The sequence below is a fragment of the Planococcus sp. VCh962 genome (assembly GCF_057748275.1).
Genome location: NZ_JBYLHS010000002.1, coordinates 386,401 through 442,544, shown reverse-complemented (window position 1 = coordinate 442,544; position 56,144 = coordinate 386,401). Strand labels below are relative to the sequence as shown.

The 56,144-nt window shown below is 44.4% G+C and carries 60 protein-coding genes and 1 riboswitch (2 of these 61 only partly in view); of the genes, 41 read left to right on the top strand and 19 right to left on the bottom strand.

What is annotated here, in order from left to right; genetic code table 11:
• From rbsK to AC3AQ9_RS09485, 10 genes are all read left to right on the top strand, one after another.
• Positions 1–723 carry the 3' portion of a ribokinase gene (gene rbsK, locus AC3AQ9_RS09530; RefSeq protein WP_488307231.1) on the top strand. The gene continues 159 nt to the left of window position 1, outside the view, so 723 of the gene's 882 nt are visible here — the last part of the coding sequence; its start codon lies beyond the left edge, outside the window; it ends in the stop codon at positions 721–723.
• 190 nt (positions 724–913) lie between these two features.
• On the top strand, positions 914–1,183 hold the full coding sequence (locus AC3AQ9_RS09525; RefSeq protein WP_488307230.1) for a hypothetical protein: 270 nt from the start codon (positions 914–916) through the stop codon (positions 1,181–1,183).
• A 326-nt stretch (positions 1,184–1,509) separates the two neighbouring features.
• The gene (locus AC3AQ9_RS09520; RefSeq protein WP_488307229.1) at positions 1,510–2,079 is read left to right on the top strand and encodes a hypothetical protein; all 570 of its coding nucleotides are present in this window, start codon (positions 1,510–1,512) and stop codon (positions 2,077–2,079) included.
• Positions 2,080–3,192, top strand: coding sequence for an MGDG synthase family glycosyltransferase (locus AC3AQ9_RS09515; protein ID WP_488307228.1), 1,113 nt, complete (start codon positions 2,080–2,082; stop codon positions 3,190–3,192).
• Between the two features lie 17 nt (positions 3,193–3,209).
• A complete protein-coding gene (locus AC3AQ9_RS09510) occupies positions 3,210–3,824 on the top strand; it encodes a DedA family protein (protein WP_488307227.1) in 615 nt (204 codons plus the stop codon).
• Positions 3,825–3,831: 7 nt separating this feature from the next.
• Positions 3,832–3,939, top strand: a riboswitch (SAM riboswitch).
• Between the two features lie 106 nt (positions 3,940–4,045).
• Positions 4,046–4,606, top strand: a complete 561-nt coding sequence (gene ssuE / locus AC3AQ9_RS09505; protein ID WP_488307226.1) for an NADPH-dependent FMN reductase — start codon at positions 4,046–4,048, stop codon at positions 4,604–4,606.
• Positions 4,607–4,804: 198 nt separating this feature from the next.
• Positions 4,805–6,304 (top strand): D-alanyl-D-alanine carboxypeptidase/D-alanyl-D-alanine endopeptidase, encoded by a 1,500-nt coding sequence (gene dacB / locus AC3AQ9_RS09500; RefSeq protein WP_488307225.1) that lies wholly within the window; start codon positions 4,805–4,807, stop codon positions 6,302–6,304.
• Between the two features lie 275 nt (positions 6,305–6,579).
• Positions 6,580–7,302: a gamma-glutamyl-gamma-aminobutyrate hydrolase family protein gene (locus AC3AQ9_RS09495; RefSeq protein WP_488307224.1), complete on the top strand. Its 723-nt coding sequence runs from the start codon at positions 6,580–6,582 to the stop codon at positions 7,300–7,302.
• The gene (locus AC3AQ9_RS09490; RefSeq protein WP_488307223.1) at positions 7,303–8,328 is read left to right on the top strand and encodes a dipeptidase; all 1,026 of its coding nucleotides are present in this window, start codon (positions 7,303–7,305) and stop codon (positions 8,326–8,328) included. It abuts the gene before it with no gap.
• Positions 8,276–9,046: a class I SAM-dependent methyltransferase gene (locus tag AC3AQ9_RS09485; RefSeq protein ID WP_488307222.1), complete on the top strand. Its 771-nt coding sequence runs from the start codon at positions 8,276–8,278 to the stop codon at positions 9,044–9,046. The genes AC3AQ9_RS09490 and AC3AQ9_RS09485 overlap by 53 nt, the downstream gene beginning before the upstream one ends.
• Before the next feature lie 39 nt (positions 9,047–9,085).
• On the opposite strand, the gene AC3AQ9_RS09480 is transcribed toward AC3AQ9_RS09485, so the two are convergent.
• From AC3AQ9_RS09480 to AC3AQ9_RS09465, 4 genes are all read right to left on the bottom strand, one after another.
• Positions 9,086–9,934 carry a YihY/virulence factor BrkB family protein gene (locus AC3AQ9_RS09480; RefSeq protein ID WP_488307221.1) on the bottom strand — a complete coding sequence of 283 codons (849 nt, stop codon included), beginning with the start codon at positions 9,932–9,934 and terminating at the stop codon, positions 9,086–9,088.
• A gap of 118 nt (positions 9,935–10,052) precedes the next feature.
• Positions 10,053–10,412 carry a YolD-like family protein gene (locus AC3AQ9_RS09475; protein ID WP_488307220.1) on the bottom strand — a complete coding sequence of 120 codons (360 nt, stop codon included), beginning with the start codon at positions 10,410–10,412 and terminating at the stop codon, positions 10,053–10,055.
• A 134-nt stretch (positions 10,413–10,546) separates the two neighbouring features.
• A complete protein-coding gene (locus AC3AQ9_RS09470; protein ID WP_488307219.1) occupies positions 10,547–11,830 on the bottom strand; it encodes a hemolysin family protein in 1,284 nt (427 codons plus the stop codon).
• A gap of 111 nt (positions 11,831–11,941) precedes the next feature.
• A complete protein-coding gene (locus AC3AQ9_RS09465) occupies positions 11,942–12,568 on the bottom strand; it encodes a YfbR-like 5'-deoxynucleotidase (protein WP_488307218.1) in 627 nt (208 codons plus the stop codon).
• 95 nt (positions 12,569–12,663) lie between these two features.
• Here AC3AQ9_RS09465 and AC3AQ9_RS09460 point away from each other — a divergent pair, with 95 nt between their 5' ends.
• Both AC3AQ9_RS09460 and AC3AQ9_RS09455 read left to right on the top strand, forming a co-directional pair.
• Positions 12,664–13,143, top strand: coding sequence for a metal-dependent hydrolase (locus tag AC3AQ9_RS09460; protein WP_488307217.1), 480 nt, complete (start codon positions 12,664–12,666; stop codon positions 13,141–13,143).
• 71 nt (positions 13,144–13,214) lie between these two features.
• Positions 13,215–13,403 carry a hypothetical protein gene (locus AC3AQ9_RS09455; protein ID WP_488307216.1) on the top strand — a complete coding sequence of 63 codons (189 nt, stop codon included), beginning with the start codon at positions 13,215–13,217 and terminating at the stop codon, positions 13,401–13,403.
• A gap of 67 nt (positions 13,404–13,470) precedes the next feature.
• On the opposite strand, the gene AC3AQ9_RS09450 is transcribed toward AC3AQ9_RS09455, so the two are convergent.
• Both AC3AQ9_RS09450 and AC3AQ9_RS09445 read right to left on the bottom strand, forming a co-directional pair.
• On the bottom strand, positions 13,471–14,670 hold the full coding sequence (locus AC3AQ9_RS09450; RefSeq protein WP_488307215.1) for an MFS transporter: 1,200 nt from the start codon (positions 14,668–14,670) through the stop codon (positions 13,471–13,473).
• A 120-nt stretch (positions 14,671–14,790) separates the two neighbouring features.
• Positions 14,791–15,222, bottom strand: coding sequence for a hypothetical protein (locus AC3AQ9_RS09445; RefSeq protein WP_488307214.1), 432 nt, complete (start codon positions 15,220–15,222; stop codon positions 14,791–14,793).
• Positions 15,223–15,450: 228 nt separating this feature from the next.
• On the opposite strand from AC3AQ9_RS09445, the gene AC3AQ9_RS09440 reads away from it, so the two are divergent.
• The 19 genes from AC3AQ9_RS09440 (at position 15,451) to AC3AQ9_RS09350 (ending at position 32,253) form a co-directional block, all read left to right on the top strand.
• Positions 15,451–16,143: an aspartate/glutamate racemase family protein gene (locus tag AC3AQ9_RS09440; RefSeq protein WP_488307213.1), complete on the top strand. Its 693-nt coding sequence runs from the start codon at positions 15,451–15,453 to the stop codon at positions 16,141–16,143.
• 69 nt (positions 16,144–16,212) lie between these two features.
• Positions 16,213–16,890, top strand: coding sequence for an SOS response-associated peptidase (locus AC3AQ9_RS09435; RefSeq protein ID WP_488307212.1), 678 nt, complete (start codon positions 16,213–16,215; stop codon positions 16,888–16,890).
• A gap of 161 nt (positions 16,891–17,051) precedes the next feature.
• A complete protein-coding gene (locus tag AC3AQ9_RS09430) occupies positions 17,052–17,900 on the top strand; it encodes a patatin-like phospholipase family protein (protein WP_488307211.1) in 849 nt (282 codons plus the stop codon).
• Positions 17,901–17,924: 24 nt separating this feature from the next.
• Positions 17,925–18,776, top strand: a complete 852-nt coding sequence (locus AC3AQ9_RS09425) for a pirin family protein (RefSeq protein WP_488307210.1) — start codon at positions 17,925–17,927, stop codon at positions 18,774–18,776.
• A gap of 122 nt (positions 18,777–18,898) precedes the next feature.
• Complete coding sequence (locus AC3AQ9_RS09420) at positions 18,899–19,345, top strand: GNAT family N-acetyltransferase (protein ID WP_488307209.1); 447 nt, start codon at positions 18,899–18,901, stop codon at positions 19,343–19,345.
• A gap of 106 nt (positions 19,346–19,451) precedes the next feature.
• Complete coding sequence (locus tag AC3AQ9_RS09415) at positions 19,452–19,901, top strand: Lrp/AsnC family transcriptional regulator (protein WP_488307208.1); 450 nt, start codon at positions 19,452–19,454, stop codon at positions 19,899–19,901.
• A gap of 355 nt (positions 19,902–20,256) precedes the next feature.
• Positions 20,257–21,198, top strand: coding sequence for an ABC transporter permease (locus AC3AQ9_RS09410; RefSeq protein ID WP_488307207.1), 942 nt, complete (start codon positions 20,257–20,259; stop codon positions 21,196–21,198).
• A 14-nt stretch (positions 21,199–21,212) separates the two neighbouring features.
• Positions 21,213–22,100, top strand: a complete 888-nt coding sequence (locus AC3AQ9_RS09405; RefSeq protein WP_488307206.1) for an ABC transporter permease — start codon at positions 21,213–21,215, stop codon at positions 22,098–22,100.
• Between the two features lie 18 nt (positions 22,101–22,118).
• The gene (locus tag AC3AQ9_RS09400) at positions 22,119–23,675 is read left to right on the top strand and encodes an ABC transporter substrate-binding protein (protein WP_488307205.1); all 1,557 of its coding nucleotides are present in this window, start codon (positions 22,119–22,121) and stop codon (positions 23,673–23,675) included.
• Between the two features lie 7 nt (positions 23,676–23,682).
• Positions 23,683–24,696, top strand: coding sequence for an ABC transporter ATP-binding protein (locus tag AC3AQ9_RS09395; protein WP_488307204.1), 1,014 nt, complete (start codon positions 23,683–23,685; stop codon positions 24,694–24,696).
• Positions 24,662–25,681: an ABC transporter ATP-binding protein gene (locus tag AC3AQ9_RS09390; protein WP_488307203.1), complete on the top strand. Its 1,020-nt coding sequence runs from the start codon at positions 24,662–24,664 to the stop codon at positions 25,679–25,681. Before AC3AQ9_RS09395 ends, AC3AQ9_RS09390 begins: the two co-directional genes overlap by 35 nt.
• A gap of 42 nt (positions 25,682–25,723) precedes the next feature.
• Positions 25,724–27,328 carry a gamma-glutamyltransferase family protein gene (locus tag AC3AQ9_RS09385; protein ID WP_488307202.1) on the top strand — a complete coding sequence of 535 codons (1,605 nt, stop codon included), beginning with the start codon at positions 25,724–25,726 and terminating at the stop codon, positions 27,326–27,328.
• The gene (locus AC3AQ9_RS09380) at positions 27,322–27,921 is read left to right on the top strand and encodes a chromate transporter (RefSeq protein ID WP_488307201.1); all 600 of its coding nucleotides are present in this window, start codon (positions 27,322–27,324) and stop codon (positions 27,919–27,921) included. The genes AC3AQ9_RS09385 and AC3AQ9_RS09380 overlap by 7 nt, the downstream gene beginning before the upstream one ends.
• On the top strand, positions 27,918–28,451 hold the full coding sequence (locus tag AC3AQ9_RS09375; protein ID WP_488307200.1) for a chromate transporter: 534 nt from the start codon (positions 27,918–27,920) through the stop codon (positions 28,449–28,451). Before AC3AQ9_RS09380 ends, AC3AQ9_RS09375 begins: the two co-directional genes overlap by 4 nt.
• 139 nt (positions 28,452–28,590) lie before the next feature.
• Complete coding sequence (locus AC3AQ9_RS09370; RefSeq protein ID WP_488307199.1) at positions 28,591–29,073, top strand: RrF2 family transcriptional regulator; 483 nt, start codon at positions 28,591–28,593, stop codon at positions 29,071–29,073.
• Positions 29,074–29,099: 26 nt separating this feature from the next.
• Positions 29,100–29,324: a DUF896 domain-containing protein gene (locus AC3AQ9_RS09365; protein ID WP_488307198.1), complete on the top strand. Its 225-nt coding sequence runs from the start codon at positions 29,100–29,102 to the stop codon at positions 29,322–29,324.
• Between the two features lie 148 nt (positions 29,325–29,472).
• Positions 29,473–30,351, top strand: coding sequence for an Hsp33 family molecular chaperone HslO (hslO, locus tag AC3AQ9_RS09360; protein WP_488307197.1), 879 nt, complete (start codon positions 29,473–29,475; stop codon positions 30,349–30,351).
• 234 nt (positions 30,352–30,585) lie between these two features.
• Positions 30,586–31,191: an alpha/beta hydrolase gene (locus tag AC3AQ9_RS09355; protein ID WP_488307575.1), complete on the top strand. Its 606-nt coding sequence runs from the start codon at positions 30,586–30,588 to the stop codon at positions 31,189–31,191.
• 96 nt (positions 31,192–31,287) lie between these two features.
• A complete protein-coding gene (locus AC3AQ9_RS09350; RefSeq protein ID WP_488307196.1) occupies positions 31,288–32,253 on the top strand; it encodes a glutaminase in 966 nt (321 codons plus the stop codon).
• A 26-nt stretch (positions 32,254–32,279) separates the two neighbouring features.
• Here AC3AQ9_RS09350 and AC3AQ9_RS09345 read toward each other — a convergent pair whose 3' ends face one another.
• Entirely contained in the window at positions 32,280–32,870 is a 591-nt protein-coding gene (locus AC3AQ9_RS09345) for a hypothetical protein (RefSeq protein WP_488307195.1), read from the bottom strand.
• Between the two features lie 265 nt (positions 32,871–33,135).
• On the opposite strand from AC3AQ9_RS09345, the gene AC3AQ9_RS09340 reads away from it, so the two are divergent.
• The 4 genes from AC3AQ9_RS09340 to AC3AQ9_RS09325 all read left to right on the top strand — a co-directional run bounded on the left by AC3AQ9_RS09340 (position 33,136) and on the right by AC3AQ9_RS09325 (position 38,680).
• Positions 33,136–34,506 carry a DUF2382 domain-containing protein gene (locus tag AC3AQ9_RS09340; protein ID WP_488307194.1) on the top strand — a complete coding sequence of 457 codons (1,371 nt, stop codon included), beginning with the start codon at positions 33,136–33,138 and terminating at the stop codon, positions 34,504–34,506.
• Positions 34,507–34,605: 99 nt separating this feature from the next.
• A complete protein-coding gene (locus tag AC3AQ9_RS09335) occupies positions 34,606–34,809 on the top strand; it encodes a YwbE family protein (RefSeq protein ID WP_488307193.1) in 204 nt (67 codons plus the stop codon).
• A 434-nt stretch (positions 34,810–35,243) separates the two neighbouring features.
• A complete protein-coding gene (locus AC3AQ9_RS09330; RefSeq protein ID WP_488307192.1) occupies positions 35,244–37,370 on the top strand; it encodes an ATP-dependent helicase in 2,127 nt (708 codons plus the stop codon).
• Between the two features lie 41 nt (positions 37,371–37,411).
• The gene (locus AC3AQ9_RS09325) at positions 37,412–38,680 is read left to right on the top strand and encodes an MDR family MFS transporter (protein ID WP_488307574.1); all 1,269 of its coding nucleotides are present in this window, start codon (positions 37,412–37,414) and stop codon (positions 38,678–38,680) included.
• A gap of 18 nt (positions 38,681–38,698) precedes the next feature.
• On the opposite strand, the gene AC3AQ9_RS09320 is transcribed toward AC3AQ9_RS09325, so the two are convergent.
• Positions 38,699–39,010 carry a DUF3243 domain-containing protein gene (locus AC3AQ9_RS09320; RefSeq protein ID WP_488307191.1) on the bottom strand — a complete coding sequence of 104 codons (312 nt, stop codon included), beginning with the start codon at positions 39,008–39,010 and terminating at the stop codon, positions 38,699–38,701.
• 161 nt (positions 39,011–39,171) lie between these two features.
• Between AC3AQ9_RS09320 and AC3AQ9_RS09315 the strand changes: the two genes are divergently transcribed.
• On the top strand, positions 39,172–40,011 hold the full coding sequence (locus tag AC3AQ9_RS09315; protein ID WP_488307190.1) for a VLRF1 family aeRF1-type release factor: 840 nt from the start codon (positions 39,172–39,174) through the stop codon (positions 40,009–40,011).
• Positions 40,012–40,051: 40 nt separating this feature from the next.
• Here AC3AQ9_RS09315 and AC3AQ9_RS09310 read toward each other — a convergent pair whose 3' ends face one another.
• On the bottom strand, positions 40,052–40,732 hold the full coding sequence (locus AC3AQ9_RS09310) for a hypothetical protein (RefSeq protein WP_488307189.1): 681 nt from the start codon (positions 40,730–40,732) through the stop codon (positions 40,052–40,054).
• A 144-nt stretch (positions 40,733–40,876) separates the two neighbouring features.
• Between AC3AQ9_RS09310 and AC3AQ9_RS09305 the strand changes: the two genes are divergently transcribed.
• Positions 40,877–41,248 (top strand): VOC family protein, encoded by a 372-nt coding sequence (locus tag AC3AQ9_RS09305; RefSeq protein ID WP_488307188.1) that lies wholly within the window; start codon positions 40,877–40,879, stop codon positions 41,246–41,248.
• Between the two features lie 203 nt (positions 41,249–41,451).
• Here the strand turns inward: AC3AQ9_RS09305 and AC3AQ9_RS09300 are convergent, their stop codons facing one another.
• Complete coding sequence (locus AC3AQ9_RS09300; RefSeq protein ID WP_488307187.1) at positions 41,452–42,096, bottom strand: hypothetical protein; 645 nt, start codon at positions 42,094–42,096, stop codon at positions 41,452–41,454.
• Between the two features lies 1 nt (position 42,097).
• Positions 42,098–42,925, bottom strand: a complete 828-nt coding sequence (locus tag AC3AQ9_RS09295; RefSeq protein ID WP_488307186.1) for an ABC transporter ATP-binding protein — start codon at positions 42,923–42,925, stop codon at positions 42,098–42,100.
• Between the two features lie 193 nt (positions 42,926–43,118).
• Here AC3AQ9_RS09295 and AC3AQ9_RS09290 point away from each other — a divergent pair, with 193 nt between their 5' ends.
• Both AC3AQ9_RS09290 and AC3AQ9_RS09285 read left to right on the top strand, forming a co-directional pair.
• Entirely contained in the window at positions 43,119–44,096 is a 978-nt protein-coding gene (locus AC3AQ9_RS09290; protein WP_488307185.1) for an ABC transporter substrate-binding protein, read from the top strand.
• Positions 44,096–46,057 (top strand): iron ABC transporter permease, encoded by a 1,962-nt coding sequence (locus AC3AQ9_RS09285; protein WP_488307184.1) that lies wholly within the window; start codon positions 44,096–44,098, stop codon positions 46,055–46,057. Before AC3AQ9_RS09290 ends, AC3AQ9_RS09285 begins: the two co-directional genes overlap by 1 nt.
• A 202-nt stretch (positions 46,058–46,259) precedes the next feature.
• On the opposite strand, the gene hmpA (AC3AQ9_RS09280) is transcribed toward AC3AQ9_RS09285, so the two are convergent.
• A complete protein-coding gene (gene hmpA, locus AC3AQ9_RS09280; RefSeq protein WP_488307183.1) occupies positions 46,260–47,441 on the bottom strand; it encodes an NO-inducible flavohemoprotein in 1,182 nt (393 codons plus the stop codon).
• 163 nt (positions 47,442–47,604) lie between these two features.
• The gene (gene hmpA, locus AC3AQ9_RS09275; RefSeq protein WP_488307182.1) at positions 47,605–48,822 is read right to left on the bottom strand and encodes an NO-inducible flavohemoprotein; all 1,218 of its coding nucleotides are present in this window, start codon (positions 48,820–48,822) and stop codon (positions 47,605–47,607) included.
• Between the two features lie 83 nt (positions 48,823–48,905).
• Between hmpA (AC3AQ9_RS09275) and AC3AQ9_RS09270 the strand changes: the two genes are divergently transcribed.
• Positions 48,906–49,340, top strand: coding sequence for an RrF2 family transcriptional regulator (locus AC3AQ9_RS09270; protein ID WP_488307181.1), 435 nt, complete (start codon positions 48,906–48,908; stop codon positions 49,338–49,340).
• Positions 49,341–49,377: 37 nt separating this feature from the next.
• On the opposite strand, the gene AC3AQ9_RS09265 is transcribed toward AC3AQ9_RS09270, so the two are convergent.
• The 3 genes from AC3AQ9_RS09265 to AC3AQ9_RS09255 all read right to left on the bottom strand — a co-directional run bounded on the left by AC3AQ9_RS09265 (position 49,378) and on the right by AC3AQ9_RS09255 (position 51,318).
• Positions 49,378–49,800, bottom strand: coding sequence for a pyridoxamine 5'-phosphate oxidase family protein (locus AC3AQ9_RS09265; RefSeq protein ID WP_488307180.1), 423 nt, complete (start codon positions 49,798–49,800; stop codon positions 49,378–49,380).
• A gap of 297 nt (positions 49,801–50,097) precedes the next feature.
• Positions 50,098–50,991, bottom strand: a complete 894-nt coding sequence (locus AC3AQ9_RS09260) for an EamA family transporter (protein ID WP_488307179.1) — start codon at positions 50,989–50,991, stop codon at positions 50,098–50,100.
• Between the two features lie 96 nt (positions 50,992–51,087).
• Positions 51,088–51,318 (bottom strand): YczO family protein, encoded by a 231-nt coding sequence (locus tag AC3AQ9_RS09255; RefSeq protein WP_488307178.1) that lies wholly within the window; start codon positions 51,316–51,318, stop codon positions 51,088–51,090.
• A 181-nt stretch (positions 51,319–51,499) separates the two neighbouring features.
• Between AC3AQ9_RS09255 and AC3AQ9_RS09250 the strand changes: the two genes are divergently transcribed.
• Positions 51,500–52,519, top strand: coding sequence for an STAS domain-containing protein (locus AC3AQ9_RS09250; protein WP_488307177.1), 1,020 nt, complete (start codon positions 51,500–51,502; stop codon positions 52,517–52,519).
• Between the two features lie 65 nt (positions 52,520–52,584).
• On the opposite strand, the gene pepT is transcribed toward AC3AQ9_RS09250, so the two are convergent.
• From pepT to AC3AQ9_RS09235, 3 genes are all read right to left on the bottom strand, one after another.
• The gene (gene pepT, locus AC3AQ9_RS09245; protein WP_488307176.1) at positions 52,585–53,808 is read right to left on the bottom strand and encodes a peptidase T; all 1,224 of its coding nucleotides are present in this window, start codon (positions 53,806–53,808) and stop codon (positions 52,585–52,587) included.
• Between the two features lie 233 nt (positions 53,809–54,041).
• Positions 54,042–55,250, bottom strand: a complete 1,209-nt coding sequence (locus tag AC3AQ9_RS09240) for a M20 family metallopeptidase (RefSeq protein WP_488307175.1) — start codon at positions 55,248–55,250, stop codon at positions 54,042–54,044.
• A gap of 88 nt (positions 55,251–55,338) precedes the next feature.
• Positions 55,339–56,144, bottom strand: partial view of a MetQ/NlpA family ABC transporter substrate-binding protein gene (locus AC3AQ9_RS09235; RefSeq protein WP_488307174.1) — the 3' portion only. 34 nt of this gene lie beyond the right edge of the window; 806 of the gene's 840 nt are visible here — the last part of the coding sequence; its start codon lies off the right edge, out of view; the stop codon is at positions 55,339–55,341.

Sequence of the window (56,144 nt, the reverse complement as noted above, 5' to 3'; positions counted from 1 at the left end):
CATATGATTGGGGCGGTTGGCACTGATGCTTTCGGTGATGAGTTGCTTGCTGGTTTGAAAGCGGAATCGGTGCATACAGACGCAATAAAACGAGTGCAAGGGACAAGCGGGATTGCCAATATTCTATTGTCTGAAGGCGACAACCGGATCATTGTCGTTCCGGGAGCGAATCATAGCCTGAAAGCGGAAGAAATGGATGCTTTTGAACCGCAATTATCCCAAAGCAGCATAGTGATCATGCAATTGGAGATGAAGATTTCAGTTGTTCAGCGCACATTGGAAATCTGTCATCAGCATGGGGTTTCAACCATTTTGAATCCGGCTCCCGCGACTGGGTTTACAGATAATTTCCTGCCTTACGCAACTTATTTAACCCCGAATGAAACAGAAGCAGAAGAAATATTCGGTAAAGATTGGGAGAAAGCGCTCGAACGGTATCCAAATCGGCTCATCGTCACTATTGGCCATAAAGGGGCACGTTATTTCAATGGCTCCCGTCACGTTATAGTTGAAGGATTCACAACTGAAGCTGTTGATACAACAGGTGCTGGAGATACATTTAACGGCGCACTTGGTGTGGCGCTGGCTGAAGGCATGCCATTCGAAGAAGCGGTGCGCTTTGCTAATGCGGCAGCTTCCTTGTCTGTTGAAAAATTTGGCGCACAAGGAGGAATGCCAACGCGGGTAGAAGTAATGGCGCGCTTAAAGACAGCCACTTCCTGAAGGGTACTGTTGATCAAGATTATTGCCCGGGAAATAGCGTTTCAAAATACGCATACAGAAGGGCTTATTTCAGTAGGATGAGCGTTCTTGCAAGGTATTTTCAGTATTGCAGAATTCAAGTCATACAGACCTTTGCAAAACTCATTTTCTGCTATACTGGCCTTAACAGGAATGAGCAGGAGGCGATGGGATGAGGCATGTCTGGAAGTTGAAGTACGGATCGCACACTATTCAGGTAGAGAAAACCTTATCAAGTGAAAAGCTTTTTGTGGATGGCGTTCTGCAGGATGAACAACTGGGTTTTCGTTGGAGTTCACGGCTGTTCGGAAAAGTGAAAAATGATGAAGGTGAGACTGAAGACATCAAAGTCTCGATCGGTTTACTCCTTCTTAAAGTGCAATGCCGGATTTTTGTCGGGGAACGGCTTGTCCATTCGACGGATATCCAGTGGGAAGGCTGAAAATTAAAGCGGGTGTATGAAGAGAGGCAGAACATGCCTCTCTTTTTTTCATTTTATGCTCTATTTCAAGCCGATTATGCCCAACTCTGTCTGCTTTATGCCCAACTAGCAAAGTAATATGCCCAACTTCGGCTCAAATATGCCCAACTGCCATTTCCCACTGCTAAATCCCTTCTCTTTATTAATAAAATCGCCTAGAAAGCTCTACACCTCAAGTCTTATGAATAAAAAGTCCTGCGCCCGATGTCGCGTATTTCTCCTGAAGCTAAAATAGAGACAAGTAAAAATGCAGGGCTGCTAATAGCGGCTGATAAGGAGTTGGAATAATGGAGGTCTATATTGTATTTACCGATACAAAAACTCCGCTGTCTAAAATAATCAAAACTTATACCCGGCACACCTACAGCCATGTATCATTGTCCTTTAATCAGGAGCTGAACGAAGTATATAGTTTTGGAAGGAAAAATGCCGATAATGCATTCAGCGGCGGTTTCGTGAAAGAGGACTTGCAGAGCTGCCTGTTTCAGCGGGCACAATGTGCAGTTTTCAAATGCGGGGTGACGGCAGATGGATTTTCTGCGATGCAAGCATTCGTCCGGCAGATGGAATGCCGTCATGAACAGTATAAATACAATTTGGCCGGCTTGTTTGGAGTTGCGCTGAAGACGGCTTTTGAAAGAGAAAAAGCTTTCTTCTGTTCTCAATTTGTGGCGGAGGTGCTGCAAAGCGGCGGTGTCCATGTTTCTTCAAAACCGGCCTGCCTGACGATGCCTGGAGATATATACGGTGCTGAAGAGCTGGAATTCGTCTACAGTGGAGCGATGAAAAATTTTCCGTTTTTTATGTCCAACCCGATGTCTTCAAAAAAAGAAGTACAATTAGCGGAGGTGTTTTGAATGAAGAAAATATTGGTTTTTTCGCTTCTCAACAGCATGCCTTCAGGCCATCACCAGGTTGCCGATGCAGTCTGTGAATATATATCCAGCCATTCAAGCGACATCGAATGCAAAAAATTGGATTTACTGAGTGAATGGAACGCGAAAGCCGAAACAACAACCGTTAAAGCTTATTTGCATTGGATTCGCAAGTCACCTCATTCTTATGGCTGGGTCTACCGGAAATTTGCCTTACAATCGAAGGAAAAACATTCTGCGACATATTTTGACTGGCTATTTATGAAGAAAGTTGAAGCAATCATCGCGGCAGAAAAGCCGGATTTAATTGTTTGTACACACGGGTTTCCTTCTTTCTTTATCAATAAACTAAAAGAACAGGGAAGATGTCCAGTACCTTGCCTTAATATTTATACTGACTTTTTTATAAACAATATTTGGGGCAGAAGCCATATTGAGTTCCATTTCGCGGCGACCGAGATGATGAAAGATAAACTGCAAAATGATTATCAAATTCCCGCAGAGCGTATATTTGTCACCGGCATTCCTGTCAGCGAAAATTTTCAGGCGCGTTACAGCAAGGAAAAGAAGAAAGCAGTGACGGTTTTAGTTTCGGGGGGAAGCACCGGGCTTTCTACAATTGTCGATCAGTTTAAAGGTGAGCTCGATAGCAGCAAGTGGAAGATATTAGTTCTTTGCGGAACCAATAAGCGGCTTCGTGAACAAATCGCAGCGCTGAACAATCCGGCAATAACACCGCTTTCCTATATTTCTTCAAAAGAAGAAATGAACCGGCTTTATGATGAAGCGGATGCATTGATAACCAAACCCGGCGGAGTAACAATCAGTGAAGCACTGACAAAAGAATTGCCGATCTTTTTATCTGCTCCTCTTCCAGGACAGGAAGAAATCAATCTAAATTATTTAACCAGGAAAAATCTCGTTTTCACTTTACCGGGCAACAGCAGTCTATTGGATTTTATCGCAAGCACGTTGGAAGACGAAAAACTGACCCGCAATTACAATTCAGCGGTCCAGGCATACAAAAAGTCGCTCATACTGACAGGATCTAGTGAGATAGTGGAAACAATCGAACAAATGCTGATCAGCAGCTGACAAGGAGAGTGGAAAACATGGCAGAACAGCTGTTGGTGTTTCTTGAGAGTATAGGGATGGCCGGTTTGTTTGCGGCCATGTTTTTTGAAGGGGCATCTCTTCCTTTTCCTGGAGTGGCAATGGTTATTGCTTACGGAGGATTGCTGAATCCGAGTATGGCAGCCGCAGCTCTTCTTTCCGCTGCTTTAGCGGTGACTTACAGCGGAGCTAGTCTGATACCATATTATCTTGGCAAAACCATGCACACGATGCTGCAAAAGAAATTCCATAAGGGCCTGCAGCGCGCTGGTCATTTGTTCGGGCGTTATGGCATCTGGAGCATTGCATTGTCCCGGCCGTTCGGCATTGGAAACTACATTTCGTATGTAGCCGGAATGAGCCGTATAGGCATCGGCAAATATTTATTGCTTACATTTTTAGGCATTTATCCATGGTGTTTAACCATGCTCTGTTTGGGCGTGTATGTCAACGGCAATTATGAGGCATTTCAGAGTTTATACAGTAGCCATCAGCTTTATCTAACTATTGGAGCTGCTTTGGTGCTTGGCGCTGTTTTTCTGGTTTATTCAAAATTTCGGAAAGCAAATCCTTTTGTTGACAAAAATAATTCCGAGTATTATGATAAACATTAATTAAATAACCTTATCCAGAGAAGCCGAGGGACTGGCCCATTGACGCTTCAGCAACCTCTGACATTTGTCAGGAAGGTGCTAAATCCAGCAGGAATTTATTCTTGGGAGATAAGAACAGGACGGATTACATCAGCCTTCTTTTCTCTTAATATGAGAAAAGAAGGCTTTTTGTTTCCTGCAGTTGCACAGTGCATATTTCGGCAAAAGAAAGGAAGATTACAATGAGTGATATTGTTGTTTTATCAGGAAGCCCTTCAGAAGATTCCAGATCAGATTTGGTATTGAAGTATTTAGGAGGATTAATAACAGAACGCGGTTTTTCTGTAACCCATTTGTCCATAAGAGACGTGCCGCAAAATGATTTGTTTTTAGGGAATTACAAGAGCCCGGCAATAGCTGAAATCAGTACATTGATCCATGGAGCAAAAGGTGTCATTGTCGGCTCCCCTGTTTATAAAGCTGCCTATTCCGGGGTCCTTAAGACGCTGATCGACCTTTTGCCGCAGGATGTTCTGCAGGATACGCCAGTGCTTCCGCTGATGACTGGAGGAAGTTCCGCCCATCTACTGGCGCTTGAATATACGTTGAAGCCTTTACTCGCTACTTTAAAAGCCCAAAATCTAAAAGGCGTTTATCTGGTGGACAGCCAAATAGACAAATCCAATCCGCAGAATCCGATTATCGATAAAGAAGTAGAGCAGCGCATCAAAAAACAGCTCGATTACTTTACTGAAATTATTGGCAGACGTTCCTCCATACCAGATGTAGAGCAGGAAATATAAATTAAAAAGAGTGGATAGCTACTATGCTTTCCACTCTTTTTAATTGATTGAAACAGCAATTTTATTGATATCAAATGGATAATATTACTATTAAAGATAAAAATTCTATGTTCATTGATTCATTTGTATAAAAATCGGAATATTCTTTCTTTTGATGTGATACGCTTCTGTTATTACACAATTGGAGGAGATGGGATAGTGGAAAAGAAGCAGTGTTGGAAATGGGGAGTTCTGTTATTTTTGGCGGCGATATTGGTTTTTTCACCAATTCAATGGAGCAATACCAAGCAGTCGGCGGGAGCGGATGAAGATTATGCCGGGCTGGTAAGTGAAATTAATAACATATTGCAGGATGGGCGGCTGGATGGAGCGACTACTGGTGTCAGTATTCGAAAAGCTGATTCTGGGGAAGTAATTTACGACCACTTCGGTGATGTCCGCCTGAAACCGGCATCGAATACGAAATTGTTCAGCAGCATGGCTGCACTTGAAACGCTTGGGGAAGATTATCAGTTCACTACAGAAATACATACAGACGGAAAGCTTAAAGGGAAGGTCCTGCATGGCAACTTGTATTTGAAAGGCAAAGGAGATCCGACTTTGCTGCAGGAAGATTTTGAGCAGTTAGCTGCTGAATTGAAAAGCCAAGGCATCCAGAAAGTGAAAGGTGGTTTAATCGGCGATGATACGTGGTATGACGGCGAGCGTTTGTCAGAAGACATCACTTGGAAAGATGAGATCTACTATTACGGTGCACAAGTATCTGCACTCACTGCTTCACCAAATGAAGACTATGACGCTGGGTCAGTCATTGTGGAAGTCAATTCCGGAGATGCAGAAGGAAGCGAAACAAAAGTGACGCTCACACCGCATACGGATTATGTAAACATCATCAATAAAACAACAACCGTGCCAGCGGGACAAAAGAAGACCGTTTCCATCACACGTGACCATGGGACGAACGATATTGTGATTGAAGGGGAAATGCCGCTTGGAGGATCGCGTACACGCGAGTGGATCGCAGTATCAGAGCCTGCCGGTTATGCGCTTGATTTGTTTGAAAATGCATTGTTGGCTCAGGGCATTCAGTTGACCGGCAACCACGGTCTAGAGATGGGAGAAACTCCAGAAGGCACCACAATGCTCGCTGAGCGGAAATCCATGCCGTTGCGTGATCTTTTCATTCCATTTATGAAGTTAAGCAATAATGGGCATGCCGAAATTTTAGCGAAAGAGATGGGACAGGTGGTAGCCGGTGAAGGCAGCTGGGATGCCGGACTTAAAATAGTTGAAGAAGTAGCGGCCGATTTGGGAGTAAACACCAACACCATTCAATTGCGCGACGCTTCAGGCATGTCCCATGTGAATTTGGTTCCAGCCAATGAGATATCCCAATTGCTTTATGCGGCCCAGCCAAAAGATTGGTATGATACTTTTTTAACTTCACTTCCGGTAGCCGGTGCAGCGGATCGGATGGTTGGAGGAACACTTCGCAACCGGATGAAAACAGGGGATGCGACAGGGAATGTCACAGCTAAAACGGGAAGCCTGACAGCAGTTTCGTCGTTGTCGGGATATGCAACGACGAAAGAAGGAGAAAAGTTGATCTTTTCGATTGTCATCAACAACGATTTAACAATCGTTACGCCGATTGAAGATGCAATCGCTGCAGCAATTGCGGCATATGATGGAGAATAACTGATACAGGCCTCGAAAAGTAAGTTTCTTTTCGGGGCTTTTACTGATTTGGAGAAAAACAGAATAGCCTTGCGGAACCATTTATAGGAGTTGGACTGAAGAAGGATTTTTTAGATGCAGCAGCGAGTGCTTCGTCGCAAAAACTTGTCTGCGGCAAATAAAGCTGTTTTGCGGAATAATAACAGCTACAAATTTTTCATTCAGCCTCTCTAGCAATTTCCTTGTTAATTCTGTATGTTTAAGATATTCAGACAATAAATTGGGGGGAATTACATATGAAACCGATCATCGGCGTTACTTCATCAAGAGAGTTAGGCAAAGAAAAATACCATATTCAACTGGCGGATACTGAAGCGATCCTGCAGGCGGGCGGGTTGCCGATCATGCTTCCGCATTTGAGAGAAGAAACAGATATAGACCGGATAGCTGAGCGCATTGATGGATTGTTTGCAGCTGGTGGCTATGATGTCGATCCAACTCTTTTCGGGGAAGAGCCCCATCCGAATCTGGGAACCGTTATTCCTTCAAGGGACGCTTTTGAACTGGCGCTGATCCAGAAAGTGCTGGAACTTGGCAAACCGATTTTAGGGATTTGCCGGGGAGCACAGATTTTGAATGTGGCAGTGGGAGGCGATATGTATCAGGATATTCCCGCGCAAATGGAAGGCAATATGCTCCAGCATCAGCAGAAGGCACCAGTGGAACATGGCAGCCATTTTGTTCATGTAAAGGAAGATTCTTTGTTGCACCGTTTGACAGGATCTGAAAAGTTGAGAGTCAACAGCCGCCATCATCAAGCAAATCGGCATGTGCCTGATTCATTTCTGGTCAGCGGAACAGCAAGCGACGGCGTAATAGAAGCAATCGAAAGCAAGGCGCATCATTTTGTGCTGGGGCTGCAATGGCATCCGGAAAATATGGCGATTGCATCCGATGTGCCTTCGCAGAAAATTTTCAAGGGATTTATTGAAGCTTGCCTGGAAGAAGGGGATGAATAAATGAAAATCATCGATACCCATTGTGATGCTTTGCTGAAATTACAGTTGGCTAAAAGAGGAAGTTTGTTTCAGCAGGAGCCGCTGAGTTTTATAGATTCTGAAGCGCTGGATACAAATTTCCAGCGCCTCCATGCAGGCGGCGTAAAAGTTCAGTTTTTCGCTGTTTTCCTTTATCCGGATTTGCCATCAGATGAAAAATGGCAGCACGCTCTGGAGCAAGTGGATTTATTCTATACAGATGTTCTCGGTAAAAACCCGGCGATGAAACATATCAAAAAATGGGAAGACATCGACCGCTTAAAAGACAATGAAATTGGGGCAGTTTTAACGCTTGAAGGAGCGGATGCATTCGGCAATGACTTGATGAAGCTGCGTCAATTATACCGCTTGGGTGTGCTGTCAATCGGATTGACGTGGAATAACGCCAATTTATGCGCAGACGGCGCAGGAGAACCGCGTGGAGGCGGGTTGACGCTGCTAGGGAAAGAAGTGGTGCGCCTGAACAATGAACACCGGGTTTTCACGGATGTTTCCCATCTATCCGTAAAAGGCTTTTGGGATGTTATGGAGCTTGCCGATTATCCGATGGCCAGCCATTCCAATGCGCGGGCGCTCCGTGATCATCCGCGCAACTTGGACGACGATCAGGCAAAAGCGATGTTTGCAAAGAACGGATTGATTGACGTGGTATTTTGCCTGGACTTCATTAAAGAAGATACATCCAAGGTTACCATTCCGGATTTGATCAAGCACATCGACCATTTCTGTGGACTGGGCGGTGTCAGGAATATCGGAATTGGTTCCGATTTTGACGGCATCGGTGCGTATATAGAAGATCTGGAGAATGCTTCGAAATTCCAGAATCTCATCAATGAATTGCAAAAGCATTATTCGGAAGAGGAAGTTGCCGGTTTCGCCTATCGGAACTTTTTGGAGCACCGGCCTGGCATTCAACAAACAGGAGGGGTAAATAATGGAGGAACAAGTGAAGGACAAAGTGAAGTCGGTATTTGGCAAAAACGCTGATAAATATGTAACAAGCGATATTCATGCGAAAGGAGATGATCTTCCGCTCCTAGCTGAGTGGCTGCAGCCGGAAAAGACATGGACCATCCTGGATATTGCAACAGGCGGCGGACATGTCACAAGAGCACTTGCGCCGCATGCGGGTATCATCGTTTCGACCGATTTGACAGAAGAGATGCTGGAAAACACAGCGAAGCATCTGCGTAAGGATTTTGACAATATTCTTTATGCGGTAGCGGATGCTGAAGCTTTGCCTTTTTTAAGCGAGAGCTTTGATGCTGCTGTTTGCCGAATCGCCCCGCATCATTTTCCGCATCCGGAAAAGTTCATCCAAGAAGCAGCACGTGTATTAAAGCCAGGCGGAAAATTTATTTTAATTGACAATGTCTCGCCTGAAGATGCTGAATTGGGCATTTTCATGAACACTACAGAAAAATTGAGAGATGGCAGCCATGTGCGTTGTTTGTCTAAAAGGGAATGGCGCCAATTGCTGGAGGCTGCTGCACTGGAGGAAATTCAGTCGCTGGACCGCAAAAAAACGTTCAAGTATCCAACATGGGTAAGGCGGACGGCTGACAGCGAAGAACAGATTGAACGCGTCACCCAGCACTTGCTGGAGGCAGATGGCAGAACAAAAGATTATTTCCAAATCGCTGTCCAAAACGGAGAAATTCAGACTTTCGTGATTGATGAATGGATGGTTATGTACCAAAAATAAAAGCAGCGCACTGGTTTTTATCAGTGCGCTGCTTTTTCATTATTCTTCAAATACTTGAGCAGGTGCATTTTTTGTGTGTTTTCGCTTATGCAAAATAGCATTTATTTCCGCACCGACGACCAGGATCAGACCGGTCAGGAAAAACCACAGCATCAGAACGATAATAGCCCCGAGGCTGCCGTAAGTGGCAGAATAGCTGCCGAAGTTTGAAACGTAAAACGAGAAGCCGAGTGACACGACTTGCCACAGAATGGTAGCAATAACCGCCCCGATGATGACTTCTTTAAATGGAAAATGCTTATTCGGCGCAAATTTGTAAAGGAATGCCAATACAATACTCATAACCGCAATGGAAATGACCCAGCGAAGCACTTGGAAGATGATTTCGGTTTGCGGCGGTAAACTCAGGATTGAACTGACTACGTCGATAATAGTGCCACCGAAAATCGGAAGAATCAGCGCCACAATAACGGCCACTAGCATAAAGAGAGTCAAGATGATTGCCATGCCTTTCAATTTGATGAAAGAACGGGTTTCTTCTACATCATACGCCTGATTGGTAGCTTCGATAAAAGCGGTCATGGCATTAGAGGCTGACCATAGGGTTCCCAAAATACCGAATGTCAACAAACCGCCGGATGGTACAGTCACCACACTGACAATTGTATCCTGGAACGTGGCAGCCATTTCTCCTGGAAGGATCGTGCCGACTAAATCCATTACCCGTTGTGGGTCGAGCTGTAAATACGGAAGAATTGCTAGTAATAAGATTAATAATGGAACAATAGCTAATAAATAATAATAAGCTTGTGCAGCAGCCAGTGTCGTGGCCCTGTCTCTTTTGATTTCGCCGACCAAATCCTTGGCGACGCCCATCGCTTTGCTCATAAATCCGACCTCCTTAGTTAATGTTGCTTATCTTTTATATGCCCCGTAATGGGGTGCTTTAATCCTCTAAATGGAAAGAAGCGGACATGCAGATTGCCATGTCGCTTCTTTTTCTTGCTTAATCCAAGGTCTTGGCCCCTATAATTTCTGTAAACAAAAGCTTTTGGGTATGGAGCCCAGTATCGAGATGGAGCTTTTGCAGGCGCAGGTCGATAGCACTGACAATGCCCATGAATGTTTGGACGTCTCCCCGCCAGACACGGATTTCAATATCACATTGCTGTTTGTAGGCGAGTTGGATTTCTTCGTAGATAGCTTCCAAGTCAAACTCGTCCAGATTAGGTTTGCTGTTATAACGATCTTCTTTTTGCCATTCCCGAAGCATCTGCACATGCTCCGGCAGCATCATGGCTGTCCACTTAATGCGTCCTCGGTCCTTAATTTGCCCTTTTACAGATAGATGTTTATTTAGCTTCATCATGGCCCTCCTTTTTATAAGAACGTTTGTTCCCATTCTATATAAGATATGACTAAAGGTCAATCCCGATCCGGAAAATTGGGTTTTATAGACAAAAAGAAGGGCATTCCAATTTAGGAATGCCCTTCTTTTTCTTAATTATTGACGATTTCAACCGCGACTTTTAAGATATGATGATTTTCCATATCAATAATTGACCAGCGGTGCCCTTTCTTTTCAACGACATCTCCAGTTTCAGCCTCAATCAGCTGATGCTGAATCCAGCCGGCTATTGTGTCAATGTCATCGCTGTCTTCAAATTCCATGTTGAAGCGCTCTTCCAAGTCTTTTAAAAGAACACGTCCATTTATGAGATAGCGGTCTTCGCTTTCTTTAATAATTTCAGCTTCTTCTTCATCGTCAAATTCATCGCGTATTTCCCCAACGATTTCTTCTAAAATGTCTTCCATCGTAATAATGCCGGATGTCCCGCCGTATTCATCAATGACAAGTGCGATATGTGTACGGTCTTTCTGCATTTTCATGAGTGCCGTTTGAAGTGGCGTGGTTTCATGGAAATACGGAAGTTCATGGATAAAGTCTGTCATATTGACCTCGCCATTTACCGCATAATGCGTCAGAATTTCCTTTGCATTAATAAAACCGATCAAATCGTCTTTATCTCCGTTATTCGCAATCGGATAGCGTGTATACCGGTGCTCGCGGAGTTCCGCCAGCAATTCCTCGCTGCTTAAATCTTGCGGAAATGCAATGATTTGTGTGCGGGGAACCATGACATCCTTTGCGCTTCGCTCATCGAATGCAAAAATGTTTTGCATATAGGCAAGCTCGGTTTGATTGATTTCACCGCTTTGAAAACTCTGGGCCATGATGATTTTCAGTTCTTCTTCAGAATGGGCTTGGTCCTCTCTGACCTGTTGCACGCCGAAAATTCGCAGAAACACACGAGCAGAACCGTTTAAAAGGAAGATGAAAGGTGCCATGACTTTGCCGAACCAATAAAGCGGTGGAGCCAAAGACAAGGTCATGCGCTCGGCAAATTGCAGCGCCAATGATTTTGGTGCCATTTCCCCGACTACAACATGCAGGAAGGTCACAAGTGAGAACGCCAGGACAAACGAAATGACTAAGGAAACAGAAGCAGGAACGCCGAGAATTTCAAATACAGGATGCAATAGGCGTTCAATTGTCGGTTCCCCGAGCCATCCGAGCCCGAGTGCTGTCACTGTAATGCCAAGCTGGCAAGCCGATAAATAATAGTCCAAATCGCTGACGACTTTTTTTACGAGCACTGCTTTTTTGTTTCCTTCTTCAATCAGCTGTTCAATGCGCGAAATGCGGACTTTGACAACGGCAAACTCTGCACCGACGAAAAAGGCGGTTAACGCGATTAGTAAAACGAGTAAAGCTAAATTCATTAAAAGTATGGGGTCCAATAAATTCCCTTAAATAAGGGATTCACCTCCGGGTTATTTTATATAGTAATAAATTTACCATAAAATTGAGTTAAAACATATAGTGAACGCTTATTAACCCCTCAGGACTTGGTGTGTGATTTCTTTTATATCGATAATGGTCTCCTCGTTCATGACATCGTCGAGCATCACTTCCCTAAAATAAGTGACGCTGGCTTTTAACGGGATGGCCAGCAATTTTTTTAACGCAATGCGGTACATTGCCACAAATTCTTTATCAGCATTGCCGCGTTTCAGTTCGGCAAAGGATTCGTAAAACTGATCCAGCTTATCAGCCATTTCAAGAAGCCGGCCTTCAATTGTCGCATCTTTTCCTTCTTTCATACGATCGAAAAAGACCTCCTGAAATTCCTCAGGGATCTCCCGTAAAATGAATTTTTCCATCATGCCTTCCTCTACTTGCGCAATCATCTCTTTCAACTCAGGTGATGAATGCTTGACCGGGGTTTTGATGTCTCCGATAAAGACTTCCGCAAAGTCATGGTTGATGGTTTTTTCATATAAAGATTTCCAATCGATCGTCTCTCCAGCGCGCTCTTCAATTGTTGCAAAGAATAAAGCGTACTGGCTGACTTTCCAAGAATGCGCTGCTACGTTATGTTCTTCAAACTTAAATCTTCCAGGAGCCCGGATAATACGCTCCAAATCGTTCAATGAAGTAAAAAACTTATGAATTCCCATTCCCTCGACTCCTTCTACATAATTTCTCTAACAACACCATACCCTATTTTGCGTATAATAAAAGATGGAACAATAAAAAAAGGAGAACAATTCGCATGACAGGGAAAACACACATCACAGGCGGTATCGCAGCAAGTCTTGCTTTTGCCCAAATCACCAATTATGATCCCGCTATATTGCTAGGTGCCGGAGTGGTCGGAGCTATTCTTCCTGACATTTGCCACGGCGGCAGCAAAATGGGAAGAACACTTCCAATATTATCGAAAATCATCAATACTTTATTCGGGCACCGGACATTCACCCACAGTCTGCTGTTTTTAGTATTGATCGGCATGCTGCTAAATGCTATTTCCGTACACGAAGCGGTAACTGCTGGAATCTTGGTGGGAATGGCAAGCCATTACATACTGGACATGGCGACAAAAAATGGTATCAAACTGCTGTTTCCGATTAAAATCACAGTTCGTTTTCCTATAACCGCCACGACAGGAGGCACTGTTGAATATGCAGTATTTGCAGCATTGTCTTTGCTGTCGGTGTATTTCGGATACGAAGCTTTCTCTTTCCATTTTTGATTGCCGAAATGATGTTTTATAAAAGGCAATAAGGGAATACGTTCCTTAAAAGAGAAAGGGAGGCAGGTTTAATGGGGAAGGACGACTTTTCAACTGGAAGACAGCCGGAAGGGACAGAAAACCGGCGGCAGCGGGAAGAATTTGAAACCATTGAGCAGGAATCCGGTGAGGATGGTATGGAAATGGAAAAAAGAGGTGCTCATAGCAACCTCGGAATCGGTGATGAACAAAATCCGATCGAAGAGCGTGAAGAGAAATAAAGAGAAACTTCAATCAGTAGGGGTTAGCCCGCTGACCGTTAAAACGGAAAAAAGGAAAAGCAACTGCTTAGGTGCTTTTCCTTTTTTCTTTGCTTCTGTATAAAGTGACAGCAAATAAGTAAAACAGCGGCAGTAAGGCAGCGAAGAGGACCAATGGGGTCCAGCCACCATTTGACCATAGTGGACTGAGTAATGAACTTCCGGCAGCAACGCCAATATAATAAGAAACCAGATAAAGACTTGAAGCACTTCCTTTATGATGGGTAGCTTGCTGGCTTACAGAAGCGGCAGTCAAAGAATGGGCTGTGAAAAAACCGAGGCAAGTAATACATAAACCGGCTACTATCACCCAGAGAAAAGGGCTTAAAGTTAGAAGGATTCCTAAGGAAAGAATGACAACGCCAGCTCTGCGGACTTTCCGCAATCCGAATTTTTCAGCAGCCCGGCCAGCCATCGGAGAACCGATCACACCGATTCCATAAGCAAAAAACAAATAAGAAATTGACTGCAGGGGCATTGAGAAGGGCGGAGCCTCCATATGAAACGGCAAATACGTCCAAATACCTGTAAAGGATATTTGGAGCACAGCGCCCAGTCCAAAGACCACCAGCAATGAAGGGTTTTTCAAATGGAACCAAAAACCTTCAAGGTCTTTTGCGAAAGACAAATCGCCTGGTTCAAAATGACGAGAACGGGGCAGCAGGAACAATACAGCCAGGAATAGGATGAGGCCAGTGAAGCCAAAAATCATAAAGGCGGTTTGCCAGGAAAACCGGTCTGCCAAAAAACCGGCGAGCACCCGCCCAATCATACCGCCAAGAGCATTGCTGGAAATATATAAAGCAGTCGCATAACCGATATTTTTAGAAGCAATTTCCTCGCTCAGGTAAGCAAGTGCTGCAGCTGGGACGCCGGCAAGTGCAAATCCCTGAACAAAACGGAGCAGTAAAAACCAAGTATACGATTCAACCAGTGGAAGCAGGAAAAAAGGAAGCGCTGAACCCAGCAGGGAAAAGATGATAAAAGCCCTTCTGCCGCTGCGGTCTGAAAAAAAGCCCAGGACAATCAAGCCAAGGATAAGCCCGATCGTGGCAAATGACATGGATAGGCTTGCAGCAGAGACCGACACTTGGAACTCGGTTACGAATAGCGGCAATAGCGGTTGCACCATATATAGATTGGCAAAAATAAAAAGAGAAGCCAGCAGCAGGCTAAACATGATTTTCCAAAACTCGCGATTTTCTGTTGTATACCTTTCTGCGTCCATAAAACCACTTCCGTTCGTTTGGCAATACGTTCATATTACCATTAAACAGAAAAATCTGGATATAAATAAAGCAATTATCTCCATAAAAAATCCCGCAATTGGAATCATTGCGGGAGCAACTTATATTTTTTTGAAGAAAGAGATGATTTGTTTTTTGGAAGGCTCTTGAAGCCGGTACCGAAGCTCTTTGTTCTGCGTGTTTACCAAATGGTAGGCAGGATTTTCAGCAACAGTAAACTTCCAATGCGGTTTAGTATTTTTCTTCTTGATTTGCAATTCAGGCGGCATCATCTTTTTTTGAAAACTTTCCAGTTTTGCCATTAAAAAGGTGTCCATATACCGTACGATCAAAAAGCCTTGCTGACGTTCCGGATCAAACTTCGCCAAATTGAACTCGCTGATATCGAACCCCTTTTCATAACGCTGAACCGATGGGGACAGCACAAAACAATCCTCGTTTGTAAAGACTGTAGAATTGCCTTGTTGTTTTAGCCCTAATTCTTCGACCAGAAAATCCTTGTTAACCAGACTCATTTCTCGCGCCGTAGCCATGTAATTCCTCCTAATGAAACATATTATACTTCTATTATAACACTCTTCCGAAAATAAAGGGGCTAAGACGGGCTATTGCTTTTATCCTGCTTTGCAAAAAACATATATTGGACTCAATAAGCTGGAAAAGAGGAAAAAGATACTTGCAGTCTTTAAAATGAACGAAACGGGAATGGGTTAAGAAGAGCCGGCATTGGGCAATGAAATAAAAGGAAGGCGGGGAAAAGCATGAAAACAATCGGCATGATTGGTGGCATGAGCTGGGAATCGTCAGCGGAATATTACCGGCTGATAAATGAAGAAATAAGATCTCGTTTAGGCGGCCTGCATTCAGCAAAGGCCATTCTTTTCAGTGTGAACTTTGAAGAGGTGGAACACTGGCAGGCAACGGGGGATTGGGAGAAAGCCGGGAATTTGTTGGGTCAAGCAGCAGCAGCACTTGAAAAAGCCGGAGCCGATTTTATTATCATCTGCACCAATACGATGCATAAGGTCATAAGTGACATTGAAAGGAATATTTCGATTCCGGTTCTGCACATTGGAGATGCCACAGTCTGCAAGATTCGCGATAAGCAAATCCGGAAAGTGGGTCTGCTCGGCACAGCATACACGATGGAAATGGATTTCTATAAGTCCCGCTTAATTTCAAGCGGGTTGGAAGTACTGATTCCGGAAGAAAAGGAGCGGAAAGAAATTAACCGCATTATTTTTGAGGAATTGTGCCTGGGTAAAGTGCTTCCATCTTCAAGGGACTTTTTTCAGGAAGCCATTCGGCAGCTGGAAGGGAAAGGAGCAGAGGGGATTGTGCTTGGCTGCACGGAAATCGGCTTGCTGATTCAGGAAAAGCATGCCGCTCTTCCTTTGTTTGATACGACCGCTATCCACGCACAAGCAGCCGTCGAGAGAGCTCTCAGCAAATAATCGGCATTGCGGGAACGGTTCTGCTATATTAAAGGTAATAATATGCCAACTTCGGAAAGGATGATCATTATGTGCGGAAGATACTCATTGTATGCAGATTACAGCGCCATCCTGGAACGCTTTGACATTGATGAAGTTAGCTTTGAAGAAGAAGAGTATTCGGAGAGCTACAATATCGCTCCTTCTCAGCAAGTGTTGGCAGTAGTTAATGACGGAGCCAAGAACCGCCTGGGATTTTTAAAATGGGGACTTATTCCTCCATGGGCAAAAGATGAAAAAATCGGCTATAAAATGATCAATGCACGCGCGGAAACAGCAGCTGAAAAACCGAGCTTCCGGAATGCCTTCAAGAAAAAGCGCTGTCTCGTCGTAGCCGACTCTTTTTATGAATGGAAACGGACCGATGATGGAAAAACACCGATGCGCATCAAATTGAAAACGGGTGAGCCTTTCGCTTTTGCGGCATTATGGGAATCCTGGAAGTCGCCAGATGGCAAGACAGTCAATACCTGTTCCATTTTAACAACGAAGGCAAATGAATTGATGGGATCCATCCATGAGCGCATGCCGGTGATTTTATCGAAAGAAGCAGAAAAAATCTGGCTCGACCCGAAAGTACAAGATGAAGAAGTGCTTGGTAATTTATTGAAACCATTTGATTCTGCGCAATTAGAAGCATACGAAGTTTCGGATGCTGTCAACTCTCCGAAAAACAACGGACCTGAATTGATCCGAAAAGTAGGCTGACAGGAAGCTGGCGGAAATGATTCGGCCAGCTTTTCTTGTCTATTTCATTAGCAAGGAGAATATAGCGTATGGACCTTATTGGCAAAGAATTAGAAAAGAAAAATATCGGCTTTTGAAGAACCCATACGGGCATTGGCGCATATGACAGAGGGGGATTCTGAATGAAAAGCGGTCTGATATTAGAAGGCGGAGGCATGCGTGGGGTATACACAGGTGGGGTCCTCGAAAAGTTTTTGGAAGAAGAAATTTTTGTGGATTACATTATTGGAGTATCGGCCGGAGCCTGCAATGCTTCTTCTTATGTGTCGCGGCAGACGGGGCGCAACCACAAAGTGACAATTGGCTCTGTGCATCATCCGGATTATATATCTGTAAAGAATTTATTATTGAAAAGAGAACTTTTCGGCATGAATTTGATTTTCGATGAAATTCCGAATCGGCTGGTGCCTTTCGATTATGACAGTTTTCATAACGCAATCGAGGAATTTGTTATAGGAACTGCGGATTGTCTGACCGGGGAAGCGGTCTATTTTGAAAAGCGCCAGCATGCGAAAGACGTCTTATCTCTTGTTCGGGCATCCAGTTCGCTGCCTTTTATGGCGAAACCGGTTGAATTTGAAGGCAGGTTTCTCATGGACGGCGGAGTGGCTGACCCTATTCCTATCCGCAAAGCTCTCGAAGATGGCGTGACAAAGCCTATAATTGTCCTGACTAAAGAAAAAGGATACCGGAAAAAGAAAAATTCCTTTGCCAGATTGATGCCGGCTTTTTACCGCCAATTTCCTGGCATCGTAAAAAGCATGGAAAATTGGTATTTAAGATATAACGAAACGATGGAGTTTATTGAAGAGCTGGAAGTGGAAGGGCAAGTGCTTGTCATACAGCCTTCCAGGTTAATTAAAATGAACGGAATGGAACGGGATACTGATAAGTTGACCGAATTGTACAATCTCGGCTATCGCGATGTAGAAACCAAAATGATGGAAATCCGAAAATTCCTTTCGTTTTAACAAAAATTAGGGAGTTGTAAAAGAATGGCTGGAGTAAAACGGATAGAAGCAGTATTGAGCGGTTCTGAACCGTTTAAAGTGATTGATATGGAAGTGAAAAATTATCTGCCGATCTTCTCAGATTACCAGCGCATGAGCCCGTTTTTTATGCTGGACCATGAACCGCCGAAAATGTTCCCTCCGATTTCAGGGTCAGGAAGAGTTGATGGGCTTCATCCACACCGTGGATTGGAGACAGTGACGGTTGTTTATGAAGGAGCCATCACGCATTATGATACGAAAGGCAATGGGGGCACAATCCATAAAGATGAAGCTCAATGGATGACAGCAGGTGCGGGAATTCAGCACACTGAATTTCCAGAGCTTCCTGAAGGCGGCTTATCGGAAATGATTCAGCTGTGGGTGCTGCTTCCGCAAGAACACAAGATGACAGCGCCACAGTATCAATCATTGACCCGGGAAATCATAAAGTCTGTTCCTGTCCAGCAAGGCGAAGTCCGCGTCATCGCGGGCAATTATTCAGGATTAACCGGCCCGGCAAAGTCCTTTACGCCTATTCATCTGTTGGATGTCCGGCTGCAGATGGACGGCCAAGCTGAATTGACATTTCCAGCGCATTTTAATACAGGGGTTTTCGTAGTGAAAGGCGAGGTGGAAGTGAATGGCGAAACCGCCGTTGCTTCTGGTAACTTTATTCTCTTTGAAAATTCAGGGGAAGATTTCATGCTGACTTCCCTCGCTGATCATACGGTTTTGCTTGTCCTGAGTGGCCAGCCGCTGCAAGAACCGATTGCACACCGGGGACCTTTTGTGATGAACACCGAAGAGGAATTGGATCGGGCATATCAGGATTATTGGAGCGGGAAATTCAAATGACATTAAAGGCTTCCACCATAGCCATGCCAAAAGCGATAAGGTCGAGAATCGTTCTTTAATTTATTTACAGAAGAAATATTTTACTCATTTGATGAAAGCTAAAACAGCGAGGAGTGCTTTTTATGATTGTACAGTTAGACCAGCGCTTGGAGAAAGCGGCACAATCCATCCGGAAAATCCAACAGCCGGCATATAAAGTCGAAGCGGTGCTGATGGGATTTGAAGGGATTCCGCAACTTCATGAAACGGTTGAAGAAATTCAAAACAGCCAGGAGGTTTTTCTGGGTTATCTGGAAGAAGAGTTGAAAGGCTTTATTTCTTTTAAAGAAGAAGGCTGTACAGTCGATATACATAGATTAGTAGTCGCACCTTCCTATTTTCGCCAAGGCATTGGCAGGCAATTGCTGACATACTTATTGGAGCAATATAGGGGCTATGATTTTATCGTCAGTACAGGTTCTGCCAATGAACCGGCGAAAAAATTGTATGAATCACATGGTTTTATCGAACAGGGCCGCTTTGAAGTTGCGCCTGGAATTTTCTGCAGCAGATTTCTAAAGAGGAAGTAGAAAGTACTAATTTCTTTCGAAAGGGAATCGGAAATAATTTATATATTCCAAAACGTAAGTAAATGTCGTATAATCTTATTCAAACTTATAGTACCGAGGTGGCTTTATGAAAATAGATGAAATCGATAAGAAGATTTTAGAGTTGTTGACGGTGAATGGCCGCAGTTCTTATGTAGACATCGGAAAAGAGCTTAACCTTTCGCGTGTGGCGGTCCGGGAACGGGTCCATCAGTTGTCAGAGGCCGGAATCATTGAAAAGTTTACTGTGGTGATCAACAGTGAAAAAGTTGGAAAACAAGTGTCCGGATTTTTCGAAGTCGATTGTGAACCTTCTTCCCTTGTTGAAGTGGCCCAAGCTTTAGCAGACAATCCTAACGTAGCAAGCTGCTATCAAATGACGGGTCCGTCCACTCTTCATATGCACGTTTTAGTAGATGACTTTCAAGGATTAGAAAAATTTATCAACGAGGAATTGTATGCGCTTGATGGCATCACCCGTGTAGAAAGCCATATTCTATTGCGGCGCTTCAAGAGCAGAAATGGATTAAAACTCTAAAGAGAAACTTCAATCAGAGGGAGGGCTTTTTCAGCCTTCACTGACCGTTTAAGCGGGAAAAAAGCTGACAGCAAATCAATATTGCTGTCGGCTTTTTCTTTTTGCTTAAATCTGCCATGAGAAACTGCTTGCAGGAATAAACAAAAAGAATCAGAAAGAAGAAGAAGATGAACAAAAAGAAAGAGTACTAAGCTTATTTTAGTGTTTATGTTAATTGAAACTAAGTAAATAGTACTTTTTTGAAAATTCTTATAGATTTTTATTTTCACTTAAATTATAATCAGATTAATTAAAAATCTACATTTGTTAATGTAATGTTGAGAAATGCTTAACAAATGTATTCGGAGGTGTAGAGTTGATTGCGTTAATTATTCGTCGGGCGCTGCAATTATTGTTTTTGCTTTTAGGGATCTCTTTTCTTGTTTTTTCTTCTATGTATATTGCTCCTGGAGATCCGGCTGCAATTATCGGAGGACCGACAGCAACAGAATCGGATATTGCGGCCATTGAAGCGAACCTAGGACTCGACAGACCGTTTCTTGTTCAATACGCAAACTATCTGGGAAATGCCATTCAAGGTGATTTTGGCTATTCTTATCAAACAGCTCAGCCGGTGGCAGATGCCATTGCTGTCCGTTTTCCAAATACCTTAAAGCTGGCAATTGCCAGCATGATTGTTGCAGTCATCATTGGAATCATCACAGGTCTTGTCTCCGCATTGAAACAAAACTCTTTATTGGATGTATCCGCTACCACATTTGCACTTGCAGGGATTTCCATTCCAAACTTCTGGCTGGGGGCGCTGCTGATTCTGGTTTTCGCCGTTAACCTTCAATGGCTTCCGGTTGGCGGGATGTCTCATCCATTTTATACAGTGGACGGCATCAAGGAACTGATTTTGCCGGCCATCACTTTGGGAACCGCTTCTGCTGCGATGATTGCCCGCATGACCCGGTCTTCAATGCTTGAAGTTATCCGGGCAGATTATGTTCGGACGGCACGCGCCAAAGGAGTAAAGGAGAGAAATGTGATCTGGATCCATACCTTGAAAAATGCGATGATTCCCATCATTACGGTTATTGGATTGAACTTCGGATTCCTTCTTGGCGGAACCATCATTACCGAAAAAGTATTTGCGATAAATGGAGTAGGGCGCTTGATGATCGATGCCATTGCAGCTAGAGACTTTCCAATGGTTCAAGGTTCCGTGCTGCTCGTTGCATCATTGTTTGTTCTTGTCAACTTGATCGTGGATATTATCTATACCTATATTGATCCACGAATCAAATACGACTGAGGGGAGGGAATGCTATGACAATGGTTGAAACGGTAGAAGTAAAAGAGAAAAAAAGAGAGCGGTATATTGTCACGACGATGCGGAGGCTGTTCAAGAACAAATTGGCTATCGCTGGTTTAATCATCGTTTTGCTTCAAATATTGATGGCTATTTTTGCGCCAATGATTACGACGCATGATCCTATCCGGCAAAACCTGGCAAGCAGTGAACTGCCCGTACTCAGCCCGGGACATTGGCTTGGGACAGATAATTATGGCCGTGATGTTTGGAGCCGGATTGTCTATGGTGCCCGAATTTCGCTTGTAGTGGGAACAATCGCCGTTTCTCTTGGACTCATAGGCGGCGTTCTACTTGGGATGCTTGCTGGCTACTACCGAAAGTTAGATGCAATCATTATGCGATTCGTCGATTTATTGTTTTCATTCCCAGGAATTTTGTTGGCCATGCTGATCATTGCGATTTTGGGGACAAGCTTAGTGAATGTTGCGATTGCGATCAGTATATGGTCCATTCCAACCTGTGCACGCATTGTCAGAGGTTCCGTACTATCTATTAAAGAGAAAGAATATATTATGGCGATGCGTTCGATGGGGGCTTCGGATTTGCGGATCATGTTCCGGCATATTTTGCCAAATGCCACAGCCCCAATCATCGTTTTTGCCACCATGCGGATGGCTACAGCAATCCTTTCCACCGCATCACTCAGTTATTTAGGATTGGGAGCACAGCCGCCGACGCCTGAATGGGGAGCAATGATTTCCCAAGGTCAAGCTTTTATGTGGACTTCCCCGCATTTAACGATTGTTCCCGGCATTGCCATTATGTTGACGGTCTTTGCTTTTAATGTATTAGGTGACGGTTTGCGGGATGCACTGGATCCAAATATGGATATACAACAATAACACTCAGGAGGAATATAAATGAAGAAACAGTGGCTGTTTTTATTAGCTTTAATTGGTGTATTAATTTTAAGTGCTTGCTCAGGCAGCACAATTCCTGAAGGAGAAGAAACTGGAGGAGCTACCAACGAACCCTCCAGCGATACAGCACAAGAACTAACTTATGCATCGACTACAGATGCAGTCGGACTTTCTCCAATCTTAACAAATGACTCGGTATCTTCCAGCGTCATCGGGCAAGTATATGAAACATTGTTTGAACGAGATCCTAAAACATTAGAACTTGTGCCGAAGCTTGCTGAGTCCTTTGAAAACCCGGACGAGTTGACGTGGACCATCAAACTGAAAAAAGACATCACTTTCCAAGACGGCACCCCATTTAATGCAGAAGCGGTTAAATACACTTTCGATAAACTGCGCGATCCGGCAACTGCAGCACCACGTGCTTCCCTGCTGGAGCCAGTCGAAGAAATTACAGTAGTGGATGACAGCACAGTGGAAATTAAAACAAAATATCCTTACGGTCCGATGATTGCTGCATTATCGCACTCCAATGCATCGATCGTTTCGCCGACTGCAGACCAAAAACAAGACTTGATGAAGAACCCGGTTGGAACAGGTCCATTTAAATTTGGCAGCTGGGCTACAGGTGATCAAATTGTACTGGAAAAGAATCCGGATTATTGGGGCGGGGCACCTGCTTTAGGTAAAGTGACTTTTAAAGTAGTGCCGGAAACTTCAACAGCTATCTCAATGCTGCAGACGGGTGAAGTAACTTTCCTGGACGCTTTGCCGTCTGAGCAATTATCGCGAATTGAAGCGATTGAAAATGTAGAAGTGACCAAACAAGAAGGCACACCGGTTTATTGGCTGTCTGTTAACCACGCCCAGGAACGAGGAAAAAACCCTGAATTCCGTAAAGCAATAGCAGCAGCAATCGATCGTGATGCAGTCGTAGAAAAGCTGAATGGTTTAGGCGTCAGAAGCGACAGCGTTATTGGGCCAAAAGTATTTGGTTACTCTGAGGATGCGGATAAAGGAGGCACTGCTTATGATCCGGAAGCTGCTAAGAAATTGGTTGAGGAAAACGGGTTTGGCAACGAGCCGATCAAGTTATTGGCTGCTAACCGCGGAACATTTGTATTAATGGCTGAAATTGTTCAATCGCAATTGACAGAAGCTGGCTTTAATGTAGAAATTGAAACGATGGAATGGGCAACTTTCCTTGATGCAGCGCGTGCTGGAAATTATGATTTAACCTTCTTAAGCTGGTCGAACGTTACAGGCGATGGTTCTGAAATGCTTTATCCGAACTTCCATTCCGATAACGTCGGAGTTTCGAATATGTCGCAATACAGCAACCCGGAATTTGACAAGCTGGTTGAAGCTTCGCGTACAACAGTTGATCAAGCAGAGCGTGAAAAATATTTAAAAGAAGCCAACCAAATGCTCCTTGAAGAAGATGCAGGAGTTGTCATGTACCACGGTGTGGTCACGTCGGCAACTGATAAATCAGTTAAAGGGCTGCAATTGGATCCAAACGGCCAGTGGAGCTTGTATAACGTAACGAGAGAGTAGGGAGAATATGGCACAGACATTACTTGAAGTGAAAAACTTAGTCACCTCGTTTCGTACATCTGAGGGCACAGTGCAAGCGGTGAAAGGAATCTCTTTTTACGTTGAAAAAGGAAAGACGCTATGTATTGTAGGAGAGTCGGGGTGCGGGAAAAGTATTACGTCATTGTCTGTGATGGGTTTGTTGCCTTCGAATGGCTCCATTGAAAGCGGAGAGATTTTGTTGAACGATCAGCCTCTCCAAAATCTCTCACAGGAACAGTTGCGAAAACTTCGGGGTAATCAAATGTCGATGATTTTCCAAGAACCAATGACGGCACTCAATCCAGTATTGACCATTGGATACCAATTACGAGAGCCTTTGATGCTTCATCATAAATTATCGAAATCCGAAGCGTCAAAACAAAGTGTGGAATTGCTTAACCAAGTCGGGATTCCCAACCCAGGCAAGCGGTTGAACCAATATCCGCATGAATTGAGTGGAGGTATGCGGCAACGGGTCATGATTGCAATGGCCCTAGCATGCCACCCGAGTCTGTTGATTGCCGATGAACCGACAACTGCATTGGATGTAACTATCCAAGCGCAAATCCTGGATTTGATCAATGACTTGAAAGAAAAGCTGGATATGGGTATTTTATTGATCACGCATGATATGGGTGTTGTAGCAGAGGTGGCAGACCGGGTAATGGTGATGTACGCCGGACAAAAGATAGAAGAAGGGCCGGTGGAACAGATTTTCAATAATCCAAGCCACCCTTATACAATGGGGTTATTGAATTCAGTGCCAAACGTGGACGATCCGGAATTTGAACTTGAGCCGATTCCTGGAAATATGCCTGGACTAAATGAAAAAATCCCGGGATGCCGTTTCCATCCGCGCTGCAAATTTGCGATGGATAAGTGCAAAGTAATGGTGCCTCCTGAATTCCAGGTATCCGAAGGCCATACGGCAACTTGCTGGCTGAACGAAAAGGAGGCGGAAAAAGATGAAAACAGTGGAAGAGTCACCATTAAAGCCTGAAATCCTTCTGGAATTAAATGAAGTTAAAAAATACTTCCCTATTAAAGGCGGCATCTTAAAGAGAGTACAAGGGAACGTCAAAGCGGTAGAATCGGTATCGTTAAAGTTGTACAAAGGTGAAAGCCTTGGAGTTGTGGGAGAGTCCGGGTGTGGAAAATCCACGCTCGGCCGCACAATTCTTGGACTTGAAGAACTGACAGAAGGTAAAATAAAGTTTAATGAGCAGGAAATTCAAGATTTAAAGCGAAAAGAGAAAAAGAAGTTCGTAAAAGAAATGCAAATGATTTTTCAGGATCCTTATGCTTCTTTAAATCCGAGGCAGCGCATTGGCCATGCATTAGATGAAGTATTTAAAATGCATACGAATATGCCAGCAAAGGAAAGAAAAGAAGCAGTACTGGATTTACTGAAAGAAGTTGGATTGAAAGCCGAGCATTATGACCGCTATCCGCATGAATTCAGTGGCGGCCAGCGCCAGCGCATCGGTATTGCGAGAGCTATTGCACTCAACCCTTCGTTCATCATTTGCGATGAAGCTGTCTCTGCTTTGGACGTTTCAGTTCAAGCGCAAGTCTTGAAATTGTTGAAAACTTTGCAGGAGAAATATCATTTATCTTATTTGTTCATTTCACATGATTTAGGCGTGGTCCGTTATTTCTGTGATCGTGTTCTGGTTATGTACTTGGGCCATACAATGGAAATGAGCGATGTTTCAAGAATCTTTAATAATCCGCTTCATCCGTATACAAGAGCATTGTTATCAGCTATTCCAAGACCGACTATGAATGCAAAAAGAGAACGAATCCGCCTGGTTGGTGATATGCCGAACCCGTCGAATCCGCCAAGCGGCTGTGTATTCCATACACGTTGCCCCATGGCGCAGGAAGTATGCAAAATTGATAAACCAGCATTTATCGAGCATGAAAAAGATCATTTTGCGGCATGCCATTTTGCAGGCGAATCATTGAGCCGGGTGCTGGAGTAACTCCCAGCAGCTGGCTCTTATTTTGAAACTGGAGGTATTTCAATGGACTATTTACAGCACCCGTTTGATGCGAAACGGCATACAGCATTTTCAAAAAAGGGTATGGTGGCGACTTCTCAGCCTTTAGCAGCACAAGCGGGGATTGAAGTCATGCAAAATGGAGGCAATGCGATTGATGCCGCCATAGCGACAGCCGCAGCATTGACGGTTGTGGAACCGACTTCTAACGGCATTGGCGGAGATGCTTTCGCGCTTGTCTGGGTACAAGACAAATTGCATGGATTGAATAGTTCCGGCCCTGCCCCGAAAAGCATTTCAGTGGGGGCAGTTAAAGCATTGGGGCATGATCAGATGCCGGTGCATGGTGTTGTCCCGGTTACTGTACCTGGAGTTCCCGCTGCATGGGCCGAGCTGTCCCAAAGATTCGGGAAGCTGCCGCTTTCAGAAGCTTTAAAACCGGCAATCCGATATGCGGATGAAGGTTATCCGCTCACGCCAATTTTAGGCAAGTACTGGAAGCACGCGTATGATAAATTCAAAACCTCCTTCACTGCAGAAGAGTATCAAGCATGGTTCGATACTTTTGCGCCGAATGGCAAAGCGCCTGAAATCGGTGAAATGTGGTCATCACCTGGACACGCCTCGACATTAAGGGAAATAGCTGAAACGGGAGCGCGGACATTCTACGAAGGCGCGCTTGCTGACAAAATTGATGCTTTTATGAAACAGCATAACGGATTTTTGGCGAAGGAAGATCTTGCTTCTTTCAAGCCGGAATGGGTCGAACCGGTTTCAACTAATTACCGAGGCTATGATGTATGGGAAATTCCTCCGAATGGCCAAGGAATGGTAGCTCTTATGGCTTTAAATATTTTTAAAAATTTGAGTGAGCCAAAATGGCAATCGGCGGAAACCTATCATGAACAAATTGAAGCGATGAAGCTTGCTTTTACAGATGGCAAGGCATTTATTACCGAACCGGAAGCCATGCCGGTAAGTGTGGAACACCTTCTCTCTGATGATTATGCGAAGCAGCGGGCTGCAGTTATTGAAGATACCGCTTCAGAGCCGGCTCCATACGAATTGCCAAAAGGGGGAACGGTTTATTTAGCGGCAGCTGATGAAGAAGGAAATATGATTTCCTATATCCAAAGCAATTATATGGGGTTTGGATCAGGGATTGTTATTCCGGGTACTGGAATCGCACTTCAGAATCGTGGAGCGGATTTTTCTTTGGAAGAACAGCATCCCAATGTATTAAAAGGCGGAAAACGCACTTACCATACCATTATTCCCGGCTTCATGACAAAAGACGGCAAAGCAGTCGGGCCGTTCGGAGTCATGGGAGGCTATATGCAGCCGCAAGGGCATTTTCAAGTTGTTTCCAATACAGTGGATTATTTATTGAATCCGCAAGCGGCGCTTGATATGCCAAGGTGGCAGTGGTTAGAAGGCAAAACCATATTAGTGGAACCGAACTTCCCGAATTATTTGGCGCAAGCATTGGCTCGCAAAGGACATGCTATTCAAGTTGCTACTGACGGTGGTGCTTTTGGCCGTGGCCAAATCATTTGGCGCAATCCAGAAACGGGTGTTTTGTCGGGCGGCACAGAATCTCGTACAGATGGATCGGTCGCAGCATGGTGACGGATAGAAAAGTGCGGGAAAAGACGACCAAAACTTCCAGCCTAAAGTTGAATGCCGATATATTTGCCGCCTTTTTCCGTGTCGGCATTTTAGGTTTTGGGGGAGGTCCATCAGCGATTCCGCTCTTTCATACCGAAGCTGTGAAAAAATACAAGTGGATGACAGAAGATGAGTTCGGAGACACATTGGCACTTGGCAATACAATGCCTGGACCCATAGCCACCAAAATGGCTGGCTATATCGGATATCGGGTAAATGGAGTTATCGGCAGTATTGTCGCATTAGTGGCAGTAGCGGTTCCCACCGTTTTATTAATGATTCTTTTGCTTGGAGCCTTGCAGCAATTCAAAGGAGTGGAATGGGTTAATAGCATGTCAGCGGCAGTTGTGCCGGTGGTCGGTGTAATGCTTGGTGTCATGACTTGGGATTTTCTGAAAAAATCGGGACAGTCCCTTGGCTGGGGACGTGGAATTCTCTTTACGGCAATAGCAGCAGTATTATTGGAAGTATTGCATCTTCATCCAGTGATTTTAATCGTCGGAATCCTTTTAATTTCCTTACTGTCATTTAAGAAAGGGGGAGGGACAACGTGATTTACTGGCACATTTTTCTGGCGTTTTTTATTCCCGGCATATTAGGTTATGGTGGAGGGCCAGCTTCGATCCCGCTTGTTGAAAAAGAAGTGGTTGACCGGTATGGCTGGATGACCACTCAGGAATTCGGGGAAGTGCTTGCGCTAGGAAATGCTCTTCCTGGACCGATTGCGACGAAAATGGCCGGTTATATTGGGTATGTGGAAGGCGGGATTCTCGGTTCCGTCATAGCATTATTTGCTTCAGTAGCCCCTTCTCTTGTCTTGATGATTCTTTTGATGGTGACTTTATTGAAATACAAAGATTCGCCTAAAGTGAAAAACATTACGAAGCTGATCCGTCCCGTGATTGCGGTGCTGCTCGGGGCAATGACTCTTCAGTTCTTCGTGACTTCCATTGATACTTCGGGCAGTGTGCAGACGGTGATTTTGATTGCCGTCAGCTATTGGCTGCTTGAAATAAGGAAAATGCATCCGGCATTCGTTATTTTGCTGGCACTTGCCTATGGCGGAATATCAGCATTTTTATAACGTAACAAAACCATCCGTCGATTTATCGCGGATGGTTTTGTTATGGAGCTAAAATTCTTTACTTTCTTTCTTCCACCACTTATTATATGACAATGCGGATAAATATTATCCACGTTAGGAATGGATTGAGGTGAACTCCATGCACATGAAAACAGGTGTCGAACAATCAGTTTATGCCATATTGTTGCTGAATATGCTGCCCGATAAAGCAGTATTGCCGGGTGAAGCAATCAGCCAGCAATTAAATGCTTCCCCGACTTATTTCCAGAAGCTATTAAGAAAATTAGTGAATGCGGATTTGGTTGCATCCGTGCCTGGAGTAAAAGGTGGCTTTAAATTAAAGAAGAAATCGGAAGAAATTTGTGTCTATGATATATATCTGGCAATTGAAGGCAGGCAGTCGCTTTATTCCCCGAGCGGGATTCTAGGAGACATGCTGGAGCTGGAACAAGAAGAAGACTGCTGTTTGCTGGCCGATTTGATGGATGAAGCAGAAAACGCCTGGAAATCGGTCATGAAACGGGAAACGATAGCCACTTTAGCTGACAAAATGAGCGAACAGCGATTCAGGCTAAAAACAGAAACTCTTCAAAAATGGATACAGGAAAAGATGGTTGCTTAAAAAGAGAAATGAAAGGGTGGGGGATAATGATTGCTAGCATCACACGCATCAATGAATTGGCAAAGAAAGCTCGGGAAGCTGGATTGACGCCAGCCGAAAAAGTAGAGCAGCAAGTACTGAGGGAAGACTATTTGCGGGAAATCCGGGGGCAGATCGAGAATACAGTGACGAACCTGAAAGTGCTCGATCCTTTAGGAAATGACGTTACACCGGACAAAGTGAAAAATGAAAAAGAAACGCGGAACCGGTAAAGAGAAACTTCAATCAGCAGAGGCTTTTCCTGCTGATTGTTAGTTGAACAAATCGGGCTTTTACGGACAGTGGATTTCCCGTTTGAAAAGCTTGACCATACTGAACGTTAAAGTTGTATAAATTATAATAGAAAGAACGTGAAAATAGATGAAAGATTATTTAGTAAAAGCTTTGGCTTACGATGGACAAGTGCGTGCTTATGCGACACGGACAACTGAAACGGTAGGAGAAGCACAGCGCCGCCATTACACATGGCCGACAGCTTCAGCCGCTCTTGGCCGTTCGATGACAGCAAGCGTTATGTTGGGCGCCATGATGAAAGGCGAAGAGAAATTGACCATCAAAATCAACGGCGGCGGTCCGCTGGGGACCATTTTAGTGGATGCCAATGCAAAAGGCGAAGTAAGAGGGTATGTTTCCAACCCTCAAACACATTTTGATTTAAACCCTCAAGGCAAATTGGATGTCAGAAGAGCAGTCGGTACCGATGGAACTCTTTCGGTCTCAAAAGATATTGGATTGATGCAGCCGTTTGTCGGACAGGTTCCAATTGTATCGGGTGAACTTGGTGAAGATTTCACTCACTATATTGTAACTTCTGAACAAGTACCGTCGTCTGTCGGAGTAGGGGTAATTGTCAATCCGGATAATACCATTCAGGCATCTGGCGGATTTATCATTCAAGTATTGCCGGGTACAGGCGAAGAAGTCATTGCTCAAATTGAACAGCGGCTATCAGAAATTCCCACCATTTCGAATATGGTTCGACAAGGCTTGACACCTGAGGAGATTCTTGACAAGGTACTGGGCAGCGGCCAGGTTAAAGTGCTGGACACGATGCCGGTTCAATTCCAATGCCAATGTTCAAGAGATCGAATCCATAATGCGATTATTAGCCTTGGAACAGAAGAAATCAAAGACATGATCGTAACAGATGGACAAGCTGAAGCGCAATGCCATTTCTGTAATGAAAATTATCTTTTTACAAAAGAAAATCTAGAAGACATGCTCGAGGCAGCTAAATAAAATACATTAAACCATTCGCGAATGATTTCAGCGGATGGTTTTTAAATTGCATGGCCATTTTTATTATAGAAAGGAAACCACAGGAAAGCTTGGTGCCAACATTATCTACTATGGGGTCATCGTTGGAATTCAGTAATTTTTATGTTACCATTATCTTGAATTCGAGATAAGTTTCGCTTGTCTTTAAAGAGGGAAACAAACCAAATAGGCAGACCTATCCTTAGGAGGTAATTTATAATGAAACACATTTTCCAGCAAGGTTCAAATCCATCTAAACCTACTTTTCTTGTATTGCATGGTACAGGAGGCAATGAAAACGATTTGTTGCCGATTGCTTCACATATCGACCCAGAAGCCTCTGTATTGAGTGTCCGGGGAAACGTTTCTGAAAATGGCATGCCCCGTTTTTTCAAACGCTTATCAGAAGGCGTTTTTGATATGGAAGATTTGAAAGCCCGTACACAGGAACTTAATGAGTTTGTCGATAAAGCAGCTAAAGAACATCGTTTTGACCGCAGCAATGTGATTGCTATCGGTTATTCAAACGGAGCAAACATAGCAGCTAATTTATTGTTTACTTATCGAGATGCTTTAAAAGGAGCCATTTTGCATCATCCGATGGTGCCGAACCGAGAAGCGACATTGCCCGATTTAGCTGGCGTCAACGTATTTATCGCTGCAGGAACTAACGATCCGATTTGTCCGGCAGAAGAGTCCACTGACTTAGAGCAGTTATTGAAAAATGCTGGTGCGAATGTGAATTTGCATTGGGAAAGTTATGGCCATCAATTGACGATGCCTGAAGTGGAAGCGGCAAAAGCCTGGTACGACCAGTTATAAGAGACAATTTCCCTGCGATGGCAAGGGGGATTTCTATAAAGAGAAACTTTCTTAGGTGGAAGCTTCCTTCCACTAAAGCTTGTGAGGAGGAGTTATATGCAAAGTAATCCGTTGATCCAACAACAGCTGGAAGCATGGGTGCAGGAAAACAAAGGCCATGCCATTTTAGGGACTACTGCGCAATACATACCGGCACTTGGGAAAGTGGATCCAAGTTTGCTGGGTATCTGCATGGTTGATGAAGACGGTCATTACTATTGTGCAGGGGATACTGATAAAGAGTTTACGCTTCAAAGTATTTCTAAGGCGCTTACTTTTATTGCTATGTGCTGTCATTACGGATTGGAGTTTGTTCTTGAGCGAGTGGATGTGGAACCAACCGGGGAAGCTTTTAACTCGATTATTCCGTTTGAAATCCATCGGCCAAACAAACCGTTCAACCCTTTTATCAATGCGGGAGCAATTACGATTTCAGCATTGCTGCCAGGGCCCACAAGCCAGAAAAAGTACGAATACCTGCTGTCGTTTCTGGAAACTCTAGTGGGTCATCCGCTTGAGATGGACCGTGAAGTTTACGAATCCGAATGGAAGACTTCACACCGTAACCGGGCACTTGCTTATTATTTAAAAGAAGCAAACTTTTTGGAAATAGAAGTGGAAGAAGCTTTGGATATATACATCCGCCAGTGTTCAATCAAAGTCAGTGTAAAAGACTTGGCTTTGATCGGTTTAATTATTGCCTACGATGGCTTTAATCCGGTAACCAAAGTTAAACATTTTTCAGATGAAATCGCCCAAGTGGCGAAAGTTTTGATGGTTACATGCGGCATGTATAACTCTTCCGGAAATTTTGCCGCCCATGTTGGAATTCCTGCAAAAAGCGGAGTGTCCGGTGGCATCTTGGCAGCCGTTCCGCCCAAGCTCCATTCCCAGACATATGAATTCAGGGCAGGAGCAGGTATTAGGGTCTACGGCCCTGCTATTGATGTTACTGGAAACAGCGCGGCAGGAACGATGATGCTTCGCCAAATATCGAAAGAGTGGGACTTGAGCATCTTTTAAAACAAAACCCGTGAGCTTTAATTAGCTCACGGGTTTTGTTTTGAACTTGGGTAAGGAATTTCTTTTACATGAAAGTCCAAGCTTTTTATGTTTACAATACATTCATATTTTCGTTTATCTGCCAAGTCTCTAAATTGCAGATTGATCAGATGGGCGCTGACTGATTTAATTTCCAGTGCCATAATGTCACCCGTCTCCTGGTTATGCAGGACATGGTTTATGGCTTGGCTGATTTGCAGGCTTTTTTCATCTTCATGGCGCATTAGAGACAAGAGAATTCCTTTTTGAGGATAGTAGCCGGGCGTTTGCTTGCTAGCCGTCAAAGACACAAGGTCTCCTGGATTTAAATCTTCTGGTTGAAGCGTGGAACCTGTGGATTTCGCCAACGCTGAGGCAGAAGTGACTTCGTAATGTGTATCGCCAATCAATAAGCTTTTATCAGCTAACTGCAAAATGACGCCAACAGAACTATAATCTAATGAATTTGGATTTTTTATCGTATTCGGCTGGGCAGGAGGGGGTGGCGTCTGGTTTTTGGAGGAAACCGAATGTAATGAACAGCCGCCGAGTATGATAAAAGCACAACAAACGATGAAAATTATATTCAATTTGCCCACAGTACTGCATTCCCCCTTCTAAAAAGCCTGATAGTAAGCTAGACGAAAAATTGGAAAAAAAGTTACAGCAAATCAGTAAAGAATAAAGAACATTTTAAATTTTATACTTTTAATAACTAACTAAAGTTTTTTAACTTATAATTCAGAATTTTTTAGTTTTATTGTCCTATTCAATTCCCAAATATGTTTGAGAATGTACCGGCGGGGTATTTCTTGAGTAGTAAGATTTTTCAAAGATACACATCAAAAATTGGAGGTATCAAAAATGGCCAGCAATAACTTTATGGGAACGTTCGACAGCGAAACAGAAGTGTTGAGAAAAATCGAAGAATTGAAATCGCAAGGAATATCGGAAGACCACATGTACGTCATGGCTCATGACAAAGACCAGATTTCTATGGTCCGAGGACGTACGGATGTAGATTACAAATCTACAGAAGGTGGGGGCTGGATGGATAAGTTTATGGGCTTTATGTCCGGAAATGAACCTATTCGCCAGGCTTTTAACGACATGGGTGTAGATGGACAGGAAGCCGATCGTTATTATCAGGAAGTGCAGAACGGAAAAATCTTGCTGTTTGTTGATAAGGAAATTGGAGATTCTTACAACGACAGAACAAGAAGTGGCAGTTCCGCATATGGGGATCCAACGAACAATACCTCAAGATCAGGCATTGTGGGAGCTGAGGATACTTCCCGTTATACGGGAGAAGATTCAGGAATGGTTGGGCGGGACGGCTTAACCGTAGATACAAATGAAGCGAACGACGTCAATTACCATTCAGGGCGCAACTTGGTGGATTCTGATGAAACTTCGGCTTCTTCCAGACTTGATGACAGCGAGTCAGCTGGAGTGGGCAGAAATGCAGGTACAGGTTTCGGTTTAGGAACGGGCAGCTCCGTGAATGATGTTCCATCTCCAAGCCGTGATACGGGTGACTTTACTGCTACAAATGATAGCCGGTACAGTGAGGGCGACCGGGACAGACTGACTGACCGAGACCGTACAGACCGCGGCTTTATGGATACGGATCGAGACCGTACAGACCGCGGCTTTATGGACACCGATCGAGACCGTACAGACCGTGGCTTTATGGACACCGACCGTGACCGTACAGACCGTGGCTTTATGGACACCGATCGAGACCGTACGGACCGCGGCTTTATGGACACTGACCGGGACCGGATGGATACTGATCATGACCGGGCTGGGGACACAGACGAAGATCGCCTTCGCCTTCATGAAGAGCGACTGCAAGTGAACAAAGACCGTGTGCAAACCGGTGAAGTGAATGTTGGCAAACGTGTAGTTGAAGATAATCAGACAATTGAAGTGCCGGTTGAACGGGAAGAAGTATATGTTGAACGCCGCCCAGTAAACGAAGAAGTGACTGATGACACCCGGGCTGGAACAGATGTTTACCAAGAAGGTGACAACATCCATATTCCTTTGACAGAAGAGCGTGTGAATGTCACTAAAACAGACGTTGTAAGTGAAGAAATTGTTGTAGGGAAACGGAAAGTCCAAGATACAGAAGTTGTCAATGAAACAGTCCGCCGGGAAGAAGCGGATATTGATGATGATTCAGACCTTGGCACTGATGATTTTGATCGCAACCGTACAGATCGGCGTTAATAATAGCTACACAAAGTGAGGCAGGGAGCATTCCCTGCCTTTTTGCGTGGAAAAAAGTAAGGAATAGCGTATTATAAAAGAAAGGCAGGAGGAATTTCAATGGACGGTAAAAAAAGAAGCGATATTAAACCAGGCTTAGAAGTGAATATTGTCTTGAAACAGGACCAAAGAACGGGCAAGAAAACCCGTGGCGTTGTTAAAGACCTTTTAACAAATTCTGCTACGCATCCTCATGGCATTAAAGTAAGGCTTGCAGATGGACAAGTAGGACGCGTTTGTGAAATCCTGAGCTCAGATAAATAAGTCTAGAGGTGCAAAAGGACCCGTCAATTTGGGTCCTTTTTTGTCTGGTTTTGATCAGTGGAAAAAACTTCCGCTGATTGAAGTTTCTCTTTATCCGACTTCAACGGTCAGTAGGACTCCCGCTTTTCAAGCGAGAGATCAACTGGCCGTAAAAGTCCGATTGAGGCCGACAGGATGTCGGTCACATAGGCATTGCCGCAGGACGCGGCGCTGTTAGCCTATGTTCCGCTTTTAATCAGCGGGAAAAACTCCCGCTGATTGAAGTTTCTCTTTATGCTAAAATAAAGTGAACTTTATCGTGGAAAAACAAGCCTTGTTCAAGGTTCGTCATTGCAATGAATTTTTATGGCTAGTTGATTTTAGCTCTTAGCGGATAAGAGCCTTGCTATGCGTGGAAGGCAGATAAAGGGACTGAAAATGCGAAGGAGTATCGTATGAGCAATTTTTTTGAACGCAAGCAAAAACAACTCGGAGTTGAATTAAATAAAATCCAGCGTAAAGCTGTTGAACGCACTGATGGTCCACTGCTGCTTCTGGCATGTCCAGGATCAGGGAAAACCACTACGATGATTATGCGCATCGGATATCTGATTGAAGAAAAAGGTGTTCAGCCACACCGCATAAAAGCTATTACATTCAGCAAGGCGTCTGCAACCGATATGCAGGAACGCTATAAACGCTTTTTCCCGAAGCTGGCACCGGTGGATTTCTCGACTATCCACAGTTTGGCATTTCAGATCACACGCGAGTATTATGCCAATTCCCGCTACGTGATGATTGAAGGAAGTGAATCCAATGGTCTCCATAAAAAGCGGCTGTTGCGTGAAATGTATGAAACAGAGGTAGGGGAGCCAATTACTGATGACCAGCTGGATGAATTAACGTCTTTCATCAGTTTTGTGAAAAACAAAATGACTCCTCGAGAACAATGGAAAAAATTAGACGCTCCTTTTGAAGGAGCAATTGAGATATTGAAGACGTATGAGGCCTTTAAGGAAAATTATGACGTTAGGTTGGTCGATTTTGATGATATGCTGTCTCTTGCCAATGAAGCGTTGGAAAAAGATGAGGCAGTGCTTGCGAAGTATCAGCAGCGATGGGATTATGTCATGACCGACGAGAGCCAGGATACGTCCATGGTCCAGCACGCCATCGTTGAAAAATTAGTGGCACGCCACCAAAATCTCTGTGTTGTTGCTGATGATGACCAATCTATTTATACATGGCGTGCAGCGGAGCCGACGTATTTATTGAAGTTTAAAAATGTCTATCCGGATGCTTATGTGATGAAAATGGAGCGCAATTACCGTTCTTCCAAAAACATTGTGGATGCCGCGAATTTATTCATTAAGACGAATAAAAAACGCCATGACAAGAATATGTTTACAAAGCAGCCAAAAGGAGATCCGATTGTGATTCGGCGGCTTGCTTCAGAAGAAGCGCAGCTGAAGTATGTGATGAAAGAATTGAAAGAGCTGAGCCACTTTGGGGAAGTGGCCATTCTTTACCGCAACAATTCGTCTTCGACTTTGCTGATCAGCGAACTGAATCGTCTGGGAATTCCTTTCTATATGAAAGATGCGGATAATCGATTTTTCTCGCATTGGATTGTAGAGGATATGCTTAACTTCATGCGTTTCAGTTTAAAGCCGGAACGTGTTGATATTTATGCGAAAATCGCATCGAAAACCAATGCCTATTGGTCAGGAAGCCAGTTGAAAGCGTTGAGTCGGATGAAGCCAACTGCAGCTAATGCTTTTGATGAGATTAACCGCAGCATTACATTGAAGGATTACCAAATTAACATATTGAACGAGCAGAAAAAATGGTTCGAAGCATTGAATGATATGAAGCCGTTAAAAGTCATTCGGACAATTCGCGGAGACTTGGGCTACGATCAGATGCTTTCAAGCCGGGCCGAAAAATTCGGTATGCGTATGCAGTATTTGGAGCAAATTTTAATCACGCTTGAACAAATCGCTGGTCCGCTGTCAAATATGACCGAGTTTGCCAAAAGGCTGAAAGAATTGGAGCAGGTCACACAAAATGCAAAAGCTGAAAAAACGGATGAAATGCTGACCTTGTCGACATTCCATAGCTCCAAAGGATTGGAATTTGAGCGAGTCTATATGATTGATTTAAATGAAGGAGTTATTCCTGCGGAGGAAGATACAGAAAACCCGGATGCCTTGGAAGAAGCACGCCGGTTGTTCTATGTCGGCATGACTCGTGCGAAAAAACATTTGGAATTGATCAGCTATGACAGTGAATCCCGGTTTGTTGACGAAGTAAGGGACATCATTATTCCTGAAAAACCCACGGTAAGGCCGAAACAGGCTGCAGCGGCAAATCCAGTCCAAGTAAAGGTTCCGGATAATCCGAACGCAGTAAAAAGAGACGACGAACTTTTAGAAGGTGTAAAAGTGCGCCATCGGGTTTTTGGAACAGGAGAAATTGTGGAACGGGACCATGAAAGGCTTTCAATTCAATTTGCCAAAGAGCGCAAAGAATTGATGATTGATATTTGCTTAAGCTATAAATTACTGGAAGTGCTGGACTGAGGAAGAAATAGGATAAGTATGCAGAACGCGGGGAAATGATGATGAAGATTAGGGATTGGGACCGGAGTTTAAAAGTTCGCCTCGTAGGCGAATTTTTTATGAACACAAGTTATTGGATGGTTTTTCCGTTTTTAGCGATTTATTTTGCTGAAGAATTTGGAAAAGGGATGGCGGGCCTTTTGCTCGTCACATCTCAAATTTTTGCAGTAGCTGCAAATTTAATTGGCGGTTATTGCGCAGATCGGTTCGGCAGGCGCACCATGCTCGTTTTTGCTTCAATTGCTCAAGGAGCGGCTTTTTTGCTGTTTGCATTCGCCAACTCCCCATGGCTTGAGTCGCCTGAACTTGGGTTTATTTCCTTTACATTGGCGGGCATGTGCAGTTCGCTTTACTGGCCAGCCAGCCAGGCGATGATTGCAGATGTCATCCCGGAGAAATACAGAAGCGATGTATTCGCCATTTTTTACACGACATTGAATATAGCCGTGGTAGTGGGGCCTTTAGTCGGAGCGGTGCTGTTTTTCTCTTATCGCTTTGAACTGCTGCTGATTGTTACGGTCATTTCTATGCTGCTTGGCCTCGTTCTTAGGCTCTACACAAACGAGACTTTATCGCATGAATTAAAAGGGAAATGGGAGACAGCAGAAGCAATCGGATGGACAGGAGCAGTCGCTAAGCAATTTAAAGAATACGGGTTAATTTTTAAAGATCGGCTGTTTCTTCTTTTTGTGGTTGCGGGAGTTCTGGCAGCACAAACGTTTATGCAGCTGGATTTGCTGATACCCGTATACTTAAAAGAAACTATTGATGTACAGACAATCGCTTCTTTCGGGGATAGAGAGTGGTCCGTTACCGGGGAAACTTCTTTTGGGTTCCTGCTTTCTGAAAATGGGCTGCTGGTCGCTTTGTTTACCGTGATAGTCACTCGATGGATGACAAGCTTTCCGGAAAAGTGGGTCTTTTTCCTGTCAACTATTCTGTACGCAGTGGCGATGCTGCTGTTCCCGATGACATCATGGTTTTGGATGTTTGTAGGAGCGATGGCGATTTTTACGTTTGCAGAGTTGATGGTAGTGGGCGTCCAGCAGAGCTTTATCTCAAAACTTGCTCCTGAAGATAAGCGTGGCCAGTATTTTGCAGCAGCCAGCATGCGCTATACGATCGGCCGGATGATTGCACCGGTTTCAATCCCGATGACTGCCTGGTTTGGTTTTGGCTGGACGTTTGCCATTTTAGCCGCTTTGTCGGTTGTGAGCGGATTTGTCTATCTGGCGATGTTCAAACTGTTTGAAAAAAGGCCTTCCCATTAAGGGAAGGCCTTTGGCTTTCTATGAATCTTTTTTCACTAATTTCAGTAGCATATGAGCAAGCATGTGGCGTTCTTCTTTATCACCGACACTCCATAACTGCTGCAGTACGTATTCTTCGCGGTTTTTTGGATCTTCGTTTTTGGCCAGGTAGTTCGCTACCTTCTCAGTAATTTGAGCGAGACGCTCTTCACTCAATCCCATCTTTTCGCCAAGTTCGACTTTGCCGCCTAAGTATTGTTTGAAGTTCTCAAAATTGGCTAAAATGTCTTCTTTCTTTTCATTGTCAAACGTTTTTAGTTTTTCGTCTACTTTTTTATCGATATTTTCCACGTTTCTTCACTCTCCTTTAATTTTCATTGCACTATCTGTTTACCTCAAATGTCTTGTTTTAAACGTCGGAATTATTAAAAAAGTAAATAGTTGCCTGTTTAATGTAAATGACTTAGGGTATTGAAATAAGTAGTATGGATTTTAAGGAGGATGATGGATGTATGACATTATACGATGAAATTCAGAAACTGAAAGCCTTTAGCTGCGAAGAACGCTGTGTTTTAAGTGTTTATTTAAATACAAACCCAGCTGACTTGAATGCCCAAAGTGGGGCTTGGAGAATCCATCTTAAGAACGGATTGAAACGCATCGAGGAATACTTGACGGCTTCTCATAATGAGAAAGAGTTAAAAACCTATCAAACCTTAAAGAAAAAAGTTGAAAGAGAAATTATGGACCATCAAAACGACCTCCATAAGGGTGTCGTTATTTTTGCCTCTTCTCAAGATGATCTTTGGTTTGTCCATTATGTACAAGTTGCCGTGAAGACAAGTTTCCACTGGGAAAACGCACCTGTATTGGACGAATTGAGATATATGTATAAAGCTTATCCATACGCTGGAATTATTTTGCCAAGCTTCAAAGGAGTTCGCATTCTGGATACTTCGATGGGGATGGTCAACGAAGAAGTATTTTATGAATTCGATTCAGGCTTAGATGTCTGGAATGAACAGCAAGGTGTCCATTCCGCCTCGCATACTGCAGGCAGCAACACTGGCGGATTTGGCCAAGCAAGCCATGTTGGAGGGAACTCCGGCAGTGCAGCAGATGATTTCAACTGGCGGATGAAAGAGAATTTGGAGCGCTTCTATAAAGACTTAGGAAGCAAAATTGAACAGCTGAAAAAAGAGCGCCACTGGGATGAAGTGCATATCGTTGGAGAAACGGAACAGGCGAAATCTTTTGCCAAGGGCTTGCAGAAGAAACCGGCAAGCTGCATTTATAAAAACTTGACGAATGCCAGCCCGAGCCAGATTATACATGAAGTTTTTGAGAAATAACGAAAAAAGCCTCAGCGGAAGCTGAGGCTTTTTGTTGGGATTAATGCGGTTGTGGGCAGAAGGTGCAGGTAGCAAAGGCAGGCAATTCTTTGTACAAACAGCATGTTTTTCGGAGAGGGCCGGAAACCGCCTGTTCAAGTGATGCCTTCCCCATTAATTTATGTAGATACGATGTTTTGATCGGTTCCCAGTTAGCCGATTCGAGCAGCCATTCAATATCTTCGGCAGCTCTCCTCGGTGCATATTGCTGTAAAGTGGCATAAAACCAAATAACTGAGCCAAGGACATTTTCCCATAATATAATAGGCGAAATTTTTACATGTTTTCGGAACTCTTGAATTAAATCAGCCACTTGGCAGCACAACACAAAATGCATCGCTTCAAACCGGTTTTCCTGGGAAACAGCCGTAAAGCAGTTCGAATCGACGTGGATTTGAAGCAAATTAAAGCCATAATTATGTATGCGGCTATATTGTAGATCTTTCCAGGAACAAGCGAAATAACCATTGTGATTGGTGATCAAGTCAAACTGTGCTGAAATGAACAGTGCATATTGGCGGAAAAAATAAGAAACTGCCACACCGTTATGTTGGGCACCGCTCCATTGTTGAATTTCTTTGATCAATTCTTCAAAATTGGAAGAAAGGGGGTGGCCGGGAGAGCGGTCTACGGCGATGGATTGTGAAGCTAATGTATATTTCAGCTGAGCAGGAAACTCCATATATAACGACTCCTTTATTTTCTATGCTATGAGAAAAAGAAAGATTTGCATAGTGATAAGCAAAACTTATTAAAATACATAAAAACAATCACCTTTTCTTTATTCAGGAATTTAGCTAAGCTAAAAGCAAGAAGGGGTGATGGAATGGAATTTTCAATTGAAAAAATTGATCATGTGCAAGTGGCAGCGCCAAAAGACAAGGAAAAGGAGGCCGTCCATTTTTATGCTGGAGTACTTGGCATGAAAGAAGTCGAAAAGCCGGATTCCTTGAAAGGAAGAGGCGGTGTCTGGTTTGAGTTCGGATCATACCAACTGCATGTTGGAGTAGAGGAACCTTTTTCACCTGCTAAAAAAGCGCATCCAGCCTTTAAAGTGAATGGATTTGAAGCTTTGCAGCAACATCTGGCTGCCAACGGAATTGAAGTAAAAAATGACGGCAGCATTCCAGGAGTTCTGCGTTTTTTCATTTCCGATCCATTCGGCAACCGGCTGGAGTTTTTAAAAAACGGCCTTTGATGTAGGGGGGCTATTTAAATTGTACTAAAGATTTTTCGTTTGCACCCCGCATCAGAAGCTCCAGGCAAGGCAAAGGCTTGTGTTTCTGGCTCTGCATCGCATCTGCGGACTAGCTACAGCTAAAATCTTCGGCTTATAGAGATGATAAATAGTCGTCCAGCCATTTCACACTATACAAAAACGCCCCGCAGATTGCGGAGCGTTTATTTTTTTACGGGACAGTAGGGACATTTGTCAGTGGCGGGCAACTCTTTATACAAACAGCAGGTGATGCGTTTATAATCTGCTTTTGACTCGCTATAGCTGCGGCCACCTAGAAATTGGCGGAAAAACGATTTGCGCATCTCCGGTTGCCAAATATCAACGTCTAGTAAAATTTGGACGTCCCGTTCTGCTTGTTCCGATTCCAGCATGCCGTACATCCAAATGGCATAGCCCCAGATATTTTCCCAAAGGATCAGCTTGGAAACATGACCGGCTTTCCGGACGGCTTCAACGACAGGGAAGGCGTAATCTTTTAAGACTTTTTCCAAATCGCCTTCACTTCGGTTGCGGACAAAGCGTTCATCGATCTCGAAGGCAATGCCGCCTTCAGTTTTTACCAAATGGACAGCATCAAGCGGGCCATCCCACATCTTGCCATGGGCTAATAAGTACAATTGGGCGGTGATAAAAAATCCGAAGCGCCGCATGAAGATAGAAGATGCTACTGCTTCAGAAGGTGCTTCGGTTTGTAGTTGAATGTCAGCAATCAGTTCGGGAAGGCGATGATCCATACCTTCTTGCAATGTTATGAAGCCATGGGCTTGCTCCCGGACTTTTACCTGAAAAAGCTCCAATTCCTTCATCTTAAGAACCGCTCAATGATTCCCGGATTTCTGGAACAATACAGCGTCCTCTGCCAAATGGCACACAATGAGGAGTGCCGAACAAAGGATCTTTGGAAACCTGGCATTCCATACCGAAAACTGACCGAACTAAGTCGCAATTAATGACATTTTCAGGAGTTCCCTGGCCGAAAACGGCTCCATCTTTGATGGCAATGATGTTATGGGCATATCGTGAAGCTAAGTTTAAGTCATGCAGAACCATGACGATGGTACGGCCATGGACTTCATTCAATTCGAACAATAAATCCAAGATTTCAATTTGATGCGTCATGTCCAGATAAGTGGTCGGTTCATCCAGAAGAATGATATCCGTATCCTGCGCAAGTGTCATGGCAATCCATGCTCGTTGCCGCTGTCCGCCTGATAATTCATCGACCGGCTTATCGCGAAATTCATCAACGCGTGTCGCTTTCATGGCCGCTTCCACTTTCGCAGTATCTTCTTCAGTCCAGCGCTTTAGCCATGATTGGTGCGGGTAACGTCCTTGTTTCACAAGATCGTGGACCGTCAGGCCTTCCGGCGAAACCGGAGACTGTGGCAAGATCCCCATTTTCTTAGCCACTTCTCTTGAAGACATGCGATGCACTTCTTTTCCTTCTAACAATATAGAACCTCCATGAGGTTTAAGTAAACGCGCAATAGAGCGAAGCAGCGTTGATTTGCCGCAGCCGTTGCTGCCGACAAACACTGAAATTTCGCCGCGCGGAATAGATAAGTTCAGGTTTTCAAATAATAATTGATCGTTATACCCAATTGACAAGTCGTTTGTTTGAACAGCCGTCGCCATTGTGTAATTCCTCCGCATCTTTTTCCATAAGTTCAATTGATACAATTTCTCATTAACGCTACTATATCATAAATTCATGATAAATGAGAACGGTTTTCAATTTATTTTCCAAAAATCCTTTACAATCTAGCGAATAAGAACTAGAATTGAATTTATTGAGAATCATTATCAAATGGCTGGGAGGCTTACATAGATGAAACGAAAATGGATATTGCTGTTAGTGGCAGTTCTGCTGGTTCTGGCAGCTTGTTCTTCACCAGAAGAAAATGCATCAACTGAAGAAGGAACAGCCGGAAATCCTGTTACGATTACAGGGACGAACGGAGAAGTGACGCTGGATGCACCTGCTAAAAAAGTGGTCGTGCTTGAATGGACATACGCTGAAGATTTATTGGCAGTAGGTGTTCAGCCAGCAGGGATGGCGGATATTGCGGATTACGGAAATTACGTCAATATTGAACCGCAATTGGATAAAACAGTTGTGGACGTTGGAGGCCGCCAAGAACCGAATCTGGAAGCGATTGCGGCAATCGAACCGGATTTGATCATTGGGGTAAGCTTCCGACATGATGCGATGCTTTCGGAATTGGAGACCATTGCACCAACAGTCATCTTCAATCCGTATCCGGAAGATGAAAGCATTGACTTGTATCAGGAAATGGAAACAACGTTTAAGGAAATCGCAAAAGCAGTAGATAAAACAGTAGAAGCGGAAAAAGTTCTCGCTGATCTGGAAAAAGAATACGATGAAAGTGCGGCGGCTATCGAAGCTGCCAACTTGAAAACAAAAGATGTAATTTTAACATTAGCTTACACGGGACCACAGGCGCCAGAAATCCGGGTATTTACACCGAACTCTATGGCTTCGATTATTCTAGAGCGCATCGGCTTGAACAATGTCCATCAGCCGGATCAATTTGAAGTATTCGGCTCGAGCACATTCAATGTAGAAGGATTGGTCAAGTACGAAAACGCCAATTATTTATACACAGTTCCTGACGAAGACAATATTTATGAAAATCAGTTAAAAGGCAATCCTGTCTGGGAAAACTTGGCGTTTGTTAAAGAAGGCCGCACATACGACTTAGGTGCAGATACCTGGTTATACGGCGGACCATTAAGTGCTAAAACATTGATGGATCAAATTACAAATGCGATGGTGAATAAATAATGCTCGGGAAATTAAAACAGAAGTCCTTTGTCTCGCTGACAGGGGGCTTTTTCCTGCTTTTTGCGTTGTCAGTTATCCATTTGACCCAAGGGCAGGCAGATTACACAATTTCACAACTTTTGACCGGCGTCTGGATAGAAGGGCGCATCCAGGATATCGTGACGTCACTGCGTCTGCCGCGCCTGGTGATCGGCATTATCGCCGGTGGGGCACTGGCCGTATCAGGTGCGGTCCTACAGACATTGACGAACAACCCGCTCGCTTCACCGGGAACGCTTGGCATCAATGCCGGAGCCTTTTTCTTCGTCGTAATTTCGACCATTTTCTTTCCGGGTGCGTTGGGAGAGTTTCCGTTTATAACTGCCTTGCTGGGTGCCGTGCTGTCATCTGTTTTGGTAGTGGGATTGGCTGGGAAAGCGATGGAGCCCGTCCGCGTAGCATTGACAGGCATGATTATCTCGCTGTTATTTTCATCCTTGACGGGTGCGTTGCAGTTGCTGTTTGAAAATGAAACAAACGGTTTATTCCTATGGGGTTCCGGGACATTGGTCCAGTTGAACTGGGAAGGGGTCCAGTTTGCTGCTCCAGTGGTGCTGGCATTGTTTATCGGCGCTTTGCTATTGGCGAAGCCGATGGATATATTGTCACTCGGTGAAGATATCGCTTCTTCGCTTGGCCAAAATGTGCGAGCAGTGAAACTTATTGCATGGGGAGTGGCAATTGTTCTATCTGCTGCCGTTGTCAGCGTGGTAGGACCGATTGGGTTCATCGGGCTAATGGCTCCGCATATCGTTCGCATGATGGGGATACGCGGCCATTTGCAAGTTTTCATCCATTCGTTTTTATGGGGCAGCGTCATGTTGATTGGAGCGGATGTGCTCGGGCGCCTGATTCAGCCCGGTCAAGAAGTGCCGGTTGGAGCCATGACGGCGCTTATCGGTGGCCCTTGGCTTCTGTACTTGGCCTGGAAAACAGCAAAATCATTGAAACGCGGAGACCGCCAAGTGGGCGGCACAACCAAACCGATTCGTTTGAGCGTGCTAACACCGATTTTAACCATCATCATTGCGGTTGTGATAGTATTGGCCCTCAGCTTTAATGGCGTTGCCTGGAATTTTGCCTGGATGGAACCAGTTGTCTGGAACTTCCGGGTGCCACGTGTATTGACTTCTTTTATCGTGGGAGTCATGCTCGCTATTACAGGAGTAATCTTACAAGGAGTGCTTCGAAATCCTTTGGCAGATGCCAGTGTGCTTGGAGTCACCTCGATGGGAGGAGCAGGAGCGATGCTGCTGCTTGTCATTTTTCCGGCAATTCCGGCAGCCTATCTGCCGCTCGGAGCTACACTCGGAGCTGCGCTGGCACTTGGTATTATTCTGGTCACCGCCTGGAAGAATAACTTCCAGCCGATGCTGGTCGCTTTGATGGGAATTGCCATTTCGGCTTTCGGTTCAGCAGCAACTCAAGTGTTCGTTGTCAAAGCGAAACTGGCTGTAGCCAGTGCGCTTGTCTGGTTATCGGGAAGTACTTACGCCAAAGGCTGGGATGATGTGCAATTTGCCTTGCTGCTGTTTGCGTTATTTATCTGGCCCGCCATTTACATCACCCGCAGTTTGGACACTTTGACATTCGGGGATGACGTCGCGGCAGGCCTTGGGTTGAATATCCGGTCAACGCGCGTCTGGGCGCTAATTATCGGAGTAGCCATCTCAACGGCAGCTGTTTCCATTGTCGGCACTATCGGCTTTATCGGATTAGTGGCGCCGCATATAGCGCGCCGTCTTGTCGGTTTCCGCCATTTGCCGCTTATGTTGTCATCCGCTTTGCTTGGCGGCCTGCTGCTCGTTTCAGCAGACTTTATCGGCCGTATCCTGATTGCTCCAAAAGACATTCCGAGCGGTTTGATTGTCGCCTTGATCGGCACGCCATATTTATTGTATTTACTGCGGAAAATGAAATAGCTAATAGAAAAAAGGATCTGCCCTTGCTGCAGGTCCTTTTTTGAGTAGATGAAAATGCTATGATCACTCTTTGATGTTCTATGAGCGTTCGAGTGGTTTCTATGATCACTTTCCAGAGTTCTATGAGCGTTCGGGCGAGTTCTATGATCACTCATGCAAAAAAAGGCTGTCCGCTACTAGAAGCGGACAGCCTTTTAATTTCTTATACGGTTTGCAAGGCGACAGCAGGGCCGAAAAATTCGAAGTGGATTTGATCTTCAGTCATGCCGAGAGCACGCAATTCTTGAATCATTTGCTCCATGAATGGCACAGGACCGCAAACGTATACGTCGCCGGTCACATCGACCATTTCTTTTAAAATATCCTGTGTAATATAACCATTTGGCTGGTCGGAATACAGAGTTTTGTATGCTGCATTTTCCATGGAGTCTACGTATTTTTGGATATCCTGATCAAATACCTGCAGTGATTCATTGCGGGCAGCATGCAGGAAAGCAGTCGGCCGGTCAGGAGTAAGAGTGGCCACTGTTTCAAACATACTCATCATCGGCGTAATGCCGACCCCACCACTGACAAAAGCGATGGGGGAATTTTTATTGGCATCCAGAACGAATTCACCTGCCGGAGCGCTGACTTCGATCTTGTCACCGACATTTACTTCTTCGTGAAGGTAAACAGAGACGCGGCCGTTTGGATCATTATCTGCTTCCCGTTTCACGGAAATGCGGAACTCATCAGGTTTTGCTGCCTGGGATAAGCTGTACTGGCGATTGAATAAGTATGTTTCCCCTGGTATGGACAAGCGTACTGAAATATATTGGCCGGGCTGATAGGACGGAACATTTGATCTGTCCGCAGGTTTTAGATAGAACGAAGTAATATTTTCACTTTCGTTTACTTTACGGGCAACCGCGAATTCTTTGAAGAATTTCCAGCCGTTTTCCTGGTTTTCGGCTTTCTCGTACATTTCGTTTTCAACACCAATAAAGGCATCCGCAATTACACCATATGCTTCACCCCATGCATTGATGATATCATCTGTTGCAGCGTCACCAAGCACTTCTTTAATGGCTTTCAACAGGTACTCTCCCACAATTGGGTAATGCTCCGGTTTAACGCCGAGACTCACGTGCTTGTTGGCAATTTGGACCACTGCCGGCAAGATGGCTTCCAAGTTATCAATATGGACGGCGGCCGCATAAACAGTGTTGGCAAGTGCAGCCTGCTGGCGTCCTTTTTTCTGGTTGGCATGATTAAAAATATTTAAAAGTTCAGGATGCGCTTCAAACATATTCTTATAAAATACAGTAGTGATCGCTGTTCCGTGCTCTGCTAAAACCGGTACTGTGGATTTAATAATTGATCTTGTTTGTAGGGATAACATAGTCACTCGCTCCTTTTGTTTTCTATAAATCAACTATATTCCACAAGATGAATTAAAGGTATATTTCAAATACATCTTTAAAATTCAGACACAATTAGCATTCACAGAACAGCCACAAAAGGCCCACGAATACATCGGGGCCTTAAGGAAAAAGCAGGTGTCGTTATTGGATTGTTCGTTCTTCCAAATCCATTGCAGGACCAAAAAATTCATAATGGATTTGGTCATCACGCATTCCGATATTGCGCAGCTCCCGAATCATGCTGACCATAAAAGGAACCGGACCGCATACATAGGCATCACCGGAAGTGTCGACAAATTCTTCGAGCAGCTCCCGGGTGATAAAGCCATTTTCCTCATCCGAATAAACAGTCTTGTAAGAAGCGTTTTCCATCCGTTCTGCAAAATGGCGGATATCCTCACCAAAGGCATGCTGGTAGCGATTGCGGGCACCGTGCAAGAAAACAGTCGGACGTTCAGGTGTAGAAGTGGCCACTGTTTCAAACATACTCATCATCGGCGTAATGCCGACCCCGCCGCTGATGAACGCGACAGGTGTAGTTTTAGAGGCATCCAGTACAAAAACGCCTGCTGGTGCACTCACTTCAAGGCGATCGCCTTCCTTAACTTGTTCATGGAGACAAATGGACACAATGCCGTTGGGATCATTGTCTGCTTCACGTTTAACGGAAATCCGAAACTCATCCGGCTTGGACGCCTGGGACAAACTGTACTGGCGGATCATGGTGTATTCTTCCCCTGGTATGGAAACCCGTACTGAAATATACTGGCCTGGAATATAAGTAGGAACGTTTGAACCGTCAGCGGGTTTTAAATAGAACGAAGTGATGACTTCGCTTTCTTTTACTTTACGGGCAACGATGAAATCTTTGAAGTAGTTCCATCCGTTTTCCTGCTCCGCAGTATTTTGATACATGCTTTTCTCGACGCTGATGAAAGCATCTGCTATGACACCATAAGCATCAGACCAGGCTTGAATAATTTCGTCTGTTACTGCATCGCCGAGCACTTCCTTCATGGCAATCAATAAATTAGCACCGACAATCGGATAATGCTCCGGCTTCACGCCTAAACTAACGTGTTTGTGGGCTATCTGGATAACGGCTGGCATGATTTCTTCCAAATCATCGATATGCACTGCCGCTGCATAAACCGTTTTGGCTAAAGCAGTCTGTTGCCGGCCTTGCGCCTGGTTGACATGATTGAAAATATTCAGCAATTCAGGATGCTCTTCAAAAAGCCGTTTATAGAACCTGATGGTTATCGCTACGCCATGTTCTTCCAAAACAGGTGCTGTCGATTTGACAATCATTTTTGCTTCATTTGATAGCATAAGGCAACTGCTCCTTTCTTTTTGCATGCCTTTTACCCAAAGCTTCAGTCTCAATTGCTTTTCCGAAAATCGGTTCACCAGTATAATGGGAATGCAGGGAAGGTGAAAAAATGAGACTGACAATGTACACCGACTACTCATTGCGTGTGTTGATTTACCTGGCTTCGAAAGAAGAAAACAAGCTCTCGACCATCCAGGAAATTGCTGATGCTTATAATATATCGAAAAACCATTTGATGAAAGTAACCTTTGAGCTGGGCAAAGCCGGCTTTATCCATACCATTAGAGGACGGGGAGGCGGCATACGACTCGCAGATGTCCCCGGGAACATTAATATTGGCACTGTAGTGCGGCGTATGGAAGACGATTTCTATTTAGTCGAATGTTTTGATATGGAGCATAACCGCTGCCCGATTGCCCCAGTCTGCGGACTTCGCGGTGTGCTGGGAAAAGCATTGCATGCTTATCTCGCGGTTCTTGATGAATATACGTTAGAAGATCTGTTGTTCAATAAAGAAGGACTTCGGGCAATATTGCAACCATAAAAACGGCTCAAATAAATGAGCCGTTTTTTTTTTTATTTTATAATTGAAGTGTTTGCGGCTCTAGGCCTTTTTTATTGATGAGTCGGGCTCGGGTTGGCTGGATAGCTAAGATGACCAAGTCTGGATCATCCGGGCCTGAGAACCAGCCTTCCAAGTGTTCATTCCAGACTTTGTCAATCATGCTTTGATCATCATGTATGCCCATTGTTCCTTCGATTTCCAGGAAGGCATCACCTACGCCTTGGCCTTCATAGCCCAATAGGATATGTGCATGTGGATTAGCTTCCAGTTCATCAACTTTTTGCGTTTGTTTGTGTGTCGCTGTGTATAAAGTGAATTCGTCATGGAAAAACGTCATGTAGCGGGAATGCGGCTTATTGCCTTGCACCGTCGATAAAATGCCAACATGACTTTCTTCTAAAATCTTTAAAGCGTTTTGCTTCAATTCTTCCTGATTCATCCTCTTCACTCCTTTGATAGTTAACTGCTCCTTTTATATATTCCTGTTTAAACCCAAGCTAAACCTAAAGTGAAACTTCAATCCGTGGAGGTTCATCCCACGGATTGTTAGTTGAACCAATCGGACTTTTACGGCCATTGGCTTCCACTTGAAAAGCGGGGGCCATAGTGGGCGTTAAAGCGGGGTAAAGTGAAACTTCAATCCGTGGAGGTTCATCCCACGGATTGCTAGTTGAACCAATCGGGCTTTTAGGGCTACTAAAAAAGAATGAAAAAAGGCCCGCTGGAGGGCGGGCCTTTAAACGGGTTCTATAATTTTAGGGTTGCGGCTGAATATACTTGGCAGCACCATGCCGAACAGAATAACGGCGATGCCGACAACTTGAAGGATGGTCAATGTTTCGTTCAAGACAAGGACCGAGGCAAACACGGCAACCGGCAATTCCATGGCACTTAAAATTGAAGCGAGGCCCGACCCGACGTGCGGTACAGCAATCGAGAAGAAACAAATCGGCATGACAATGCCGAAAAATCCGAGCAGCAGACCGTATACCCAAAGTCCTTCATCAAAAAGCCTTCCATTCCATACAACTTCGGGAGTTTGGAAAAAAGCAACAACAATGGCAGCGGCAAAAGAGACATAAAACAGGCGAGTGGTGGTATTCATGCCTTCGACTTTTATGCCGTTGACGAACATGAAAGCAGAAAAACAGAAAGCTGCTCCGAGCCCCCAAGCCCATCCTTGCCAAGGGATGCTGCTGAGATCCGCATCAATCACTCCAGCAGCCAATATAGTTCCGCCAAATAATAAAACAAGTGAGATGGCTTCTGTCCGTTTCAGCCATCTGCGATGTACGATGCAATCCAAAAACATGCCGATCCAAGTGAATTGAAACAGCAATACGACTGCCAATGACGCTGGCAAGTATACCAAAGACTGTCCATAAACCATACCGGTGGCAGCGGTGAAGGCGCCGGACATCACTAAAATTTTCCAACCGTGCAAGCGGGGAATTCTCCGCTGTGTAATTAAAAGCAAAAGAGCTGCTAAGGCAAATCCGACAAAGTACTGGCTAGTTACCGCTTCTGCGGCTGTAAATCCGTTTTCCATTGCTACTTTGATAATAGTGGAAAGAATGCCATAACAACTGGCGGCTACTACTACCATAAACGGGTAAATCATATTTTTCATAATAGGTCACTCCTGTTCCAACATGAATCATAACATAAAAAAAACAGCTTGGCGGTAGCCAAGCTGTTCTTCAGAAAAGTAGGTTTATTCTGTTGATTAATCAGGGAAGATTTCATCGCTTGCTGAATTATCTTTAGTTGAACGTTTATTTTCCTCGTCTTCCATATTCTGTTTCAAATCCTCTAAAGGAATGGCATCTACCGTTTGTTCTTCTTCAAACATTTCATGCATTGTTTCTTTATCTGTTTTTATTTGTTCGGGATTGTCCATAGGGCGGCTATCTCTTGTTTCACGATTTTCTTCATTAAATGGTTTTTTGTCTGACACAAAAAGCACCTCTTTCTTTTGTTCTGGTTATTTTTGTATTCCTTTAAATGCTGAATCTCAAACATGAAGATGCCACCACAATCTTGTATCATAGAAAGAGTGATTACTTAAGACCGCAGATTATTAAGTGGAACAAGAGAATTATGGTAAAATCAATTTTAAGAGTGGGAGGAGTTGCAACATGGAAACGAAACCATCAATCAATGTAGGAGGCCTCCAGTTTGCATGGGATCTGGAGGAAGGCAGATTCTTATTTGAAGGCCAGGATGCGGTACTGTTTTGGACGGCTAGTGCGATGAAAATATTTTTTGATTCAATAGAAGAAATATCCGGAGAAGATGCAGCAAGCGTTGTGATGGAGACAACCGGATTCCGCCAGGGCTTAATCGTTGGCGAATATTTCACCGGCATGAAAAACGTCAGCATTTCAGAAGCTGCGAATTTAATTACAAATACATATGCTTCTGCTGGCTGGGGGAAAGCTGAAATTCAGGAAATGAATGAATCGGACAGCACTCTCCAAGTCAAGTTGAGAAATAGCTGGGAACACAAAATCAATGTAGCGCAAGGGAAGAAACAGGGAGGAAGTTACTTGGCTGCCCACTATGCAGGCATATTCACTTCACTTTTCGGGCGCAATGTCTGGTACCGCGTCATCCATCATCAAATTGAAGGCTATCCAGAAACGATTATTGAATATTATCCTTCAGAAAAAAACATTGAGGAAAACATTCACCGGCTGGCTCGCTTGAAAGAAGCTGAGCAAATCAATCAGCTTGAAAAACTGGTTGAGGAAAAAACGGCAGAACTGAATGCGCTGATCCAGGAAATATCTTCTCCGATTATTCCGGTGCTTGAAGATATCGTCGTCGTACCGCTTCTTGGAACTTATGATGAAGCGCGTGCAGAAGAATTATTAGTGAAAACCCTGCAAAATCTGCCAACTTATAAAGCGAAATATTTGTTGTTGGATTTAACTGGCTTGAACGATAATTTTACACAGCACGCGGCAAGCCTGATTGAGAAATTAGGGTCAACGGCTTCTCTGATTGGTACTTATACCATTTTGGTGGGCATTTCCCCGCAAATGAGTATGGTTATTACCGAGTCGGGCATCAACTTATCAAAATTCAACTGCTTCCAAACTTTGCAGCACGGCATCCACTATGCGCTGGCACAAAATGGCCGCAGCATTATTTGAATAAGAAGCATGCAAGCCCTCCTGGGCGTTATAGCGTGCACAAAAAAATAAGCGCCCGCGGGCGCTTATTTTTGTTCCATCGATTTCACAATTTCTATGATGACTTGTGTGGCTTTTTCCATGTTCTGTACAGAAATGAATTCATATTGACCGTGATAGTTTTCTCCACCGGTAAAAATATTAGGTGTCGGCAAGCCCATATAAGATAGTTGGGAACCATCTGTACCGCCTCGAACCGGGACGATATTCGGCTCGATCTCAAGTGTCTTCATAGCCGTTTCAGCCGCATCGACAATTTCCATGGCTGGTTCAATTTTCTCGCGCATATTGTAGTATTGGTCTTCGATTTCAAGTTGAATAGCTTCATCACCGTATTGCTCTTGCAATTCAGCTGCTACTTTTTTCATATGATCCTTTTTCGCTTCGAAAGCCTCTTTGTTAAAGTCGCGGATGATATAGGAAAGAACCGCCTTATCAACATTGCCGTTGAAATTGTTCAAATGGATAAACCCTTCATAGCCTTCCGTTAATTCAGGCACCTCGTTTTTCGGCATTTCTTCCTGGAAGCGGATAGCCACCGTTTGGGCATTGACCATTTTGTTTTTAGCAGAACCGGGGTGAACGCTTTTCCCTTGGACTGTCAGCTTGGCAGCTGCTGCATTGAAGCTTTCGTACTGCAATTCGCCAAGTGGTCCGCCGTCCATGGTATAAGCAAAGTCCGCTGCGAAGCGCTCCACATCAAATTTATGCGGTCCGCGGCCGATTTCTTCATCTGGCGTAAATGCCACACGGATTTTTCCATGCTTGATTTCAGGATGCTGAACCAAGTATTCCATGGCAGTCATAATTTCCGCAACACCCGCTTTATTGTCGGCCCCAAGTAAAGTGGTGCCATCAGTTGTAATCAAAGTATGGCCGACGTAATTTTTCAGATCAGGGAAGTCGGCGACCGACATCGTAACAGAAGAACTCAATTGAATGTCACCGCCATCATAATGGTCGATGCGCTGTGGATTGACGTTTTTTCCAGTAAAATCCGTGGCAGTATCAACATGCGCCAAAAAACCGACAACCGGTATTTCTTTTTCTGTGTTGGCCGGCAGCGTACCGAACAAATAACCGTATTCGTCCATGCTGACATCCTCTAAACCGATGCTCTTCATTTCTTTTTCAAGTTCATGCAACAAATCCCATTGCCCCGGAGTGGAAGGCGTTTCAGTGCTCTCCACATCAGATTGTGTATCAATTTTTGCATAGCGGACAAGGCGCTCGATTAGCGTTTCAAACATGTACAGTTCCCCCTAAGTATGTAATCACTTTATTTTAGCATGAAAATAGGGAATTTTGGCAATACGTCCCGATGAAGCTCCGCCAGCTTCATAAAAAATAAAATACGACCAGCAGCGAATAAAATACGACCAGTAACGGCCAAAATACGATTCACAAAAGCGAAAATACGACCAGTAAGAAGAAAAATACGATTCTGGACAATAAAAAAGGCAGCGTGGCGGCTGCCTTTCCGTTATTTCTTATCGTTTTTTTCAGCTAAAGCATGGGCATGTGATTGTTTGATTTGTTCAAGCAACGGGGCTTCTGTCAGCAGACGGTAGCCGGTATTTGCCAGAGCTTTTGCACCGCGGATCAAAGCTTCATTTCCAACTTCCGATTTAGCGGCGTCGCGGAATTCAACCGTGTGGGCAACCAGATCATCCGGGCCAATTTTAATATAGGGATGGGCAGTCGGCACTTCATAACTGATATTGCCGGCATCCGTAGAACCCAGCCCGCCTGAACGGCTTTCAGCGACTTCTTCGCCGGCGGCCTGCAATTCCTCGCGTACAACAGCGTCCAAGGCATCCGTCAGCACCAAATCTTTCACTTCGTTCTGGAACCGTTCAATCTTGACTGTTGCACCTGTCGCAAGTGCCGCGCCTTCAGCGATGGCACGGACTTTTCTAGCCGCATCTTCTGTTTTTTTCCAGGAATTTGCACGTATGAAGAAGCGGGCAGAAGCATATTCCGGGATGATGTTCGGTGCATCGCCACCGTGTGTGATGATGCCATGGATACGGGCATCTGACGGCAATTGCTGGCGAAGCGCGTTGATGCCATTGAATAGCTGAAGAACAGCGTCCAATGCATTGATGCCTTCTTCCGGCGAAGCAGCAGCATGTGCCGGCTTGCCGTAAAAATGAAAATCAAGCGGATCAACAGCTAATGAAGGAGTGGTAACCGCAGATTTCCCTGATGGGTGAATCATCAACGCCGCGTCAATGCCTTGAAGCAAACCGTGTTTCACAAAGCTTCCTTTGGCACTGCCATTCGGACCGCCTTCTTCAGCAGGAGTCCCCAGAACCACAACACGTCCGCCAGTAGCCGGGAAGGTTTCCGCCAGCGCGATTGCTGCGGCAACACTGGCCGTGCCGATGATGTTATGGCCGCATGCATGGCCAATTCCAGGCAAAGCGTCGTATTCGGCCAAATAGGCGATTGTCGGGCCGGGAAGCGGGCTTTCCTTGCTGGCAAAAAAGGCTGTCTCATGGCCGGCAACACTTGTCTCCACCTTAAAACCGGCATCTTCAAGCAATTCAACCAGCGTGGCGCTGGCGAAGAATTCTTCATTGCCAATTTCCGGTTTGGCATGGATCGCTTGGCTTGTCGCGATATATTCCTCGCGTTTGGAATTGATGGACTGGGAAATGGTTAACGCTGCTTCTTTGATAGCTGTCATTGATTTTCCTCCTCAAAATTTACTGGGCACTATTATAGAATCAACCGAGCATTCAGCGGAATGAAGCCCCGCTGATTGAAGTTTCTCTTTATTGATAATCCACTAGCTCTTCTACAGGGACAAATGTCGGAATCTGGGCGCCTTTTGTATGTTCAATAATGAAATCTGCTGTATCTTCCTGTTGGTATAATTCAACGATTTTCAAGAAATCAGGATCATCAGCGTTTTCTTTGCTGGCAGCAATTAAGTTGATATAAGGCGCCGCTGTTTCACTTTCACGGGCAATCGGGTCTTCTGTCGGATTCAATCCTGCGTCAACCGCAACGCCGTTGTTGATGATGGAAGCAGCTACATCCGGCATAGCGCGTGGTGTCTGACCTGATACCATTGGAACCAGCTCGATTTTTTTGGGGTTTTCAATAATGTCATCCGCTGTTCCAGTCAATCCAGCATCTTCAGAAAGTTTGATCAATCCAGCCTCTTGCAATAGCAATAATCCGCGTCCCATATTTGTTGCTTCATTTGGCAAAGCAATTTGAGCACCTTCTGGAAGTTCGTCAATGGACTTGTACTTTTCTGAGTAAAGGCCCATCGGTGCAATAACTGTTGAACCGATGGGTACGATGTCAATATTATGTTCTGCAACAAATTCATCGAAATAGGAAATGGTTTGGAAAGCATTCAAATCCAATTCTCCTTCGGCAAGCGCCATGTTAGGAGCGACATAATCCGAAAACGTAACGATTTCAATGTCAATTCCTTCTTTTGCAGCTTTTTCCGCTACATAATCCCAGATTGTCGTGTCCGAACCACTGATGCCAAGTGTGACTTTTCTGTTTCCATCAGCACTTTCTTCATCGCCGCCTCCGCACGCTGCTAGGATCAAAGCCACCA

What these genes read in the sequence shown, in the direction of transcription:
- AC3AQ9_RS09525 (WP_488307230.1), top strand. Translation starts at nt 914, where the DNA reads ATGAGGCATGTCTGGAAGTTGAAGTACGGATCGCACACTATTCAGGTA.
- AC3AQ9_RS09520 (WP_488307229.1), top strand. Translation starts at nt 1,510, where the DNA reads ATGGAGGTCTATATTGTATTTACCGATACAAAAACTCCGCTGTCTAAA.
- AC3AQ9_RS09515 (WP_488307228.1), top strand. Translation starts at nt 2,080, where the DNA reads ATGAAGAAAATATTGGTTTTTTCGCTTCTCAACAGCATGCCTTCAGGC.
- AC3AQ9_RS09510 (WP_488307227.1), top strand. Translation starts at nt 3,210, where the DNA reads ATGGCAGAACAGCTGTTGGTGTTTCTTGAGAGTATAGGGATGGCCGGT.
- ssuE (WP_488307226.1), top strand. Translation starts at nt 4,046, where the DNA reads ATGAGTGATATTGTTGTTTTATCAGGAAGCCCTTCAGAAGATTCCAGA.
- AC3AQ9_RS09495 (WP_488307224.1), top strand. Translation starts at nt 6,580, where the DNA reads ATGAAACCGATCATCGGCGTTACTTCATCAAGAGAGTTAGGCAAAGAA.
- AC3AQ9_RS09490 (WP_488307223.1), top strand. Translation starts at nt 7,303, where the DNA reads ATGAAAATCATCGATACCCATTGTGATGCTTTGCTGAAATTACAGTTG.
- AC3AQ9_RS09485 (WP_488307222.1), top strand. Translation starts at nt 8,276, where the DNA reads ATGGAGGAACAAGTGAAGGACAAAGTGAAGTCGGTATTTGGCAAAAAC.
- AC3AQ9_RS09480 (WP_488307221.1), bottom strand. Translation starts at nt 9,934, where the DNA reads ATGAGCAAAGCGATGGGCGTCGCCAAGGATTTGGTCGGCGAAATCAAA.
- AC3AQ9_RS09475 (WP_488307220.1), bottom strand. Translation starts at nt 10,412, where the DNA reads ATGAAGCTAAATAAACATCTATCTGTAAAAGGGCAAATTAAGGACCGA.
- AC3AQ9_RS09470 (WP_488307219.1), bottom strand. Translation starts at nt 11,830, where the DNA reads ATGAATTTAGCTTTACTCGTTTTACTAATCGCGTTAACCGCCTTTTTC.
- AC3AQ9_RS09465 (WP_488307218.1), bottom strand. Translation starts at nt 12,568, where the DNA reads ATGGGAATTCATAAGTTTTTTACTTCATTGAACGATTTGGAGCGTATT.
- AC3AQ9_RS09460 (WP_488307217.1), top strand. Translation starts at nt 12,664, where the DNA reads ATGACAGGGAAAACACACATCACAGGCGGTATCGCAGCAAGTCTTGCT.
- AC3AQ9_RS09455 (WP_488307216.1), top strand. Translation starts at nt 13,215, where the DNA reads ATGGGGAAGGACGACTTTTCAACTGGAAGACAGCCGGAAGGGACAGAA.
- AC3AQ9_RS09450 (WP_488307215.1), bottom strand. Translation starts at nt 14,670, where the DNA reads ATGGACGCAGAAAGGTATACAACAGAAAATCGCGAGTTTTGGAAAATC.
- AC3AQ9_RS09445 (WP_488307214.1), bottom strand. Translation starts at nt 15,222, where the DNA reads ATGGCTACGGCGCGAGAAATGAGTCTGGTTAACAAGGATTTTCTGGTC.
- AC3AQ9_RS09440 (WP_488307213.1), top strand. Translation starts at nt 15,451, where the DNA reads ATGAAAACAATCGGCATGATTGGTGGCATGAGCTGGGAATCGTCAGCG.
- AC3AQ9_RS09435 (WP_488307212.1), top strand. Translation starts at nt 16,213, where the DNA reads ATGTGCGGAAGATACTCATTGTATGCAGATTACAGCGCCATCCTGGAA.
- AC3AQ9_RS09430 (WP_488307211.1), top strand. Translation starts at nt 17,052, where the DNA reads ATGAAAAGCGGTCTGATATTAGAAGGCGGAGGCATGCGTGGGGTATAC.
- AC3AQ9_RS09425 (WP_488307210.1), top strand. Translation starts at nt 17,925, where the DNA reads ATGGCTGGAGTAAAACGGATAGAAGCAGTATTGAGCGGTTCTGAACCG.
- AC3AQ9_RS09420 (WP_488307209.1), top strand. Translation starts at nt 18,899, where the DNA reads ATGATTGTACAGTTAGACCAGCGCTTGGAGAAAGCGGCACAATCCATC.
- AC3AQ9_RS09415 (WP_488307208.1), top strand. Translation starts at nt 19,452, where the DNA reads ATGAAAATAGATGAAATCGATAAGAAGATTTTAGAGTTGTTGACGGTG.
- AC3AQ9_RS09405 (WP_488307206.1), top strand. Translation starts at nt 21,213, where the DNA reads ATGACAATGGTTGAAACGGTAGAAGTAAAAGAGAAAAAAAGAGAGCGG.
- AC3AQ9_RS09400 (WP_488307205.1), top strand. Translation starts at nt 22,119, where the DNA reads ATGAAGAAACAGTGGCTGTTTTTATTAGCTTTAATTGGTGTATTAATT.
- AC3AQ9_RS09395 (WP_488307204.1), top strand. Translation starts at nt 23,683, where the DNA reads ATGGCACAGACATTACTTGAAGTGAAAAACTTAGTCACCTCGTTTCGT.
- AC3AQ9_RS09390 (WP_488307203.1), top strand. Translation starts at nt 24,662, where the DNA reads ATGAAAACAGTGGAAGAGTCACCATTAAAGCCTGAAATCCTTCTGGAA.
- AC3AQ9_RS09385 (WP_488307202.1), top strand. Translation starts at nt 25,724, where the DNA reads ATGGACTATTTACAGCACCCGTTTGATGCGAAACGGCATACAGCATTT.
- AC3AQ9_RS09380 (WP_488307201.1), top strand. Translation starts at nt 27,322, where the DNA reads ATGGTGACGGATAGAAAAGTGCGGGAAAAGACGACCAAAACTTCCAGC.
- AC3AQ9_RS09370 (WP_488307199.1), top strand. Translation starts at nt 28,591, where the DNA reads ATGCACATGAAAACAGGTGTCGAACAATCAGTTTATGCCATATTGTTG.
- AC3AQ9_RS09365 (WP_488307198.1), top strand. Translation starts at nt 29,100, where the DNA reads ATGATTGCTAGCATCACACGCATCAATGAATTGGCAAAGAAAGCTCGG.
- hslO (WP_488307197.1), top strand. Translation starts at nt 29,473, where the DNA reads ATGAAAGATTATTTAGTAAAAGCTTTGGCTTACGATGGACAAGTGCGT.
- AC3AQ9_RS09350 (WP_488307196.1), top strand. Translation starts at nt 31,288, where the DNA reads ATGCAAAGTAATCCGTTGATCCAACAACAGCTGGAAGCATGGGTGCAG.
- AC3AQ9_RS09340 (WP_488307194.1), top strand. Translation starts at nt 33,136, where the DNA reads ATGGCCAGCAATAACTTTATGGGAACGTTCGACAGCGAAACAGAAGTG.
- AC3AQ9_RS09335 (WP_488307193.1), top strand. Translation starts at nt 34,606, where the DNA reads ATGGACGGTAAAAAAAGAAGCGATATTAAACCAGGCTTAGAAGTGAAT.
- AC3AQ9_RS09330 (WP_488307192.1), top strand. Translation starts at nt 35,244, where the DNA reads ATGAGCAATTTTTTTGAACGCAAGCAAAAACAACTCGGAGTTGAATTA.
- AC3AQ9_RS09325 (WP_488307574.1), top strand. Translation starts at nt 37,412, where the DNA reads ATGAAGATTAGGGATTGGGACCGGAGTTTAAAAGTTCGCCTCGTAGGC.
- AC3AQ9_RS09315 (WP_488307190.1), top strand. Translation starts at nt 39,172, where the DNA reads ATGACATTATACGATGAAATTCAGAAACTGAAAGCCTTTAGCTGCGAA.
- AC3AQ9_RS09310 (WP_488307189.1), bottom strand. Translation starts at nt 40,732, where the DNA reads ATGGAGTTTCCTGCTCAGCTGAAATATACATTAGCTTCACAATCCATC.
- AC3AQ9_RS09305 (WP_488307188.1), top strand. Translation starts at nt 40,877, where the DNA reads ATGGAATTTTCAATTGAAAAAATTGATCATGTGCAAGTGGCAGCGCCA.
- AC3AQ9_RS09300 (WP_488307187.1), bottom strand. Translation starts at nt 42,096, where the DNA reads ATGAAGGAATTGGAGCTTTTTCAGGTAAAAGTCCGGGAGCAAGCCCAT.
- AC3AQ9_RS09295 (WP_488307186.1), bottom strand. Translation starts at nt 42,925, where the DNA reads ATGGCGACGGCTGTTCAAACAAACGACTTGTCAATTGGGTATAACGAT.
- AC3AQ9_RS09290 (WP_488307185.1), top strand. Translation starts at nt 43,119, where the DNA reads ATGAAACGAAAATGGATATTGCTGTTAGTGGCAGTTCTGCTGGTTCTG.
- AC3AQ9_RS09285 (WP_488307184.1), top strand. Translation starts at nt 44,096, where the DNA reads ATGCTCGGGAAATTAAAACAGAAGTCCTTTGTCTCGCTGACAGGGGGC.
- hmpA (WP_488307183.1), bottom strand. Translation starts at nt 47,441, where the DNA reads ATGTTATCCCTACAAACAAGATCAATTATTAAATCCACAGTACCGGTT.
- hmpA (WP_488307182.1), bottom strand. Translation starts at nt 48,822, where the DNA reads ATGCAAAAAGAAAGGAGCAGTTGCCTTATGCTATCAAATGAAGCAAAA.
- AC3AQ9_RS09270 (WP_488307181.1), top strand. Translation starts at nt 48,906, where the DNA reads ATGAGACTGACAATGTACACCGACTACTCATTGCGTGTGTTGATTTAC.
- AC3AQ9_RS09265 (WP_488307180.1), bottom strand. Translation starts at nt 49,800, where the DNA reads ATGAATCAGGAAGAATTGAAGCAAAACGCTTTAAAGATTTTAGAAGAA.
- AC3AQ9_RS09260 (WP_488307179.1), bottom strand. Translation starts at nt 50,991, where the DNA reads ATGAAAAATATGATTTACCCGTTTATGGTAGTAGTAGCCGCCAGTTGT.
- AC3AQ9_RS09250 (WP_488307177.1), top strand. Translation starts at nt 51,500, where the DNA reads ATGGAAACGAAACCATCAATCAATGTAGGAGGCCTCCAGTTTGCATGG.
- pepT (WP_488307176.1), bottom strand. Translation starts at nt 53,808, where the DNA reads ATGTTTGAAACGCTAATCGAGCGCCTTGTCCGCTATGCAAAAATTGAT.
- AC3AQ9_RS09240 (WP_488307175.1), bottom strand. Translation starts at nt 55,250, where the DNA reads ATGACAGCTATCAAAGAAGCAGCGTTAACCATTTCCCAGTCCATCAAT.